Source organism: Escherichia sp. 10290, assembly GCF_030295155.1.
Classification (GTDB): domain Bacteria; phylum Pseudomonadota; class Gammaproteobacteria; order Enterobacterales; family Enterobacteriaceae; genus Escherichia; species Escherichia coli_F.
Genome location: NZ_AP025741.1, coordinates 3,446,769 through 3,504,439, shown reverse-complemented (window position 1 = coordinate 3,504,439; position 57,671 = coordinate 3,446,769). Strand labels below are relative to the sequence as shown.

Below are 57,671 nucleotides of genomic sequence, written 5' to 3'. Positions count from 1 at the left end.
CGATCCGCCGATGATCGCCGGGATCAGCGGTGACATGGTGCCGATCAGCGCATCCAGGATCCCCGCACCAATGCGACGTAGCGTGAGTTTGGGTTTCCCCACGGGCTGCGTGGGCTGCATATCTCCAGGTAACAAGCTGACAACTTCCTGAAAGGCCTGCGAAACCGTATTACCTATAATCACCTGACACTGGTTGTCACTACGTACCACACCGAGCACGCCGGAGATAGTTTTTAACGTTGGGCTGTCGATCAGTGCATCATCTTTGATAACAAAGCGTAAACGCGTCATACAGTGCGTGACTGCCGAGATGTTATCAACGCCGCCCAGTGCCGCTATCACCGAGCGTGCCAGCGTCGCATAATTTTTGGCCATCGGATTTTATCCTGTTATCAGTAGGGTAGAGGTAGTTGTTATCAGTCGACGTGACGGGAAATTGCCGATGCTGAAACGGAATTAAGAAACCGGTTTCACAAAATCATGAATAGTTGATACTGATTAAGCAAGAGAGTTAATTGCTCATTTTTTATATTTGTGAAACCGGTCACCTGAATATTTTTCCCGCTGCTTGCGCAAGGACAATCAGCCAACGGTGCAGTACACTGCGTTGATTGCGTGTAAAGGGATGAAAATGATGACGACGATGCTGGAAGTGGCGAAGCGCGCCGGGGTTTCAAAAGCGACCGTTTCCCGCGTGCTTTCAGGTAATGGCTACGTCAGCCAGGAGACTAAAGATCGCGTGTTTCAGGCGGTGGAAGAGAGCGGCTACCGCCCAAATTTGCTGGCGCGCAATCTGTCAGCGAAGAGTACCCAGACGCTAGGGCTGGTAGTGACCAACACGCTTTACCACGGCATTTATTTTAGTGAATTACTGTTTCATACCGCGAGAATGGCGGAAGAGAAAGGGCGTCAGCTGCTATTGGCAGATGGCAAACATAGCGCCGAAGAAGAACGCCAGGCGATTCAGTATCTACTGGATCTGCGCTGCGACGCCATTATGATTTACCCGCGCTTTTTAAGCGTAGATGAGATTGATGACATCATTGACGCACACAATCAGCCGATAATGGTGCTCAATCGCCGCCTGCGCAAAAACAGCAGCCATAGTGTCTGGTGCGATCATAAACAGACCAGCTTTAACGCCGTGGCAGAGTTGATAAACGCCGGACATCAGGAGATTGCTTTCCTTACCGGTTCGATGGATTCCCCCACCAGCATTGAACGCCTTGCCGGATATAAAGACGCGCTGGCGCAGCATGGTATTGCACTCAATGAAAAACTTATCGCTAACGGTAAATGGACGCCTGCCAGCGGGGCCGAAGGGGTAGAAACGTTGCTCGAACGTGGGGCTAAATTTAGCGCGTTAGTTGCCAGTAACGACGATATGGCGATAGGTGCGATGAAAGCGTTGCATGACCGTGGTGTAGCGGTGCCGGGGCAAGTGTCGGTTATTGGATTTGATGATATCGCAATTGCCCCCTACACCGTTCCGGCGCTCTCCAGCGTAAAAATTCCGGTGACTGAGATGATTCAGGAAATAATTGGGCGGCTGATATTTATGCTCGATGGTGGTGCTTACTCACCGCCGAAAACCTTCAGCGGAAAACTAATCCGCCGCGACTCACTCATTGCTCTTTCGCGATAAACATTGTCATCACATGTCATCGTCACTAGTGTCGATGACATCGTTTTTTCTGCATTGCAGAATTTAATTTCTTTAAATAACAATGAATTAAAAATTGGCATGATTTGTGAATGTATCGGCAGCATTAACTGTCATTGCTGGAGAATTTGATGAACCGTTTCATCATTGCTGACGCGAGTAAATGTATTGGTTGTCGTACCTGTGAAGTGGCGTGCGTGGTTTCTCATCAGGAGAATCAGGACTGTGCATCGCTGACCCCGGAAACTTTTTTACCGCGAATCCATGTCATTAAAGGTGTGAACATTTCCACGGCGACAGTCTGCCGTCAGTGTGAAGATGCACCGTGCGCTAACGTCTGCCCGAATGGTGCTATCAGCCGTGATAAAGGGTTTGTTCATGTCATGCAGGAACGTTGCATTGGTTGCAAAACCTGCGTTGTGGCTTGCCCGTATGGTGCGATGGAAGTGGTAGTGCGTCCGGTGATTCGCAACAGCGGCGCAGGGCTTAACGTACGCGCTGACAAAGCCGAAGCTAATAAATGCGACCTCTGTAACCATCGTGAAGACGGCCCGGCGTGTATGGCTGCTTGCCCGACCCATGCGCTGATTTGTGTCGATCGTAATAAACTTGAACAACTGAGCGCAGAAAAACGCCGCCGCACGGCGCTGATGTTCTAAAAATCTTACAGAACTGTTCTGGCATCAAAGGAATTCCCGGAAATATTCGTAGAATACGGAGCGGGCGGTATCGCCAACCTGTGACTACCGGATGCGACGCGGTCGTGTCCGGCTGGGCGGGTTACGCAATTCATGATGGCGGGAATAACTCAATGGCAAAAAACACATCTTGCGGTGTCCAACTGCGTATTCGTGGCAAAGTGCAGGGCGTCGGTTTTCGTCCCTTTGTCTGGCAACTGGCACAGCAATTAAATCTTCACGGCGATGTCTGTAATGACGGCGATGGCGTGGAAGTCCGGTTGCTGGAAGATCCGGAAATGTTTCTTGTTCAATTGCATCAGCACTGCCCGCCGCTGGCGCGTATTGATAGCGTCGAATGTGAGCAGTTTATCTGGATGCAGCCGCCCACTGAGTTCACCATCCGCCAGAGCGCGGGCGGCGTCATGAATACGCAAATTGTTCCCGATGCCGCAACTTGCCCTGCCTGTCTTGCCGAAATGAATACTCCAGGCGAACGGCGTTATCGTTATCCGTTTATCAACTGTACCCACTGCGGCCCGCGTTTCACCATTATTCGCGCGATGCCTTACGACCGTCCATTTACCGTGATGGCGGCGTTTCCGCTTTGTCCGGCCTGCGATAAAGAATATCGCGACCCGCTCGATCGTCGCTTCCACGCCCAGCCGGTGGCCTGCCCGGAGTGTGGCCCGCATCTTGAATGGCTAAGTCATGGTGAACATGCAGAACAAGAGGCGGCATTACAGGCAGCTATCGCACAGTTAAAAATGGGCAACATTGTCGCCATCAAAGGGATTGGCGGATTTCATCTCGCCTGCGATGCGCGTAACAGTAACGCGGTGGCGACACTTCGGGCACGCAAACATCGCCCGGCGAAACCGCTGGCGGTCATGTTGCCAGTGACAGAAGATTTACCAGACGCTGCCCGTCAGTTGCTCACCACGCCCGCCGCGCCGATTGTGCTGGTGGATAAAAAATATGTTCCGGAACTTTGTGACGATATCGCCCCTGGCCTTAACGAAGTCGGGGTGATGTTGCCTGCGAATCCGCTCCAGCATTTGCTGTTACAGGAACTGCAATGCCCGCTGGTGATGACCTCCGGCAACCTGAGCGGTAAACCACCGGCTATCAGCAACGAACAGGCGCTGGAGGATTTGCAGGACATTGCCGACGGATTCTTGATTCATAACCGCGACATCGTGCAGCGGATGGATGATTCAGTGGTGCGCGAAAGTGGCGAAATGTTGCGCCGCTCGCGGGGGTATGTACCGGATGCGCTGGCTTTGCCTCCGGGCTTTAAAAATATTCCTCCTGTGTTGTGTCTCGGTGCGGATCTGAAAAATACCTTCTGTCTGGTGCGTGGTGAACAGGCGGTGTTGAGTCAACATTTGGGCGATTTAAGTGACGATGGCATTCAGATGCAGTGGCGCGAAGCGTTGCGTCTGATGCAAAACATCTACGATTTTACTCCACAGTTTGTGGTGCATGATGCGCATCCGGGCTATGTCTCCAGCCAGTGGGCGCGTGAGATGAATCTGCCGACGCAAACGGTGCTGCATCACCATGCCCACGCGGCGGCGTGTCTGGCAGAACATCACTGGCCGCTGGATGGCGGTGATGTCATTGCTTTGACGCTCGACGGTATTGGTATGGGCGAGAACGGCGCTTTATGGGGCGGCGAGTGCTTGCGGGTGAACTATCGCGAATGCCAGCACCTGGGCGGTTTGCCTGCGGTGGCGCTTGTTGGTGGCGATTTGGCTGCAAAGCAGCCGTGGCGTAACCTGCTGGCGCAGTGCCTGCGCTTTGTGCCGGAGTGGCAGAATTACTCTGAAACGGCAAGTGTGCAACAGCAAAACTGGAGCGTGCTGGCGCGGGCCATTGAGCGTGGAATCAATGCTCCGCTGGCATCATCGTGTGGGCGGTTGTTCGATGCCGTAGCGGCTGCGCTGGGCTGTGCGCCAGCCACGTTAAGTTATGAAGGTGAAGCGGCTTGTGCTCTGGAGGCGCTCGCAGCTTCGTGCCACGGAGTGACGCATCCGGTGACGATGCCGCTGGTGGACAATCAACTGGATCTCGCCACTTTCTGGCAGCAGTGGCTGAACTGGCAGGCTCCGGTTAATCAACGCGCGTGGGCGTTTCATGATGCACTGGCGCAGGGTTTTGCCGCGTTGATGCGTGAGCAGGCCACGATGTGCGGTATCACTACGCTGGTATTTAGCGGTGGGGTTATTCATAACCGTTTGCTGCGTGCACGTCTGGCGCATTATCTTGCTGATTTTACGTTGCTCTTCCCGCAGAGTTTACCTGCGGGGGATGGCGGGTTGTCTCTGGGGCAGGGGGTTATTGTTGCGGCCCGTTGGGTGGCGGGTGAAGTCCAGAACGGATAAACGTGTTGCATTTGGGCGCAGTGCCGGATGCGGCGTGAACGCCTTATCCGGCCTTGTATTATCCCTCCAGGCATTTTGGGTACAGTAGCCCGCCTACATCGGCAAGGTTTTCAACATTCCAAACGCCTCTTTCATCCGATCCTCACTGACTACAAAGGCGCGAAGCTGGTCGGCATCGTCAACGCCGCGCGCCACCATTCCCTGGCTTTCGGTACAAATCTGCCAGCGCAAATCCTGACGCTGGGTTTCGCCTGCCAGATGCAGCGGTAATTCCGGCGTTTTGATTTTCACCAGCATCGCCGGTAGTTTCAGCGGCGTGTTATTGCCGAGAAGATTTTTTGCCAGCACCATCGCGCTAAGTTGAATCGGCTGGAGGAACGGCAATACCTGACCGTTAATTTCTGCGCAATCGCCCAGCGCGTAAATATCGGCATTACTGGTTTGCAGATAGCTATCGACGCAAACGCCGCGATTAATCGTCAGCCCGGCGCGTCGTGCCAGGGCGGTTTCCGGGCGCAGTCCGGTGGCGGCAATTACCGCATCCACTTCGATGCTGCGCTGGCGGTCCAGCGTTGCCAGAATGCCATAATTCGTTTTTTCCAGCCCCTGCAACTGAGATTTCAACAGCAGATGAACGCCCATCTCCGTCAACCGATGCTGTAAGCGACTGCTTACTTCCGGTGGCATTAACGACGCCAGAATACTGGCAGCGTTGTCGATTAGCGTGACCGCTTTGCCTGCCCGACAAAAATCCATCGCCAGCTCGCTACCAATCAAGCCACCGCCTACAATCAACACCCGTCGGGCATCCCGCAGTTGTGTTTCACAGGCGCGATATTCTTGCTGACTATTTAACGTCAGCATTAACTCACGCCCAGGCACCGGCGGGACAAAGGCGCTGGCTCCGGTAGCCAGCACTAGCTTGTCGTATTGCCACTGATTATTCTGGCTTTTCACCACATGGGCTTCGGCATCGATATCCGTCACCCAGGTGTGCGGAAACAGGCGCAGATTAAACTGCTCGGCAAATTCACCCGCCGTCTGGCGGGTAAGGTCGTCGGCACGTTGCCCCTGACTGATCACATGGCTAAGATCAGGTTTGTTGTACTCATCCATGCTGTCGGCGGCAATCAGGGTCAATGGAATACTGGCGTCCTGTTTGCGAATATTTTTCACCAGTTGGCGGGCGGCGAAGCCCGAACCAATGATCACAATGCCGTTGCTCATTTTGCCTCCGATGCCAGTTCGTCAAAGACGTCTTTGCCAAGGGAGCATTCCGGGCACAGGAAGTTATCCGGGACTTCACTCCACGGCGTTCCTGGCGCAACGTCCTGCATTGGCTCGCCTTTTGCCGGATCGTAAATCCACTGGCAGACGCTGCACTGCATCCGTGGGCCGAGGTCAGCCGTCGTGGTGGCACAGGTTTCTTCTTTAACCACCGTATTCACCGTGCTTTGCGGCAGCGGCGAAAGCGCCCACTGACGGGCAATTTCACGACCGTGTTCACGGCATAATTCCAGTGCATCCTGGTCCGGTCGCCATTTGGCTTTCAGGCTAAGCGACATTTCGAAACCCGCATCTTGCAGGCGCGTGGAAAGACGATCCACGGCACCGCCGCTCCAGCCGTGAGAGCCGAAAGCACTGGCGCGTTTGTTACGGAAGCGTAATCCGGTCATCTCCTCCACCAGCCCGGCGATTTTCGGCATCATCACGTTATTCATCGTCGAAGTGCCAACCAGCACGCCTTTTGAGCGGAAGACATTGGTCAAGATTTCGTTTTTATCGCTTCGGGCGACGTTGAAAATTTTCACCGCCACGCGCGGGTCGGTTTCCGCAATCCCCTGGGCGATAGCGTCAGCCATCATGCGGGTGTTATTCGACATGGTGTCGTAGAAAATGGTGATTCTGTCTTCCTGATAATCCGCCGCCCATTTCAGGTACAGCTCGACAATTTGCGTCGGGTTATCGCGCCATACCACGCCGTGAGAGGTGGCAATCATATCGACCGGCAAGTTAAAGCCCAGGATCTCGGTGATTTTCGGCGTTACCAGGCGGCTGAACGGTGTCAGGATATTGGCGTAGTAACGCTGACACTGCTCGAAAAGCTCGGTCTGATCCACTTCATCGTTGAAGAGATGCTCGTCGCAGTAGTGCTGACCGAAAGCATCGTTACTGAACAGCACCGCGTCGCCCGTCAGGTAAGTCATCATGCTGTCCGGCCAGTGCAGCATTGGCGTTTCGACAAAAATGAGCTGTTTGCCGTTGCCGATATCCAGCGTGTCACCAGTTTTCACCACATTAAAATTCCACTCCGGATGATGGTGATGACCATTTATTGAGTCGATAGCGTTGGCAGTACAATAGATCGGCGTATCGGGAATTTGCGCCATCAGTTCGGTCAGCGCCCCGGCGTGGTCCTCTTCAGCATGGTTAATCACGATGTAATCGATATCCGCCAGATCGATTTCATTACGCAGGTTCTGCACAAATTCGCGGCTGAATTTATGGTCGACGGTGTCGATCAGCACGTTTTTTTCTTCACGAATGAGGTAGCTGTTGTAGCTGCTGCCGCGCAGCGTTTTATATTCCGTGCCGTGAAAATCACGCACTTCCCAGTCACGTTGACCAACCCAATGAATGTTATTTTTCACCACAATAGACATAGCAACCTCAATTTATTCAGCGTGTTCTAAAAAGATGTCTTGCTAATTGCAGATTGCGTGCCAGTTTTTTATCTGATTGTTTTTACTATACAAATAAAATTATGCTCATTAATGAGTAGTCAAAATGACTATCAATCAAATGGTCGATATGACAATATCTATAGTCAAATTGACAGTGAGGCAAAGATGAGTTTTTCCGTTGATGTGCTGGCGAATATCGCCATCGAATTGCAGCGTGGGATTGGTCATCAGGACCGTTTTCAGCGCCTGATCACCACGCTGCGTCAGGTGCTAGAGTGCGATGCGTCTGCGTTGCTACGTTACGACTCGCGGCAGTTTATTCCGCTTGCCATCGACGGGCTGGCGAAGGATGTTCTCGGTAGACGCTTTGCGCTGGAAGGGCATCCACGGCTGGAAGCGATTGCCCGCGCCGGGGACGTGGTGCGCTTTCCCGCAGACAGCGAATTGCCCGATCCCTATGACGGTTTGATTCCAGGGCAGGAGAGTCTGAAGGTTCACGCCTGTGTTGGTCTGCCCTTATTTGCCGGGCAAAACCTGATCGGCGCACTGACGCTCGATGGGATGCAGCCCGATCAGTTCGATGTTTTCAGCGACGAAGAGTTACGGCTGATTGCTGCGCTGGCGGCGGGAGCGTTAAGCAATGCGTTGCTGATTGAACAACTGGAAAGCCAGAATATGCTGCCAGGCGATGCCACGCCGTTTGAAGCGGTGAAACAGACGCAGATGATCGGCCTGTCGCCAGGCATGACGCAATTGAAAAAACAGATTGAGATTGTGGCGGCGTCCGATCTCAACGTCCTAATCAGTGGTGAGACGGGAACGGGTAAGGAATTGGTGGCGAAAGCGATTCATGAAGCCTCGCCGCGGGCGGTGAATCCGTTGGTCTATCTCAACTGTGCCGCACTGCCGGAAAGTGTGGCGGAAAGTGAGTTGTTCGGGCACGTGAAAGGGGCGTTTACTGGCGCTATCAGTAACCGCAGCGGGAAGTTTGAAATGGCGGATAACGGCACGCTGTTTCTGGATGAGATCGGCGAGTTGTCGTTGGCATTGCAGGCCAAGCTGCTGAGGGTGTTGCAGTATGGCGATATTCAGCGCGTTGGCGATGACCGCAGTTTGCGGGTCGATGTGCGCGTGCTGGCGGCGACTAACCGCGACTTGCGCGAAGAGGTGCTGGCAGGGCGATTTCGTGCTGACTTGTTTCATCGCCTGAGTGTGTTTCCGCTTTTGGTGCCGCCGCTGCGTGAGCGGGGTGATGACGTCATTCTTCTGGCGGGGTATTTCTGTGAGCAGTGTCGTTTGCGGCTGGGGCTCTCCCGCGTGGTATTAAGTGCCGGGGCGCGGAATTTATTGCAACACTATAGTTTTCCGGGGAACGTGCGCGAACTGGAACATGCTATTCATCGGGCGGTGGTGCTGGCGAGAGCCACCCGCAGCGGCGATGAAGTGATTCTTGAAGCGCAACATTTTGCTTTTCCTGAGGTGACGTTGCCGCCGCCAGAAGCGGCGGCGGTGCCCGTTGTTAAGCAAAACCTGCGTGAAGCGACAGAAGCGTTCCAGCGTGAAACTATTCGCCAGGCGCTGGCACAAAATCATCACAACTGGGCTGCCAGCGCACGGATGCTGGAAACCGACGTCGCCAACCTGCATCGGCTGGCGAAACGTCTGGGGCTGAAGGATTAAATAATCCCGGCCTGATAGAAATCCTGCAGGTTAATTGCGCCGGTAAGTTTGCCGTTTTCATCCACCACTGGTGCGGCGGTGATTTTGCGCTTCATCAGGATCTCTTTGGCGTCGATGGCGCGACTTTGCGATAGCAACGTCGTGCCGCCTGCCGTCATCGCTTCATTAACTGGCGTGGTGAGTGCACCGCCGCCAACCAGCCAGCGACGTAAATCCCCGTCGGTAAAGACGCCTTTCACCAGTCGTTGATCGTCGCACACTGCTACCAGTCCCAGACCGGTGCGACTGAGTTCCAGCATCGCATCCATCACGCTGGCGGTTAACGCCACCTGCGGGATGGCGTCATCACGGCGCATCAGATGATGCACTTTGTTCAGCAAGCGAGCGCCCAGTGCCCCAGCTGGGTGGGAGCGGGCAAAATCTTCTTCATTAAATCCGCGCGCCTGCATGACCGCCATCGCCAGCGCGTCGCCCATCATCAGGGTATTGACGGTGCTGGAGGTCGGTGCAAGATGCATCGGGCAGGCTTCGCGTTCTACAGAGATATCCAGCACCGCTTTCGCCGCCAGGCCCAGCGGTGATGTCGGTTTACCGGTCATCGCCAGCAGCGCGATAGATTTGTCTTCCAGACGCGGAATAATCAGATCCAGTTCCTTTGCGCCACCGGAGTAAGAGATAAACAGCATCACATCGCGGCTTTCAATCATCCCCAGATCGCCGTGCAGTGCCTCTGCCGGATGGACAAAAAAAGCCGGTGTGCCGGTACTGGCAAGCGTTGCGGCGATTTTCTTACCAATGTGGCCCGATTTGCCAATTCCCGAAACCACCACTTTGCCTTCGCAGTGCAGGATGATATTGGCGGCGCGAACAAAATCATCGCCCAGACGTTCTGGTAAACGGCTTGCTTCCTGCAACTCCAGCATTAACGTCTGACGTCCCGCGTTCAGTAGTGCTTCACTCATTGCTCTCTCCGGTTATGATCACGTCGATCCCTTTTTCTTCCAGCGCCTGACGAAACGCTGGATCGATACCTGCGTCGGTAATCAGTTTATCGACGCTTTCAAGACTACAAACCACGTTGGGGCTTTTACGGCCAAACTTCGATGAGTCAGCCATCAAAATAACTTCGCGCGCGGCATTACACATCGCTTTACTGACGGTATAGACCTCGTTGAAGGTGGTTACGCCTGCATTGAGATCGATGCCATCGGTGCCCATAAACAATTTATCGAAGCTGAAATGTTCGAAGGCGTTCTCTGCCAGCTGCCCGTGAAATGAGGCCGATTTTTTACGAAATGTGCCGCCTGGCATCAGGATAGTTTGTTCGTTATCCAGTTCGGATAGCGCATTGACGATGTGCAGGCTGTTGGTCATTACTGTGATGTTATTAAAGCGCGAGAGCAGGGGGACCATCTGCAAAACGGTGCTGCCAGCATCAAGAATGATCGAATCGCCATCATGGATAAAACTAACGGCAGCTTCTGCAATCAGCTCTTTCTTGTGGGTGTTGATGAGTGTTTTATGATCGATAGGCGGATCGGATTCCTCTTTATTCAACACCACTCCGCCATAAGTACGAATGACGGTTCCTGCATGTTCCAGAATGACCAGATCTTTGCGAATGGTTGTGCCTGTGGTGTCAAAGTATTGCGCCAATTCTTCAACCGAGCATTTACCCTGCTTTTGCAGATACTCCAGAATGGCGGCCTGACGCTGACGAGGTTTCATGGGCGTGATTACCTGATTTAGGTTTCAAAATGATAACTTCGCAAGCAAGTAACATTCACAACGAAATTATCCACGTTTCAGTTTAAGCGCCAATGATAGAGCATTCTGTGATAGTGGATCATGGGGAAAGATCACATCGGGCTGTAAATCAGCAGAATGCATGCCCGTAATTGCGGGAATTTTTTGCGGTCGGGCGAAGACAGTCAGTCCTTTCATAAACAAGGTGTCGACGATGCGCTGCTGATCGTCCAGGGCGATGGCGACCACGACCCGCGGTTTAAAGCGCCCGCTGGAACGGCCCACGCCAACCCGCCCTTGCTGGCATAGTGTGTCGAAGGCACGGTTAAAACGAGAAATTTGCCAGCCGCCTAAGGCCAGTTGCGCACACCAGGCGATAACGGCGACGGTGATGAGTGCGGATACCATAACTTTTCCTTAATGTAGTGGCGGAAGTCCTGTAGGCCTGATAAGCGTAGCGCATCAGGCATTCTATTAGTCTCGCGGAGATCCTTAACGGATCTCCGCTGTTGATCAGAACATCACCTGACCGCCGGTGACATTGATCGACTGACCAGTGCAGTACGATGCCTTTGGACTGGCGTAGAACAGCAGCATATTCAGCACATCCTGATAATCGCAGCCGCGTTTGAGCGGTACTTTATCGATGTAATACTGCTCGACTTGATCCGGTTTGATACCTAGCTTGGTCGCGTATTGTGGCAACAGTGACTGGAACATCGGCGATTTCAGCAGATTACCGAGCATTAGTGAATGCACCGTAATGCCGTACTCCGCCAGATCCAGAGCCAGTGATTGAGTCAGTCCGACGCCACCAAATTTCGCTGCGCTGTAGCCAGAGTTGTGTTTGCTGCCCACTTTGCCGGATTTCGAGTTGATCTGAATAATGCGCCCCTGAATGCCGTCGCGGATCATCAAACGCGAGAATTCACGCGCACACAGGAAATAACCCACCAGATTCACTTGTAGCGAACGATCAAAATCGCCGAGCTGGAAGTCGCTGATAAAGGCTGCTTTTGCTATTCCGGCGCTGTAGACCAGTAAATCCACGCGACCAAAGATTTCATCTACCCCACGAGAGAGCGCCAGCACGCTCTGCTCGCTGGTGGCGTCAGCACCAAAACCATACGCCATACCTTCACCATATTCGGCGTTAATTTCTTGTGCCACATTTGCGGCTTTGTCGCTCTGAATATCGACAACCGCTACGCGATACCCCTCGGCAGCCAGACCGTGGCACAGGAACGCGCCTAAGGTTTGCCCACCACCGATGACAACGGCAACCTGATTCATTTTTTACTCCTTAACAGATTCAAACTTCAAAACCGATCCCGGCGCGATATCGTCGGGTACAGGGCCTGCCACATGGACAGTGCCCGGAAATTCCGCTTCGCTTAAACCATCGAAGCGCAGGGTGACATGACCCAGTTCGCGAAGGTTGTCTTCCGCCACGCTGCCAACGGCGGTCACCGGATAGCGATGCTGCCCGAGTGAAAATTGCAAACCGGGATGGAGTGCACCTTTCAACTCGCCGTGGCAATGAATGAAGCAATACTCTTCGAGATCCGCAGGCGCGCCTTCACGAAAGGTGATGAGCATCTGGTCGCTGAGAGCGTCAGTGGCACTCGCGCCGATACGGGTGATGGTGGTCTGATAAATAACGGTCATGTTTCAGCCTCTATTGATAGATAAAACCGGAGACAAACCAGGCGATCAGTACAGTCGGCGCGCCGGTTAAAAAGCGGCTCACCAGTACAGAAGGGACACCGACGCGAACCGTGTCCTGACGGGCTTCCGCCAGCGACAAACCGACCGGGATGAAGTCGCAGGCCGCCTGCGCGTTGATGGCAAACAGTGCAGGTAAAGCCAGATGCGGCGGAATATTGCCGAGACCAATCTGCACACCAATCAATACGCCGATAACCTGTGCGATAACTGCGCCTGGGCCGAGAAAAGGTGAAAGCAGCGGGAAGGAGCAGATGAGCGCCAGCATGACCAGACCCAGTGGATGGCTCGCCAGCGGAGCAAGACCGTGGGCAATCCAGTCACCAAGGCCAGAAGCCATAATGATGCCAATGAGCGCCGAGACGAACGCCATAAACGGCAGAATGGTTTTTAATACAGTGTCGATGGTGTCACGGCCAGATTGAAACAGCACGGCAACGGCAGAACCCATACCCATTCCCACCTTCGCCAGTAAACCATCGCTTTGTTCGGTGATTTTCTTGCTGGTGTCATAGTCACGGCCCACGGAAGAGGGTTGTGGTGTCGCATCACCCACTACAGTGATGTTTTCTTCTTTCACGCCAGAGACATAAATATCTTCCACAATGTACTGCGCCAGCGGGCCGGACTTGCCCGTCGAGTGGATATTAATGGTGGGAATACGCCGTTTCGGATAGATGCCGCAGCGTAATGTGCCGCCACAGTCGATTACCGCGACACCAATTTCTTCCTCCGCAGGTTCACCTTCTTTAAATCCGTCAATAGCCTGCCAGCCAGTAAGCTGTGCGAGTTTGTCGACAATCGCAGGCCGGGTACCGGCGGTGATATAGACAATTTTTTTGCCCGGCGTGGCTTCCAGCTCAAGCGGGCCGCCCCAGCCACCCGTTCCTTTTTCGATCCGAATACGCGTCATGATGTTGCTCCTGCCAGGTGAACTTTTTGTTCAAGTTGAATGCCCATCTTTTTCTCAAAAATAGCGGTGGTTAGATCGGTTACCCAGCCGCGGAAGAAGTTGGTGACCAGACCAACCAGCAGATAGCTCACCGCCAGTGGGCCAAGTGGCAGATTTAGCGTTGTCAGACCACTGGCAATGCCAAGATAAACAAACAGTTCGCCAGGGTTGATATGGGGGAAGAGGCCATTCATTGAGTGACAGCTATAAGAGGCCGCCGCGTAATAGCTGGGTTTGTACTTTTCCGGCATAAAGCGACCCAGGCTTAAGGTCATCGGATTGCAAAAGACAAACGTGCCAATGCACGGTAACAGCAGGTAACGGGAAACAGGGTTACCGGCGCAACGTTGAGCAAAACGTTCAATACGATGCTGACCGATAAAATTAATCAGTGCGTTCATGATAACCAGCAGGCTAATCAACAGCGGAAGAATGCCGGTCACCATCCCGGTAAACACCTCTCCGCCCTTTTGGAACAGCCCGATAAACCACTCTGCACCATGAGTAATGGTTTCTATCATTGTTCTCTCCTTCAGGATTTATTGTTTTATTACCAAATGGCAACCTAATATAATCAGATTGAAAGATTTAAAAGTGTTATTTTGATCTCAAAATGAAAGATAAATATTTTAATTTGAAAGTTTGTATAAAAGGATAGTGAGGCGGATGAGTTGAGTTATGTAAAGTCTGTATCGGGCAGTGACTACCGCTTCCTTGTGCAGGGCGGGATGCTTTACCATACTTGCCCCTGGTTGAATTTGTTAAATGGACCCCTCATGTTCAAGCGTCGTTATGTAACATTGCTTCCCCTTTTTGTGTTGCTTGCCGCCTGTAGCAGCAAGCCAAAACCTACTGAGACTGAAACGACCACCGGAACGCCGTCTGGCGGCTTCCTGCTTGAGCCGCAGCACAATGTGATGCAGATGGGCGGCGATTTCGCTAACAACCCGAATGCCCAGCAGTTCATCGACAAAATGGTGAGCAAACACGGTTTCAATCGTCAGCAGTTGCAGGAAATTCTCTCCCAGGCGAAACGTCTGGATTCGGTATTGCGGCTGATGGATAACCAGGCACCAACCACATCGGTGAAACCGCCATCAGGTCCGAACGGCGCATGGCTGCGTTATCGCAAAAAATTTATTACGCCGGACAACGTGCAAAACGGCGTGGTTTTCTGGAATCAGTATGAAGACGCGTTGAATCGTGCGTGGCAGGTGTATGGTGTACCGCCGGAAATTATCGTCGGGATTATCGGCGTCGAAACTCGCTGGGGACGCGTGATGGGGAAAACCCGTATCCTCGATGCGCTGGCAACGCTGTCATTTAACTACCCACGCCGCGCGGAGTATTTCTCTGGTGAGCTGGAAACCTTCTTGCTGATGGCGCGCGACGAGCAGGACGATCCGCTCAATCTGAAAGGCTCGTTTGCCGGTGCGATGGGCTACGGTCAGTTTATGCCATCGTCTTATAAACAATATGCGGTAGATTTCAGCGGCGACGGGCATATCAACCTGTGGGATCCGGTTGATGCCATCGGTAGTGTGGCGAACTATTTTAAAGCGCACGGCTGGGTGAAAGGTGATCAGGTTGCGGTGATGGCAAACGGTCAGGCTCCAGGCTTACCGAATGGCTTCAAAACCAAGTACAGCATTTCACAACTTGCTGCAGCTGGACTAACGCCACAGCAGCCGCTGGGCAATCATCAGCAGGCCAGCTTACTGCGCCTGGATGTTGGCACCGGTTACCAGTACTGGTACGGTTTGCCGAACTTCTACACTATCACCCGTTACAATCACAGCACCCATTACGCAATGGCCGTCTGGCAGTTAGGACAAGCCGTGGCACTGGCGCGCGTTCAGTAACTCTTTGCAAGAGGGGGGTTAAACTTCCCTCTGTTTTCTTACTGTTTATTCGAATGACGTAATTGCTTGATTTTTTTCGACAGCGATATCGCATATCCCAGGCAGACAACGCCTAACGCAGCCTGACCGAAGTCGAAAGGTTCAAGGTAGCCAGAAGATAAAATTTTACATATCACTGAAACCAGTGCACCGATGCCACCAATGATGACCCAAATACGCATTTGCGTGGTTTGTTTAAGCGCGTTTTGTGGCGTGTTATCCGTTTTCTTTGTTGCCATTGCTATTCTCTCCCTGTGAATACATATCAATGTGAACGCGGCATGGTAGCGCTTTTTCTTTACCGACTGGTCGCAACAGTCTTTTTCCGGAACGCAACTCGTAAAATGAATCGCTCGTCCCCATCTTCTGCGGGAAAGTGCTATCTTGTCCGGCATATATTTTTTGACTGACTGAGGTTGTGATGATTGACAGTGAACTGATGCAGTTAAGCGAACAGGTAGGGCAGACGCTGAAAGCCCGTGGCGCAACCGTAACAACTGCCGAGTCTTGTACCGGCGGTTGGGTAGCGAAAGTGATTACCGATATTGCCGGTAGTTCCGCCTGGTTTGAACGCGGATTTGTCACCTACAGTAACGAAGCCAAAGCGCAGATGATCGGCGTACGCGAAGAGACGCTGGCGCAGCATGGCGCGGTGAGCGAACCCGTCGTGGTGGAAATGGCGATAGGCGCACTGAAAGCGGCTCGTGCTGATTATGCTGTGTCTATCAGCGGTATCGCCGGGCCGGATGGCGGTAGTGAAGAGAAACCTGTCGGCACTGTCTGGTTTGCTTTTGCCACTGCCCGCGGCGAAGGCATTACCCGCCGGGAATGCTTCAGCGGTGATCGTGATGCGGTGCGTCGTCAGGCTACTGCGTATGCATTGCAAACCTTGTGGCAACAATTTCTACAAAACACTTGATACTGTATGAGCATACAGTATAATTGCTTCAACAGAACATATTGACTATCCGGTATTACCCGGCATGACAGGAGTAAAAATGGCTATCGACGAAAACAAACAGAAAGCGTTGGCGGCAGCACTGGGCCAGATTGAGAAACAATTTGGTAAAGGCTCCATCATGCGCCTGGGTGAAGACCGTTCCATGGATGTGGAAACCATCTCTACCGGTTCGCTTTCACTGGATATCGCGCTTGGGGCAGGTGGTCTGCCGATGGGCCGTATCGTCGAAATCTACGGACCGGAATCTTCCGGTAAAACCACGCTGACGTTACAGGTGATCGCCGCAGCGCAGCGTGAAGGTAAAACCTGTGCGTTTATCGATGCTGAACACGCGCTGGACCCAATCTATGCACGTAAACTGGGCGTCGATATCGACAACCTGCTGTGCTCCCAGCCGGACACCGGCGAGCAGGCACTGGAAATCTGTGACGCTCTGGCGCGTTCTGGCGCAGTAGACGTTATCGTCGTTGACTCCGTGGCGGCACTGACGCCGAAAGCGGAAATCGAAGGCGAAATCGGCGACTCTCACATGGGCCTTGCGGCACGTATGATGAGCCAGGCGATGCGTAAGCTGGCGGGTAACCTGAAGCAGTCCAACACGCTGCTGATCTTCATCAACCAGATCCGTATGAAAATTGGTGTGATGTTCGGTAACCCGGAAACGACTACCGGTGGTAACGCGCTGAAATTCTACGCTTCTGTTCGTCTCGACATCCGTCGCATCGGCGCGGTGAAAGAGGGCGAAAACGTGGTGGGTAGCGAAACCCGCGTGAAAGTGGTGAAGAACAAAATCGCTGCGCCGTTTAAACAGGCTGAATTCCAGATCCTCTACGGCGAAGGTATCAACTTCTACGGCGAACTGGTTGACCTGGGCGTGAAAGAGAAGCTGATCGAGAAAGCGGGCGCGTGGTACAGCTACAAAGGTGAGAAGATCGGTCAGGGTAAAGCGAATGCGACTGCCTGGCTGAAAGACAACCCGGAAACTGCGAAAGAGATCGAGAAGAAAGTACGTGAGTTGCTGCTGAGCAACCCGAACTCAACGCCGGATTTCTCTGTAGATGACAGCGAAGGCGTAGCAGAAACTAACGAAGATTTTTAATCGTCTTGTTTGATACACAAGGGTCGCATCTGCGGCCCTTTTGCTTTTTAAGTTGTAAGGGTATGCCATGACAGAATCAACATCCCGTCGCCCGGCATATGCTCGCCTGTTGGATCGTGCGGTACGCATTCTGGCGGTGCGCGATCACAGTGAGCAAGAACTGCGGCGTAAACTCGCGGCACCGATTATGGGCAAAAATGGCCCGGAAGAGATTGATGCCACGGTAGAAGATTACGAGCGTGTTATTGCCTGGTGCCATGAACATGGCTATCTCGATGACAGCCGATTTGTTGCGCGCTTTATCGCCAGCCGTAGCCGCAAAGGTTATGGACCTGCGCGTATTCGTCAGGAACTGAATCAGAAAGGTATTTCCCGCGAAGCGACAGAAAAAGCGATGCGTGAATGTGACATCGACTGGTGCGCACTGGCGCGCGATCAGGCGACGCGAAAATATGGCGAACCTTTGCCAACTGTCTTTTCAGAAAAAGTTAAGATCCAGCGTTTTCTGCTCTATCGCGGCTATCTGATGGAGGATATCCAGGATATTTGGCGAAATTTTGCCGACTGAACGCATACGGTATTTTACTTCCCAGTCAAGAAAACTTATCTTATTCCCACTTTTCAGTTACCAGCCCGGCGGTTAAGACACGCTGTAGCTGGTGGCGATATTTCGTTAGCTTGATTTCAGGATAATTATGAGCAAGAGCACCGCTGAGATCCGTCAGGCGTTTCTCGACTTTTTCCATAGTAAGGGACATCAGGTAGTTGCCAGCAGCTCCCTGGTACCCCATAACGACCCAACTTTGTTGTTTACCAACGCCGGGATGAACCAGTTCAAGGATGTGTTCCTTGGGCTCGACAAGCGTAATTATTCCCGCGCTACCACTTCCCAACGCTGCGTGCGTGCGGGTGGTAAACACAACGACCTGGAAAACGTCGGTTACACCGCGCGTCACCATACCTTCTTCGAAATGCTGGGCAACTTCAGCTTCGGCGACTATTTCAAACACGATGCCATTCAGTTTGCATGGGAACTGCTGACCAGTGAAAAATGGTTTGCCCTGCCGAAAGAGCGTCTGTGGGTTACCGTCTATGAAAGCGACGACGAAGCCTACGAAATCTGGGAAAAAGAAGTAGGGATCCCGCGCGAACGTATTATTCGCATCGGCGATAACAAAGGTGCGCCATACGCATCTGACAACTTCTGGCAGATGGGTGACACTGGTCCGTGTGGCCCGTGCACCGAAATCTTCTACGATCATGGCGACCACATTTGGGGTGGCCCTCCGGGAAGTCCGGAAGAAGACGGCGACCGTTACATTGAGATTTGGAACATCGTCTTCATGCAGTTCAACCGCCAGGCAGATGGCACGATGGAACCGCTGCCGAAGCCGTCTGTAGATACCGGTATGGGTCTGGAGCGTATTGCTGCGGTGTTGCAACACGTTAACTCTAACTATGACATTGACCTGTTCCGCACGCTGATCCAGGCAGTAGCGAAAGTCACTGGCGCGACCGATCTGAGCAATAAATCACTGCGCGTAATCGCTGACCACATTCGTTCTTGTGCGTTCCTGATCGCGGATGGCGTAATGCCGTCCAACGAAAACCGTGGTTATGTACTGCGTCGTATCATTCGTCGCGCAGTGCGTCACGGCAATATGCTGGGCGCGAAAGAAACTTTCTTCTACAAACTGGTTGGTCCGCTGATCGACGTTATGGGCTCTGCGGGTGAAGACCTGAAACGCCAGCAGGCACAGGTTGAGCAGGTGCTGAAGACTGAAGAAGAACAGTTTGCCCGCACTCTGGAGCGCGGTCTGGCGCTGCTGGACGAAGAGCTGGCGAAACTTTCTGGCGATACGCTGGATGGCGAAACTGCTTTCCGTCTGTACGACACCTACGGTTTCCCAGTTGACCTGACGGCTGATGTTTGTCGTGAACGCAACATCAAAGTTGACGAAGCTGGTTTTGAAGCAGCAATGGAAGAGCAGCGTCGTCGTGCGCGCGAAGCCAGCGGCTTTGGTGCCGATTACAACGCAATGATCCGTGTTGACAGTGCATCTGAATTTAAAGGCTATGACCATCTGGAACTGAACGGCAAAGTGACTGCGCTGTTTGTTGATGGTAAAGCGGTTGATGCCATCAATGCAGGCCAGGAAGCGGTAGTCGTGCTGGATCAAACGCCATTCTATGCGGAATCTGGCGGTCAGGTTGGCGATAAAGGCGAACTGAAAGGCGTTAACTTCTCCTTTGCGGTGGAAGATACGCAGAAATACGGCCAGGCGATTGGTCACATCGGTAAACTTGCTGCGGGTTCTCTGAAAGTGGGCGACGCGGTGCAGGCTGATGTTGATGAGGCTCGTCGCGCTCGTATTCGTCTGAATCACTCCGCAACGCACCTGATGCACGCTGCGCTGCGCCAGGTTTTGGGTACTCATGTATCGCAGAAAGGTTCACTGGTTAACGACAAAGTGCTGCGCTTCGACTTCTCACACAACGAAGCGATGAAACCAGAAGAGATTCGTGCGGTTGAAGACCTGGTGAACGCGCAGATTCGCCGTAACTTGCCGATCGAAACCAACATCATGGATCTCGAAGCGGCGAAAGCGAAAGGTGCGATGGCTCTGTTTGGCGAGAAGTATGATGAGCGCGTACGCGTGCTGAGCATGGGCGATTTCTCCACCGAGCTGTGTGGCGGTACTCACGCAAGCCGCACCGGTGATATTGGTCTGTTCCGCATCATCTCTGAATCGGGTACTGCTGCAGGTGTTCGTCGTATCGAAGCGGTAACCGGAGAAGGCGCTATCGCCACCGTTCATGCAGACAGCGATCGCTTAAGCGAAGTCGCACATCTGTTGAAAGGCGATAGCAATAATCTGGCTGATAAAGTGCGCTCAGTACTGGAACGTACGCGTCAGCTGGAAAAAGAGTTACAACAGCTTAAAGAACAAGCTGCCGCACAGGAGAGCGCAAATCTTTCCAGTAAGGCAATTGATGTTAATGGTGTTAAGCTGTTGGTTAGCGAGCTTAGCGGTGTTGAGCCGAAAATGTTGCGTACCATGGTTGACGATTTAAAAAATCAGCTGGGGTCGACAATTATCGTGCTGGCAACGGTAGCCGAAGGTAAGGTTTCTCTGATTGCAGGCGTATCTAAGGACGTCACAGATCGTGTGAAAGCAGGGGAACTGATTGGTATGGTCGCTCAGCAGGTGGGCGGCAAGGGTGGTGGACGTCCTGACATGGCGCAAGCCGGTGGTACGGATGCTGCGGCCTTACCTGCAGCGTTAGCCAGTGTGAAAGGCTGGGTCAGCGCGAAATTGCAATAATATAAGCGTCAGGCAATGCCGTGGACTCGCTTCACGGCATTCGCATTAACGCTATCGACAACGATAAAGTCAGGTTGAAGTTGTGTATATCGGCTAAACTTAGGTTTAACAGAATGTAATGCCATGACTGCTTACATGTAATGTGTTTGTCATTGCTTACTTTTTGGCGTTATATGATGGATAATGCCGGGATACAGAGAGACCCGACTCTTTTAATCTTTCAAGGAGCAAAGAATGCTGATTCTGACTCGTCGAGTTGGTGAGACCCTCATGATTGGGGATGAGGTCACCGTGACAGTTTTAGGGGTAAAGGGCAACCAGGTACGTATTGGCGTAAATGCCCCGAAGGAAGTTTCTGTTCACCGTGAAGAGATCTACCAGCGTATCCAGGCTGAAAAATCCCAGCAGTCCAGTTACTAATCTTTCCGCGTCTCATCTTTATCGGTGAGACGCACCCTCAAAATTCCTCCTTCACTCCATTGTTTTTTCGCTTTACTCCCGTTCATTCAACTTTAGTCTCCATTTTTTGCATTACTGCTATCTGTCAGACCTCCGTTTTTCTGTTGATAAAACACTCTTTTTGACGTTTTTACAGACTAATTGAGCGTGAAGTGTGCAAACGATAAAAGTGTGGGAAAAATTGTTTGACTTATAAGTCTCAGAAAGTAATATGTGCGCCACGCAGCGACGATGAGCGATAAACAAGTTCTTCGAAGCACTCGTAAGAGGCGTGTGGTGAGGTGGCCGAGAGGCTGAAGGCGCTCCCCTGCTAAGGGAGTATGCGGTCAAAAGCTGCATCCGGGGTTCGAATCCCCGCCTCACCGCCATTTGCATCCGTAGCTCAGCTGGATAGAGTACTCGGCTACGAACCGAGCGGTCGGAGGTTCGAATCCTCCCGGATGCACCATATTCTACGAAATCTTCAGCGATGAAGGTGTCGAAGAGGTGGCGGTACTAACTGCAAGCACCAGGGAGGATAACGTTGCTTTAGCAACGGCCCGAAGGGCGAGCCGTAAGGCGAGTAATCCTCCCGGATGCACCATCTCTTACTTGATACGGCTTTAGTAGCGGTATCAAAAAATCTGCAGTAAAGTAAGTTTCCCGATGCATCCGTAGCTCAGCTGGATAGAGTACTCGGCTACGAACCGAGCGGTCGGAGGTTCGAATCCTCCCGGATGCACCATATTCTACGAAATCTTCAGCGATGAAGGTGTCGAAGAGGTGGCGGTACTAACCGCAAGCACCAGGGAGGATAACGTTGCTTTAGCAACGGCCCGAAGGGCGAGCCGTAAGGCGAGTAATCCTCCCGGATGCACCATCTCTTACTTGATACGGCTTTAGTAGCGATATCGATATCAGCAGTAAAATAAATTTCCCGATGCATCCGTAGCTCAGCTGGATAGAGTACTCGGCTACGAACCGAGCGGTCGGAGGTTCGAATCCTCCCGGATGCACCATATTCTCCGAAATCTTCAGCAATGAAGATATCGAAGAGGTAGCGGAATTAACCGCAGGCACCAGGAGGGATAACGTTGCGCCAGCAACGGCCCGAAGGGCGAGCCGCAAGGCGAGTAATCCTCCCGGATGCACCATCTCTTACTTGATATGGCTTTAGTAGCGGTATCAATATCAGCAGTAAAGTAAGTTCTCCCGATGCATCCGTAGCTCAGCTGGATAGAGTACTCGGCTACGAACCGAGCGGTCGGAGGTTCGAATCCTCCCGGATGCACCATATTCTCCGTAATCTTCAGCGATGATGGTATGGAAGAGGCGATGGTAATCACCGTCTGCTCCAGGGAGGATAACGTTGCGGCAGCAACGGCCCGAAGGGCGAACGCCAGTGAGTCATCCTCCCGGATGCACCATCTTCTCCAAAAAATCCCCTTCAAAAATATCTCATTTCTAAATAGCTACTTTATCCATTTCCTGAATATTCTTCTCCTTCGCCATCAGCGACAAAATCAAGCAATTACGCTAAAGTAGCGTCATATTTTTCGACTTGCGAGAAGACCATGTACGAGCGTTATGCAGGTTTAATTTTTGATATGGATGGCACAATCCTGGATACGGAGCCTACGCACCGTAAAGCGTGGCGCGAAGTATTAGGACACTATGGTCTTCAGTACGATGTTCAGGCGATGATTGCGCTTAATGGCTCGCCCACGTGGCGCATTGCTCAGGCGATTATTGAACTGAATCAGGCCGATCTCGACCCGCATGCGCTGGCGTGTGAAAAAACAGAAGCAGTCAGAAGCATGTTACTCGATAGCGTCGAACCACTCCCCCTTGTTGAAGTGGTGAAAAGCTGGCACGGACGTCGACCAATGGCTGTAGGAACGGGGAGTGAAAGCGCCATCGCTGAGGCACTGCTAACGCACCTGGGATTACGCTGTTATTTTGACGCCGTCGTTGCTGCCGATCACGTCAAACATCATAAACCTGCGCCAGACACATTTTTGTTGTGCGCGCAGCGTATGGGCGTGCAACCAACGCAGTGTGTGGTCTTTGAAGATGCCGATTTCGGTATTCAGGCGGCCCGTGCTGCAGGCATGGACGCTGTGGATGTTCGCTTGCTGTGAGTGAAGTTTTATCGCTTTTCTCGTTGTTTGCCAGTAGTTTCCTCAGCGCTACACTATTACCCGGTAATTCCGAAGTCGTGCTGGTTGCAATGTTGCTTTCCGGGGTAAGTCATCCCTGGGTTTTAGTTTTAACAGCAACAATGGGTAATAGCCTTGGAGGGTTAACTAACGTTATCCTTGGGCGTTTCTTTCCATTGCGTAAAACATCGCGCTGGCAAGAGAAAGCTACCGGCTGGCTGAAACGCTATGGTGCAGTCACGCTATTATTAAGCTGGATGCCCGTGGTTGGCGATTTACTGTGTCTGTTAGCGGGATGGATGCGCATCTCCTGGGGGCCAGTAATCTTTTTTTTGTGCCTTGGTAAAGCGTTACGTTATGTTGCAGTTGCAGCAGCGACCGTTCAGGGCATGATATGGTGGCACTAATTGTAGGCCTGCACACATGGTCACCATTACAGTTATGCTAATTAAAACGATTTTGACAGGCGGGAGGTCAACTTGATCCCGGACGTATCACAGGCGCTGGCCTGGCTGGAAAAACATCCTCAGGCGTTAAAGGGGATACAGCGTGGGCTTGAGCGCGAAACTTTGCGTGTTAATGCTGATGGCACACTGGCAACAACAGGTCATCCTGAAGCATTAGGTTCCGCACTGACGCATAAATGGATTACTACCGATTTTGCGGAAGCATTGCTGGAATTTATTACACCAGTGGATGGTGATATTGAACATATGCTGACCTTTATGCGCGATCTGCATCGTTATACGGCGCGCAACATGGGCGATGAGCGGATGTGGCCGTTAAGTATGCCATGCTATATCGCAGAAGGTCAGGACATCGAACTGGCACAGTACGGCACTTCAAACACCGGTCGCTTTAAAACGCTGTACCGTGAAGGGCTGAAAAATCGCTATGGCGCACTGATGCAAACCATTTCCGGCGTGCACTACAATTTCTCTTTGCCAATGGCATTCTGGCAAGCGAAGTGCGGCGATATCTCGGGCGCTGATGCCAAAGAGAAAATTTCTGCGGGCTATTTCCGCGTTATTCGCAATTACTATCGTTTCGGTTGGGTCATTCCTTATCTGTTTGGCGCGTCTCCGGCGATTTGTTCTTCTTTCTTGCAAGGAAAACCAACGTCGCTGCCGTTTGAGAAAACTGAGTGCGGTATGTATTACCTGCCGTATGCGACCTCTCTTCGTTTGAGCGATCTTGGCTATACCAACAAATCGCAAAGCAATCTTGGTATCACCTTCAACGATCTCTACGAGTACGTAGCGGGCCTTAAACAGGCAATCAAAACGCCATCGGAAGAGTACGCGAAGATTGGTATTGAGAAAGACGGTAAGCGGTTGCAAATCAACAGCAATGTGCTGCAGATTGAAAACGAACTGTACGCGCCGATTCGTCCAAAACGTGTGACCCACAGCGGCGAGTCGCCTTCTGATGCGTTGTTACGTGGCGGCATTGAATATATTGAAGTGCGTTCGCTGGACATCAACCCGTTCTCGCCGATTGGTGTAGATGAACAACAGGTGCGATTCCTCGATCTGTTTATGGTCTGGTGTGCGCTGGCTGATGCACCGGAAATGAGCAGTAGCGAGCTTGCCTGTACACGCGTTAACTGGAACCGGGTGATCCTCGAAGGTCGCAAACCGGGCCTGACGCTGGGTATCGGCTGCGAAACCGCGCAGTTCCCGTTGCCGCAGGTGGGGAAAGATTTGTTCCGCGATCTAAAACGCGTGGCGCAAACGCTGGATAGCATTAACGGCGGCGAAGCGTACCAGAAAGTGTGTGATGAACTGGTCGCCTGCTTCGATAATCCCGATCTGACTTTCTCTGCCCGTATCTTAAGGTCTATGATTGATACTGGTATTGGCGGAACAGGTAAAGCGTTTGCTGAAGCGTACCGTAATCTGCTGCGTGAAGAGCCGCTGGAAATTCTGCGTGAAGAGGATTTTGTAGCCGAGCGCGAGGCATCTGTACGCCGTCAGCAGGAAATGGAAGCCGCTGATACCGAACCGTTTGCGGTGTGGCTGGAAAAACACGCCTGACAGAAAAGAAAAAGGCCACTCGTGAGTGGCCAAAATTTCATCTCTGAATTCAGGGATGATGATAACAAATGCGCGTCTTTCATATACTCAGACTCGCCAGGGAAGAAAGAGTTCAGAAAATTTTTAAAAAAATTACCGGAGGTGGCTAAATGCCGTTGTTAGATAGCTTCACAGTCGATCATACCCGGATGGAAGCGCCTGCAGTTCGGGTGGCGAAAACAATGAACACCCCGCATGGCGACGCAATCACCGTGTTCGATCTGCGCTTCTGCGTGCCGAACAAAGAAGTGATGCCAGAAAGAGGGATCCATACCCTGGAGCACCTGTTTGCTGGTTTTATGCGTAACCATCTGAACGGTAATGGCGTTGAGATTATCGATATCTCGCCAATGGGCTGCCGCACCGGTTTTTATATGAGTCTGATTGGTACGCCAGATGAGCAGCGTGTTGCTGATGCCTGGAAAGCGGCAATGGAAGACGTGCTGAAAGTGCAGGATCAGAATCAGATCCCGGAACTGAACGTCTACCAGTGTGGTACTTATCAGATGCATTCGTTGCAGGAAGCGCAGGATATTGCGCGTAATATCCTGGAACGTGACGTACGCATCAACAGCAACGAAGAGTTGGCGCTGCCGAAAGAAAAGTTGCAGGAATTGCACATCTAGTCAATTGAAGAGGCCGGGCAGGTGATATCACCGCCCGGTTTTTATTACCTGTCAGTCACCCGATATTCCACGCTATGTGCTTCATCAGGTTGAGGAACTTCCAGCCTTGAGGCCATCCGCATCACGACCGCTTCAGGAACGGCATACTCGCGCCTGGCATTTTGCTGCTTCCATTGCGCCCACGGTACTTCCAGATAAACGATTTTTACTCGTGCACCGTAAGCCGTAAACAGACTGATGAGCTGGCTACGCAACTGGCGGGTAATGTTCGTTGCATTCCAGATGAACGGCTTCTTCTGGCGTAAAAAAACGCGCGCTTCTTCTTTTGCCTGTTGCACAATACGCCCGGTGGCGGTTTTGTCGTCCGGACTGGCATTGATTCGCCGCCGCATATCATCAAGGCTGATAACGTTCACTCTCTGGCACTGTTCACTGATAAAGCGATCTTTGCCCATACCCGGTAAACCACACAGCAAAATAACCTCAAAAGATTCAGCCTCCCAGGGAACAAAATCAGGAGAACTTTGTTCATGGGTCAGGTAATGCCAGCGTGCGGAATCCGAAGCGAATGAACGCACTTTTCCCCAGCATTGTTGCTCCTGGCAAAATAGCTCGAACAGATCGATGCGTTCCAGCATTGATTGCTGATCATGACAATGGCGACCAAGCAGATCGGCACGAGCAAGCAAAGCGAGCAGACGCGTGTCGATACGCATTGCAGCCGTGAGCAGCAAACGCTCCGGTTCCGGACGTTCCAGTAACCATAGCGGTAACCCATGCAGACGCACCAGTGCAACAATTTGCTCGCGTAGCACGAACGGCGTCGGGATATCGCGCCATAAAATTTGTCGGGCCGTCAATTCACCCCGACGAGCATGACCAGGAGACTGAATACGTCCGTTTTCCTGCACGGTAGTACTGCGCTTTTCAACGTCATGCAATAACGCCGCCGCCCATAAAATTTCCTGCTGCTGAGCGGGGAGTTGCTGAAACTCAGCCATCGCAACGAGTGCGTTCAGCACCATTTCAGTATGCACACCAACGTCGCCTTCACCATGATGCTCCGGGTCTTGCGGCGTGTTATGCATATCCTCAACCCAGCTAAAACGCTGGCGTAGCGTCGACCAGCGTTTGTCGTCGGTAAGTTGCCAAATCATGACTGTTCTCCATAAGCGAACTCATGGGCCATCCGCGCCCGTCGCCAGTGGCGTTTCCAGTGCTCGGTGGTTTTGACATGATTTTTGCGTACATACTTGAAGACGTTATGCGAAAAGTCAGCGACGGAAAACGCATCACTATTCCGGCTGACAATGCCTTCCAGCGTACAGGGTTGCCCGGTTTGCGTATCCCAGGGATCGAACGCGCCGCGCGCATTGGTCAGCGCCAGAAAATCACGTTGCCAGCTTTTTTCATCATTCCCCGGCTGCGGGCCGGAGATTTCGGGAACGCAGGGGAAATCAAACAGAGCGGCGTAAAACTGCACCTCTTCCCAGCTCAGCCACATATCCTGGCAGCGAACGGCAAACAGATAAAAATCCTGCTCCAGGGCGCGATATTCAATCGAATGAACGGCATAAAGATTTTCACCAAACAACTCCAGATCGCCGAGATCGTTTTTCAGCAGTTGCCAGCGTTGGCGAATTTTATAGGTCCATGCCGATTGTGTAGGCGCGGCATGGGAACGGGCAAACACGCCGTAGCGGTTAAGGCAGTTATTTTCACCGTCGAGTTTTTCTGTGTGCACCAATTGCGTGATGGCCTGTAAATCCTGCCAGTAATCGGTGTTAATACGGTCATCGCTGGTGGTGCCAGGGGAGAAAGGATAATGCCAGGTTCTCCCGTATTTACGTTGGGTATTCATAATAATCCATTATTTTTTGTGTAATAAACGTACGCCCGCGAGGGTGCGAGTTATGGGGTTAAAAAAAATGTGAGTATCACCCGCGAAAGCGAGGGCGAAGAAAAAAGAGAGTTAACAACCTGAGCGAATGCTCAGAACCGGTTAATGGTGAATGGAAGAGTTTGGGGCGGCGAAAAGATACACCGTTTGAGATGATAAAACAACCGTTTACAGAATGAGCAAATAAAAAGGGAGCCGCAGCTCCCTTTGACAACCTTAGTGCGCACCGCCTCCGCCGCCACCTGCGCCAAATGGCGGTTTAGCAAACCACACCAGCCCCAGCAGGACGAGGAATATCCCGGCTGACATCCAGAAGATCTCATTGGCGGAAATAATCAGCCCCTGATTGGTGATCTGCTGGGCAATCCAGCCTGATGCCTGTTGTTGCGTCATCCCCAGCCCTTCCAGTTGGCTGTACATCGCCTGAGCGTTCGGGTTAAACGGGTTTACCGACTCGGTTAACTGTGCGTGGTGCATCGACTCGCGGTTAGTCCACATGGTGGTGGTGATGGATGTGCCGATAGACCCCGCCAGCGTTCGCGTAAAGTTAGAGAGGCTCGATGCCGCCGCCAGTCGTTCCGGTGGCAAACCAGACAGCGTAATGGTGGTCAGCGGCATAAAGAAGCAGGCCACTGCGAAGCCCTGGATAAACTGCGGCCAGGCCGACGCACCAAAATCCATACCCGGTTCAAAGGTATAGGCACGCCAGTAGAAGCAGACGGCATACATAATAAAGCTGAAGGTTACCAGCCGCCGCATATCCAGTTTATGCGCGAAGCGGCCGATAATCGGCGACAGGATCACCGGAATAATCCCTACCGGCGCAGAGGCCAAACCTGCCCAGGTCGCCGTGTAACCGTAGACCTCCTGCAACAACTGCGGCAGCAGAACAATCGCGCCGAAGTAGAGCATATACGCGAGGCTGATACACAAGCAGCCGATGGTGAAGTTGCGCGACTTAAACAACGACAGATCGACTATCGGGTTATCGTCGGTCAGCTCCCAGACAATCAGGAAGCAGATAGCCACCACCGCCACCACGGTGAGGATGATTATTTCCTGCGATGAGAACCAGTCCAGCTCTTTACCGCGGTCGAGCATAATCTGCAGGCTGCCGATACCAATCACCAGCAGTGCCAGCCCCACGGCATCAATCCGCCGCCGTTCGGTGCGGGTTTCGCGTCCGCGCAGGGTTTGCAGTGTCATCAACACCACCGCCACGCCAATCGGCACGTTGATGAAGAATATCCAGCCCCAGTGGTAATTATCGCTGATATAACCGCCGAGGATCGGGCCGCAAATTGGCGCGACAATCACCGTCATCGACCACAACGCCAGCGCGATCGAGCGTTTTGCTGGCGGGTAGTTATTCAGCAATAGACTTTGCGAAAGCGGGATCAACGGCCCGGCGACAATTCCCTGAATCACGCGGAAGAAGATCAGCATATTCAGGCTGCTGGAGACACCACACGCCCACGACGCAATAGCAAAGGCGATGGTCGACCAGAGGAACAGCTTCACTTCCCCAACGCGCTTTGCCAGCCAGCCGGTAAGCGGGATCGAGATGGCATTCGCCACCCCGAAAGAAGTGATTACCCACGTTCCCTGGCTGAGCGATGAGCCCAGATTCCCGGCGATAGTGGGGATCGCCACGTTAGCAATGGTGGAGTCCAGCACCTGCATGAATGTCGCCAGTGACAGCGCAATCGTCATAATGACCAGTTGCGCGCCTTCCAGCGGTTTTTGCTGTTGCATCACACGCACCTCTGGATTAGCCAGCGTTAGCTTTTACGATATCGTCGATCAGTTTATTGACAGGTGCCAGGCTGATTTCACGCGCGGTGCTTACCGCGACCGGTGTGGAACGTACTTTATTTGCCAGTACCTGACCGTCACGGTTAGTGGTATTGACGCTCACCAGCGTGGATAAACCGATACGCAGCGGGTATTGTTCCAGCTGTTTCTGGTCCAGTTCAATACGAACAGGCAGACGCTGAACGACTTTGATCCAGTTACCGGTGGCGTTTTGCGCCGGAAGCAGCGAGAACGCGCTACCTGTGCCCATATCCAGACCAACCACTTTACCGGTGTATTTCACATCATCGCCGTAAATATCGGTGGTGATGGTGACCGGCTGACCGATACGCATATTGGCAATCTGCGTCTCTTTAAAGTTGGCATCCACCCACATATTGGTGGCTGGAACGACCGCCATCAGCGGCGTCGTTGGGCTAATTTGTGCCCCAGGCTGTACCGCGCGGCGGGAGACATAACCGGTCATCGGACTGACAATACGGGTACGCTCCAGCGCCAGCCAGGCGTTACGTACTTCGGTGGCAGCCTGTTGCACGGCAGGCTGATCTTCCAGTTTAGTCCCCAGAATCATCGCCTGATTGGCATTGTATTGTTGAATGGCGACATCCAGTTGCGCCTGGGCACTGGTCACCGCGTCGCGGGCGTGTTGCAGCTCTTCGCGACCAATCAGGTTGGCATTGCCCAGCGGCACACGGCGGTTGTAGTCGCTTTGTGCTTTCGCGAGGGCGATTTTTTGCACCTCAATATTCGCCTGCAACTGTTTGCTGTTAATCATCAGCTGGTGGGTTTGGCGCACGCTGGAAGCCAGTGCCGTTTTGGCTTTTTCAAACGCCTGGCGAGCATCTGTCGGGTCGAGAGTGACCAGCACATCGCCTTCTTTTACAAAATCGGTGTTATCGGCCCAGACTTTCGTCACGCTGCCAGACACCTGAGACATAATTTGAATCTGATTTCCTGCCACGTATGCGTCATCGGTTTCTTCGAAATGACGCAGTACCAAAAACCAATAAATCCCTATCGCTACGGCAATAATTATAAAGAGCAAGGTGAGAAGGAGGAGCAGACGCTTACGTTTGCCGCTCTTCTTTACCGGTTGCTGCGGGGTTTGAGTCTCCGCATTTGCGCTCATATTGTTCTCCACGATCTTCTTAACTCATCGGCTGAGCCGACCTGCTTGCCAAAAAGGCCAGCATGTTGCGATGCTGGCCAGTCATTTTTTCTTTTATAAATCTGGATTTTTGAGCGAGATGACGCGTTAGCTCATCGCTTCGAGAACCACACCGTCTTGTTCCATCTGGTCGAGACGGGAGAGCAATTTGCGGGTGATTTGCTCGAGTTGATCTTTTTCTGTTGTGCTGAGCGCGGACCAGAGTTGATGCAGGCAGTTATGCTGCGGTGGTAAAACCTCGCGCAAAAACTCGTGACCTTTTTCCGTTAATTGCAGATGCAGGCAGCGGCGATCGTTATCGCTTTCACGACGTTCGATCCAACCGCGTTTTTCCAGTTCATCGGCAATACGCGTCGCGTTGGTACGGGATGATCCAAGAGCACAACTCAATTCAGAAGGCTGAATACTGTGGTTTTCCTGAGACTCCAGCGTAATCAACGCCATAAACAACGTCTCGTTAATCCCCTGAGCCTTCAGCATTTTATTGCGGTTCTCCAGCAGCTTGCTTTGCATGTGCATGCAAAGACGAGTCAGAAGGATCTCCTGATAAGGAAAATCTTCGTGGCGGCTGGCGCGAAATTTTAGCATTTGTTCAATGGGCGTAAACGAACTATCCATTTGGGTATGACCTCATTAATTTCAGCCGATATAGTAACGACAGTGACAAATAAAGTAAATGTATTGTTTTAGAAAAATGATTCTTGTGGGTTATATAATCGCCATCACTTTCCAGGCGAGCCCATAGGCCAGCGCACTAAGCAGTGTTGGGATGATAATGCTGCGTGTTTTATAGAAACTGGCACCCAGTACCGCGAAGCCGACCAGAGTGGGCACGAAACGGCGTGTATCGTGCATCACTTCTGGTGCGGTAGAGACAACCAGCAGAGCGCATATCGAGGCGATGCCAATGGTGTCGAGCAAAATACCTACCGCGCCACGTTTGGTTGGGCGGGCATTACCCACACGCAGGCGCAGCGGCAAATAGCGGAAGCAATAATTCGCCGCGCCAACCAGTAACCCAAGCAGCAGAACCTCATAGCTCATCGGGCGCTCCTTGCCAGAATGCCTGGATTAACGCAGTGAGGCAGCCACAGACAATGCCTGCCAGAATGGCGACGGGAATAGAAAATAGCGTTACGCCTGCAAGGGCACCAACTAACGCTGCGGTAACGCAAAGAGATTGTTTGCGCTGGAAAGAGGCGAGCAGGAAACTCATAAAGAGTGCCGGAAGCATAAAACCTAATGCTGCTTCAACGGCGGGATATCCTTGCAGCAAGCCGCTGCCGGAGAATGCCCCTATTACCGTACCAAATACCCACGATGACCATGAACTGAAGGCAATGCCGATCATCCAGTTCTCGCTCCAGCGGCGATTATTGCGTACCAGTTTTGCGGTTGCGGCGGCAAAAACCTCATCCGTCAGGCCAAACGCCCACAGGGCAGTTTTCGATTTTTGCAGACGCTGAATAATACGGCTACGCAGTGACGGGCCATACAAAACATGGCGAACATCCATTGCCATGACGGTCAGTGCAGCAACCCACAAACTACTCCCGGCTGCCAGCATCGCGGTAATGACGAACTGGCTCGCGCCTGCATAAATGATGCAGGAGAAAAAAACGCTTTCGAGAGGAGAGAATCCCAGACGGGTCGCATTCAGACCGAACGCAAAGGCCACCGGAATATAACTAATAACAATCGGTAAACTGTCTTTGCATCCTTCCATGAAGGTCGCCGAACCAGGAGCAGGCTGTGGAGTAGGGCTTTCCATAGAGTGTACGCTTAACGATTGTTAATATTATAAATAGACTGAATGAATATCTTAACCTTATCAGACTGATGGGCTTCTTAACACCCTTATAAGTGTAAAGCCACGAAAACGGTTGCTGATTGCTTAATTTGCGGCTTCCTGACGATGAAAACCTCGCCACCAGACCAGTAAGTTAACCAGGGCAATCGTCGCGCCAGCCAGACAAACGCCAGCCCAACCGCCATGTTGCCAGGCTGAGGCTGAAATTAGCGAACCGGCGGCACCGCCAATGAAGTAGCTGGTCATGTAACCTGCGGTCAGGCGATTACGCGCATCAGGGTGTATTCGATAAATTACCGTCTGGTTAGTGATATGCACGCCCTGCACGGTGAGATCCAGCACCAGGATGCCGATAATCAGCGCCAGTACGGAAGTGTGACCAAACCAGATCGCCAGCCATGAAAGTAACAGCAGCAGCAGACCGAAAGTTGTGGTGTGGTGCGATTTGCCCTTATCGGCAAATCCGCCCGCCGGACGAGCGCCCAACGCTCCGGCTGCTCCCGCAAGTCCAAACAGACCAATGACGCCATCGCTGTAATTAAAAGGCGGAGCGGCGAGCAAAAAGGCCATCGAGGTCCAGAGAATGCTGAAGTTGGCAAAGGTCAGGCAGCCCAGCAACGCGCGGGTGCGCAGAATTTTATCGCTGATAAACATGCTGAAAACGGAACCAAGCAACTGTGGGTAGTTGAGGTGGGTTTCTGATTTCATTTGTGGCAGACCACGCCATAATGCCAGCGCCATCAGTGCCATTAACACCGAGGCAACCCAAAAGACGGTGCGCCAGCCGCCGAGGTTTGCCAGCAACCCGGCAACGGTTCGTGCCAGCAAGATCCCCAACAGCAGCCCGCTCATAATGGTGCCGACCACTTTGCCGCGTTTGTCCGGTGAAGCCAGCGTCGCTGCCAGCGGAACCAGAATTTGTGCCACGACCGAGAATAAACCGGTTAATGCCGTACCGAGGATCATCATCGCCAGCGACTGACTGCTGGCGGTAATCAACATACCGCCCGCTGCCAGTAAGGTCATCGAGACAATCAGGCGGCGGCGTTCAAACATATCACCGAGGGGAACAAGAAACAGCAGACCTGCGGCATACCCCAACTGCGCGGCGGTAACAATAAAGCCCGCCGAACTGGCGGAAAGGGAAAAGTTACGCGCGATGGTGTCGAGCAATGGCTGGGCGTAATAGTTACTGGCTACCGCCAGACCGGTGGCGATAGACATCAGCACGATCAGCGCCGGGCTAAGCTCATGATTAGGTTTAGTCATTATTTTTGTTCATCAGGTGATGATTAAGCTGGAAATCAATAATAGCGGATGTTGATGAATATGGGATGAAAGATAGATTGTTGAAATGTGCGGTGTGGTTTGTAGACATGATAAGACGCGCCAGCGTCGCATCAGGCATTGTGTACAGAGCGGCGGATGAGGCAAAAACGCCTTATCCGCCCGAGTAAAAATTACTTCTGCGCTGCCAGCGCCTCATTCACCCAGCCATCGAACTGCTGCTGGTGGGCTTTGATCCAGCCATCAACGTGGCCCTGAATATCGCCTTCTGAGGCTTTGCCGTCATGCATAATGGCGTTCTGGGCGTTAATATCTGCCACTGGTAACTGCATAATGGCAAACAGTTTCGCTGCTGCCGGGTTTTTCTCGGCCCAGGCTTTGTTGGCAACGATATGCATGGTACTGACCGGGAAGCCGTAATTCGCGCCATTCGGCAGTTTGGTATCGGCATTTTTATCGCCCGGCAGTGCGGAGAACGGCACCTGCAACCAGACCACATCTTTCCCCGGTTTCAGTTCGTTACTCACCCAGTACGGCGTCCAGGTGTAGTAAAACACCGGCTTACCCTCTTTGTAACGACTGATGGTGTCAGCCATCATCGCTGCGTAGTTCCCCTGATTATGCGTCACGGTATTGGTCAGTCCATACGCGGCAAGCTGGTGGTTGATCGCACCTTCGCAGCCCCAGCCTGGGTTACAGCCGGTTAAATCCGCTTTACCGTCGCCGTTGGTATCGAACAGTTTGGCGATCTTCGGATCTTTAAGTTGCGCGATGTTGGTAATTTTATACTGGTCGGCGGTTTTCTTATCGATCAGGTAACCCTGTGCCGCGCCGTTAACAAATACTCCTTCACGATAAAATTTCTTATCGCCACCGGCAGCTTCGTACATGTTGTCATGCAGTGGCGTCCAGTTCACTGCGGTGAAGGTTGCATCGCCGGAAGCAAGCGAGGTGTAGCCAACGTTGTAATCCACTTCGCTGGGTTTATTGACGGTATAACCTAATTTCTCCAGCGCGCGGCTGACCAGCAGCGTCTGGAAAGTTTCTTCGGTGATGGTGCTCTGAACCGGATTAACAGTAATGCCTTTGCCCGGCAGGTCGGCAGCAAAAGTTTGTGTAGAGATAAGCGTGGCAAACGCTGTCGCAAAAAGTACGCTATGTCGCATTGTTATTCCTTTTTTTGGCAGGGTGATAATGCCCGGCGTCACCGGGCAAGTGCAGAGTTACTTAATGAATGGGCGGGTCAGCAGACCGACAGGTCCAGTGGTGTACCAGCGACGGTTGCCGCGACTGCGTGAGTCGCGCCCAACGGCCTGCGTCAGGCGGTCGAGGATAATGGCGAGGATCACAATCCCGACGCCGCCAACGGTGGCAAGCCCCATATCCAGACGACCGATACCGCGAAGTACCATCTGACCCAGCCCGCCGACGGCAATCATCGAGGCGATGACCACCATAGAAAGGGCCAGCATCAGCGTCTGGTTAACGCCCGCCATTATGGTCGGCATCGCCAGCGGTAACTGAACTTTGAACAGCATTTGACGCGGGCTGGCACCGAATGAGCGCGAGGCTTCAATTAAATCCGCCGGAACCTGATTAATACCAAGAATCGTCAGACGGATAATCGGCGGCAGAGCAAAGATTATAGTCACCACTACGCCCGGCACGTTGCCGATACCAAACAGCATGACGATTGGCACCAGATAAACAAACGCTGGCGTGGTCTGCATGGCATCAAGCAGTGGACGAATAATTTTCGCCGCTCGCGGACTTCTCGCCAGCCAGATCCCCAACGGCAAACCTATGACGATACAGAACAGCAGGGCGGTTAACACCAGCGCCAGGGTAACCATGGCCTGCGACCAGGCACCGATTGCGCCGATGGCAATCAGCGAAACCAGAGTCGCCACGCCCATTCCGACCCCGGAAATCTGCCAGGCGATGAGAGCGAAAACGATAATCGCCACCGGCGCGGGCATACCCAGCAGCAATTGCTGGAAACCGTTGAGGATGTAATCAACCGGAACGCGCACGCCCTGAAAGACGGGACGAAAATGGGTAACGACCCAGTCGATCCCTTCAGTGACCCAACTGTCGAGCGGGATTAGCGTTTTATGGAACGGATCGAGAATATTAAAATGCTCGACGTTTGGCGCAGGCGTACTGGTCAGCCAGTCAGCGCCACCGCCGTCAGTCGGTGCAGTCGCCGGTGTACCCCAGGCGTCTGCAGATTGTGCAGCACTGTCCGCCGCTGGCGTGGTATCCCACGGATTATTTTGATCAGCCATTATTTACCCCCTCACGATCTAAAGCGCGCAGCAGCATTCCTTTCGAAATGATGCCGACATACTGTTGGTCCTCGTCGACCACGGGCACCGCACAGGGCGCTTGTCCGACATGAGAGAGCAACTCGCTAAGAGGCGTTTGCGCATCGACTGCTAATGGCGCATCAATCAGCGCCGCATCAAGACCTTGCTGCTGCGTTAACGCGGTTTTAAGCGAATCGATAGACACAGCGCCGACAAACTTATTACCGCGTTCGATAACGTAGCCATATTCGCGGTCTTCATCCTGCAATAATTTCAATGCCGAACGTGGGCCGAAGCCAGGGGTTTTACGAATTAAGCCATTCGGTGTCCGACGGGCAATATCTTTCGCACTGAATACCTGACTAATATCAACGCCACGGAAGAAGGTACGGACATAATCATTCGCCGGATTATTGAGAATTTCATCCGGTGTGCCAACCTGCACCACTTCACCATTTTGCATAATGGCAATTCGGTCGCCAATACGCATAGCTTCGTCGAGATCGTGGGAAATAAAGACAATGGTACGTTGATGTTTCGCCTGTAATTTTACCAGCTCATCCTGCATCTCAGTGCGAATTAATGGATCAAGCGCCGAGAAGGCTTCGTCCATTAATAATATATCCGGATTAATTGCTAATGCGCGGGCTAATCCGACGCGTTGACGCATCCCACCAGAGAGTTCGTCCGGGTAGCTATGGGCATAATTTTCCAGCCCGACCTGACGCAGTGCATCAAGGGCTTTTTCCCGGCGTTCTTCGGCATTAATTCCGGCCAATTCCATACCGAATGCAGTATTGTCCAGCACGGTCATATGCGGCATTAAGGCAAAGGACTGGAAGACCATCGCAATCTTTTTTCTGCGCACCTCACGGAGTTCGGCGTCGGATATTTTGGCAATATCCACACCATCAATCAGCACTTGCCCGCGGGTGGGTTCAATCAGGCGATTGAGAAGGCGTACCATTGTGGATTTACCCGAACCGGATAATCCCATGATGACAAATATCTCGCCTTCTTCAATGGCCAGACTGGCGTCTTTTACGCCAAGCGATAGCCCGGTTTTTTCCAGAATTTGTTCTTTTGAAAGTCCTTGTTCGATATATTTGAACGCTCGCTGAGGATGCTCGCCAAATATTTTATAGAGATTTTTAATTTCTAATTTAATTGCCATGCAATAGAAAGATTCCTGTTATTTGTTTATGTCGATACATTACCCAATGGAAATAGTCACTTTTTTCTACCCTAACATACTGAGAATCTGAGGCAACCCCTGATGGCAAATGTGGCATGAATATTGATGCGAGCAAATCGCCGGAATTTCCCATGATATAAGGGCTGAGAGCAAATCGAGAAAGTTGATATTTTTTTGTCATAGATAGCGAAAAAACGCCTGAATATTGTGGTTTCAGGCGAATAATGCAACAGAGTATCAGTGTAGATCACCACAAAATATTTGCGTGATAAAAAGCTATTTGGCGGGAATTATTTCCCCTGCTGAAGTTGGTGAAATTTTGAAAAATAACCGGTCAAAAATTCCAGTCTTCATCTTCTGTTTCTACCGCTTTTCCCATCACATATGAAGAGCCTGAACCGGAAAAGAAATCGTGATTTTCATCGGCATTCGGCGAAAGCGCGGCGAGGATTGCCGGATTTACTTCCGCCATTTCTGCGGGAAATAGCGGTTCGTAGCCCAGATTCATCAAAGCCTTATTGGCGTTGTAACAGAGAAACGCTTTCACATCGTCAGCCCATGTGGTTTCGGCATAGAGCTCATCGGTGTATTGCAACTCGTTGTCGTAAAGTTCCAGTAGCAAATCGAAGGCGAAACTCTTCAACTCTTCACGTTGGGCCATGGAGATCTTTTCAAGGTTTTTCTGATATTTATAGCCGATGTAATAACCGTGCACTGCTTCATCGCGGATAATCAGACGGATCAGGTCTGCGGTATTAGTTAGCTTTCCGCGGCTGGAGAAATACATCGGTAGCCAGAAACCGGAATAGAACAAAAATGATTCAAGAAAGACACTGGCGATTTTCTTTTTCAGCGGATTATCACCGCGATAATGTTGCTGAATAATCTGTGCTTTTCGCTGCAATGGCGCGTTTTCTTCACTCCAGGCGTAGGCGGCATCGACATCTTTGGTCTGGCACAGCGTCGAGAAAATCGAACTGTAAGAGCGGGCATGAACCGCTTCCATAAAGCTGATATTCGATAATACCGCCTCTTCATGGGGCGTGAGCGCATCGGGCATCAGCGAAGGCGCGCCGATAACATTTTGCAGCGTGTCGAGCAGCGTCAGGCCAGTAAAAACGCGCATCGTCAGTTGTTGTTCTACGACACTTAATGTCTGCCATGCAGGAATATCGTTCGACAGCGGCACCTTTTCCGGGAGCCAGAAATTGCTGGTCAGGCGATTCCACACCTCCAGATCTTTATCGTCAGATATCTTATTCCAGTTGATGGCGCTGATACGTGAGAGTTTCATAGATATTCCTTAAAGCGCGCAGGAGACGCAGCCTTCAATTTCAGTACCTTCCAGCGCCATCTGACGCAGGCGGATGTAGTAGAGCGTTTTGATACCTTTGCGCCAGGCGTAAATCTGCGCTTTGTTGATATCGCGAGTGGTGGCGGTATCGGGGAAAAACAGTGTCAGCGACAGTCCTTGATCGACATGGCGAGTCGCTTCGGCGTAGGTGTCGATGATCTTTTCTGCGCCGATTTCGTAAGCGTCCTGATACAGCGCCAGATTCTCGTTAGTCATAAACGGGGCAGGGTAGTAAACGCGTCCTGTTTTGCCTTCTTTGCGTATCTCTACTTTCGCCACAATCGGATGAATACTCGACGTGGCATGGTTGATATAAGAGATGGAACCGGTTGGCGGCACCGCCTGGAGATTTTGGTTGTATATGCCATAGCGCATCACGTCGTCGCGCAGTTGCGCCCACATTTCGCGGGTAGGTAACGTGATGCTGCTACGAGCAAACAACTCGCCAACTTTCGCCGTTTTCGGTTGCCAGTTACCTTGCAGATATTGGCTAAAATATTCACCGCTGGCATAGCGTGACTGTTTGAACCCGGCGAAGGTTTCACCGCGTTCGCGCGCCAGCAACATTGAGGTACGCAGCGCGTGCCAGGTGATGGTGTAGAAATAGAGATTGGTGAAATCCAGTGCTTCCGGCGAACCATAGGCGATGCCTTCTCGCGCCAGATAACCGTGTAAATTCATCTGCCCCAGACCGATAGCGTGTGAGGCGGCATTTCCGGCTTCGATGGACGGCACGCTGCGAATATGACTCATATCTGACACCGCAGTTAAACCGCGCACGGCAGTCTCTACCGTGCGGGCAAAGTCGGGGGAATCCATGGTGTGGGCAATATTCAACGAACCTAAATTGCAGGAAATATCATGGCCTGTGCGGGCATAGTCGAGATTCTCGTCATACTCTGAGGCGCTGTTAATCTGTAAAATTTCTGAGCAGAGATTGCTCATATTTATACGCCCGGCAATAGGGTTAGCACGGTTAACCGTGTCTTCATACATGATGTAGGGATAGCCGGATTCAAACTGGATCTCCGCCAGCCGCTGGAAGAAATCACGGGCGTTGATGTATTTTTTACGGATGCGTTCATCGGCTACCAGTTCGGCATAGTGTTCGCTGATGGCGATATCGGCAAACGGCTTGCCATAAACTCGCTCAACGTCATAGGGCGAAAACAGCGCCATCTGCGCATTCTCTTTTGCCAGATGGAAGGTGATATCCGGGATAACCACGCCCAGCGACAGTGTTTTAATGCGGATTTTCTCGTCGGCATTTTCCCGTTTCGTATCGAGAAAACGCAGAATATCGGGATGATGGGCATGTAAATAGACTGCGCCAGCACCCTGACGCGCGCCGAGCTGGTTGGCATAAGAAAATGCGTCCTCCAGCATTTTCATCACCGGAATCACGCCAGAGGATTGATTTTCAATACGTTTAATTGGTGCGCCCGCTTCCCTCAGATTCGACAGCAAAAATGCCACGCCGCCGCCGCGTTTCGACAGTTGTAGTGCGGAATTTACTGCCCGGCCAATCGACTCCATATTGTCTTCAATACGCAGCAAAAAACAGGAAACCAGTTCGCCGCGCTGCCGCTTACCGCAGTTGAGGAATGTCGGTGTTGCAGGCTGAAAGCGTCCTGACAGCATCTCATCGGTCAGTTGCGTAGCCAGTGTTTTATCGCCTTGTGCCAGCGTCAGCGCCACCATCGTGACTCGATCGGCAAAATCTTCCAGATAACGCTTACCGTCGAATGTCTTCAACGTATAGCTGGTGTAAAACTTCCATGCTCCGAGGAATGTCTGAAAACGAAAACCGCTGGCGTGTGCGTGGGCAAACAGTGTAATGACAAAATCGCGAGAGTAGCGATTAAGGACGCTTTCATCATAGTAACCTTCGTTGACCAGCCAGTTCAGGCGCTGCTGCTGGCTACTGAAGGTCACACTGTTCGGACGCACATGTGTCGCCATAAAGGCGTCAACGGCCTGGCGATCTTTATCGAACTGAATGCGACCCGCGTTATCGTAAATATTAAGCATCGCATTCAGAGCGTGGTAATCCGTCGTTTCCTGCGTCAGGCGTTCTGCGGTTGTCGTTGCCAAAATTCGGTTACTCCTTTACGAACGTTTTCGATATCGCTTTGCGTACCCATGAGTTCAAAGCGGTACAGCCACGGCACGCCGCATTTCCGGGCAATCACATCTCCGGCGCGGCCATACGCCTCACCAAAGTTGCGATTACCCGAAGCAATAACGCCGCGAAGCAACGCCCGGTTGTGCGCGTCGTTTAAAAAGCGAATTACCTGTCGTGGCACCGCGCCAGCTGTACCGCCGCCGCCGTAAGAGGGCACGATCAGGATGTAAGGCTCGTCTACCTGAATCCGTTCCCGCTCATTGAGCGGGATGCGCACCGCGGGCAGTCCTAAACGTTCGATAAAACGCTGCGTATTTTCGGAGCTGCTGGAAAAGTAGACGAGTTGGCTCATGCACTGGCCGCGTGTGGCGCTGGATGCAGACGATTGATCATGTCCGGGCGGAAACCAGACCAGCTAAGATCGCCTGCAATCACTACCGGCAACTGACGAAAGCCCTGAGCACGTAACGCTTCCGCCGCTTCAGGAACGCGATCGACATTAATCATTTCAAAATCAAAGCCCCGGTTTTCCATCGCCCGTTTGGTGGCGTGGCACTGAACGCAATCGTTACGAGTGTAAATAGTAATGCGCATGATTCGTATTTCCGTTTAAAATGAAGATACGGCGCGATGATACGCGTCGGGTTGTCTCTCTGTTGATACAGAGATACTAGATGTAGTTGAAAAAAGATTCAACCACACAATATATAGCAAATGGTGGTCGAAATTACCCTGGGTATGAGCGTGACGGGGTAGGGGGATTTTTGTGATTCACCAGGCAAAAAGAAACCCCGAAGCCAGGCTTCGGGGTCAAAGACGCGTATTTATTATCATTGTTGCACTACGATTTGCGCATGCTTAACAGTGCGCCGATAAAAATACCAACCGCAGCTGCTGTACCCACGCTACACCAGGGTCTTTCACGAACAAAAGAATCCGCGCAGCCAACGGCATCGTGCGCGGCTTGCTGAACGCGAGTACGACCATGCATTCGCGCTCTGGTTTCTTTCAGTAGAGCCTGCGCTTTACTACGAGCGGCTTCGGCTTCCCCTTTGGCGTCGCTGCCCCAGGACTTCAATACAGATTCGAGGCTGTCAGCTAATTGATTGACATCATTCTGGATATCCTGCACGCCATCATCGACGTCGTTGCGGTTCGGTCGGTTAAACATATGATCCCCCATTAGAATTCGATGTAATTTTCAGTGTAGACCATAATTTTCTTAACTGAGGTTCATCGCGGCTTTATGGACTTTTCTGAAAGCGTTGTGAATGCGCAATCAGGTAAGGTAGGCCCGCGGTTGATAATAACGAGGATCAAATATGTATTTACGACCAGACGAGGTGGCGCGCGTACTTGAAAAAGTCGGTTTTACTGTCGATGTGGTAACTCAGAAAGCGTATGGTTACCGCCGTGGGGAAAATTATGTCTATGTTAATCGCGAAGCACGCATGGGACGTACCGCTCTGGTAATTCATCCAACATTAAAAGAACGCAGTTCAACACTGGCTGAACCCGCTTCCGATATTAAAACGTGCGATCATTACCAGCAATTTCCGCTCTATTTAGCGGGTGAATGTCATGAGCATTACGGTATCCCGCATGGCTTTAGTTCGCGTGTTGCGCTTGAACGTTATTTGAATGGTTTATTTGGCGAAGCCAGTTAAAGACGCGACTGGCGATGCCAGTCGCGAAAAGAAGGGTCAGGCTTTTACCTGCTGGTAACGGCTGACTTTAAACAGTCGGCGGCAATAATCGAGGAAGTAGCCATAAACCGCCCCCATCAACATCGAAACAACGATGTTTGAACTGACCGCCGCCATAATCTGATGCCAGTCTGCGCCCACCACTAACAAGATCGCCACATACACCGGTGACTGGAACGTCACATACGCCAGGATATCCGCCAGATTTTTTACCCAGCCCGACGGACTAACTTTGCGTGCCGCACGCATAAACAGATCGCGGTACATACCGTATGGCCATGCAATTAAGATGTTCACCGGAATCGCTACCAATCTGGAATAAAGAGACTGTTCGAAGCTCATTCCGGAGAGGAAAACTTCAATACACATGTTCACGACAGAACAGTAAACAACCATCGCGAACGTATCTGCAACTGCATGACGCAAGCGTGACTGCGGTGAGAACATGCTAATGCTCCTTAATAAAAGCGTAATGGGACGTTAATAGAGATGAAAGCAGTGGATCTCATTGCCATCTGCATTTTCGCATAGCGTATATCGCTGGCTATGACTAATCAATTAGTGAAAAATTTTTATTTAATCTGTTTTTGTAGATAAAATATTCCGTAGCGGCGCGTTTTTTGTACATTGTGGATTTTTACATGCTGATATGATTTATTTTTAATTAAATCAATTAGATATGCACGTATCTTTATTTTCACTAATGAAAGTTTGGGGGTGAGGTAACGCTATAAGCGTAGAGAGTTCGGTGTATGCAGTGACTGGGTCATTTTCAGCATTTTTTATGCCAGACAATGTACATTAACAGCAGAAAGCACCAGTGAGTGATGTTTATTTTTATTCGTATATATTGCATTTTTATTCGATTTGGTTTTATCAGGCTTGCGGAATTAGCGAGCAGAGAGCGCCGCTCTGTTCACCAATAACCGAAATTACTCATCAAATTGGCTAATATATAATCTTGAAATTATTCTGAGAGTTTCAGAAAATAACAGCTGAAATAATCTCGTGCAGGACTGTAAATAGATTAAATTTTGTGGAAATATAATAAGTGATCGCTTACACTACGCGACGAAATACTTTTTGTTTTGGCGTTAAAAGGTTTCCTTTATTATGTCCGTAATGTTACAAAGTCTAAATAACATTCGCACTCTCCGTGCGATGGCTCGCGAATTCTCCATTGACGTTCTTGAAGAAATGCTCGAAAAATTCAGGGTTGTCACTAAAGAAAGACGTGAAGAAGAAGAACAGCAGCAGCGTGAACTGGCAGAGCGCCAGGAAAAAATTAGTACCTGGCTGGAGCTGATGAAAGCTGACGGAATTAACCCGGAAGAGTTATTGGGTAATAGCTCTGCTGCTGCACCACGCGCTGGTAAAAAACGCCAGCCGCGTCCGGCAAAATATAAATTCACCGATGTTAACGGTGAAACTAAAACCTGGACCGGTCAGGGCCGTACACCGAAGCCAATCGCTCAGGCGCTGGCAGAAGGTAAATCTCTCGACGATTTCCTGATCTAATTACTGAGGCCGGATGTCGCTGCTATGGCGCGTCCGGCGTCGCTTCTCAAGCTTGTTGGTTCCACGGCATCTTATCTAACAACCTTGCCATCCCACAAAAACCGCTAATTCCTGCAAACAGTAACCCGGCACCAACAAAGCCACTTAATAAGAAGAAACCACTATTTACGGTATAACCCAGTACAACGCCGATTAATATTAAACCACCCGCGGCGATCTGCACCTGGCGCATTAACGGCAAGGGTTGAGACTTATTTACCGCAACTGGCAATCCTGCTTTTTTCCAGCCATCAATCCCATCTTCGAGTAAAAAGATTTCTGCGGGTGCGGCAATCGCTGCTAATTTATCGGCGTTATTACTGGTGCGTTTACCTGCCTGGCAGTGGAAGATAATTTGCTCACGACGTAATTTAGCCGGAAGACCTGACTGTTCGAGCACAGATAATGGAGCCAAATCTGCTTCAGGAATATGTTCACGAAGATATTCATCAGCATCACGAATATCGATTAACTTTGCGCCGCGTGCGATTAATTCTTGTGCATCATGCGGCGAAATGGTTGTCAAAGCCATAGTGACTCCTTACGGACAATAGACATTTTTCAGGGTGGCGATAATGGCATTTACCGCCTCATTTTTAATGGAATATAGAATGCGTTGGGCATCCCGTTGGCTGTCGATAAGCCCTTCGTCCCGCATACGAGCGAGATGCTGTGATGTTGCAGAGGCACTTAGTCCGGTAATGCGCGTCAGCTCTCCCGCACTGGTACCGGGGGAACCGCTAAGCATGCACAGAATCAGCAACCGTTTAGGGTGGCTCATTGCTTTCAATAAGGCCGCTGCCTGTTCGGCACTGGCCTGTAATTGCGCGAGTTCAGTCATAGTTATTTAAGTGTTTTCTAAATTAAGTAAACTCTAAACTAAAAATACAATATATGCCAGCATCAGCAGCGTAAATGAGAGTAAAAGCGTAAGCTGAAACTGGCAGGCTCCGCTAAAATTACTACGCTTAAGAGATAAAATCTCTTTTTAAACAATGAGTAATTTTCTTATAGGGAGTACATATGGGTTTCTGGAGAATCGTCATCACCATCATTCTGCCGCCGCTCGGCGTGCTGCTCGGTAAAGGGTTCGGTTGGGCGTTCATTATTAATATTCTGCTGACACTGCTTGGGTATATCCCCGGTTTGATTCACGCGTTCTGGGTGCAAACCCGCGATTAAACCTGTCCTCACCCCCGCGGCGTTAACGCGCCGCGTTCCTCTGCTACACTTTCTGAGTGTTTCCGTTAACGAATGAGGTAGCTATGGGTCTGTTCAATTTTGTGAAAGATGCCGGAGAAAAACTCTGGGACGCGGTTACAGGTCAGCACGATAAAGACGATCAGGCGAAGAAGGTGCAGGAGCATTTGAACAAAACCGGTATACCTGATGCCGATAAAGTGAATATTCAAATTGCCGACGGCAAAGCGACGGTCACTGGTGACGGCTTAAGTCAGGAGGCGAAGGAGAAAATCCTTGTTGCGGTGGGGAATATTTCCGGTATTGCCAGTGTCGATGATCAGGTGAAAACGGCGACACCAGCCACTGCCAGCCAGTTTTATACCGTTAAGTCTGGCGACACTCTGAGTGCCATTTCCAAACAGGTCTACGGTAATGCCAATCTGTACAATAAAATCTTCGAAGCGAATAAACCGATGCTAAAAAGCCCGGATAAAATTTACCCGGGGCAGGTGTTGCGTATTCCTGAAGAGTAGTTAATTGCCAGCCATTGCCTGCTGGATAATGGGAATTGGCGTCAGTAAATGCTGGCGCATTAACTCACTGGCGCGCGCGGTATCTCGCGCCAGTACCGCCGCAGTCAGGGTCTGGTGCTGATCGCGTTTATCCTCCAGCATTTCCACCGAAAGCACTGTTCGCCGCAGCCAGATAAATCGATAGCGCGCCGCCAGATCAAACAACCGTTCACGCATTTGCAGCAAATAGTGAGAACCACAGCCCGCCACAATTGCAGTATGAAACGCCTGATGACGCAGATCCCACTCATCAAGCATTTTCTCACTGGCGTCACAGGCCTCCAGCTTACTCAGCAGATGCGCTTTTGCGAGAACGTCTGCCTCCCATTCATCGCCACCGCGGGCAATCGCCAGACTGACCAGCATCGCTTCCATATTGGCGCGGGCGTCGAAAATATCGAGCAGCTCCTGCTCTGACATAGACGCCACCCGATACCCTTTTTGATTCACCACCGTGACCAGTCGTTCTGCTACCAGTTGCGAAAGCGCTTCCCGCAACGGCCCAACGCCAAGTGCATAACGCGATGTCAGCAAACTCATCCGTAATTTTTCATCCGGTTGAAAATTACCGCGAATAATATCGTTCTTCAGCCAGCGATAGCCATCCAGAGACGTAATGGTCATGGTGTGACTCCTGATCATTATTAGCGCGTATTATGAACGGGTGTTTTTTGCCACAATACCAGTTTTTTCCAGCGCGCCATAATCGGCACGGTACAGATTATCCCTATCGCTAATAAGCCGGTGGAGATGACCTCGAGTTGCTGTGCCGGGCGGAATAGCATCACTACCAACACAAAGGTAATAAAGCCGATTACCAGCCAGGTGAGCCACGGATAAAGCCACATTCGCAGGCGAATTTCGCTTCCTTCTGCTCGCAGGATTTTGCGCATCCGTAACTGTGAAACGGCGATGACTAAATAAACCAGCAGGGCGATAGCGCCGGAGCTGTCGATCAAAAATTTAAACACTTTCGCCGGTGCGTAATAGTTAACCACCACCGTTAAAAACGCCGCACCGGTCGAGAGTAATACCGCCACATACGGGGTTTTACTGCGGTTAATTTTGCCCATTACCGCGGGTGCATCACCGCGACGGCTTAAGGAGTAGAGCATCCTTGACGCGGTATACAGCGCCGAGTTCAGGCAACTGGTTACGGAAAGTAATATCACGCAGTCCATGATTAATTTCGCATGAGGAATATTGAGCAATTCCAGAACCGAGCGATAAGAACCCACGGCTTTCAGCCCCGGCATATTCCACGGAATTAATGCCACGACGACAAAAATAGAACACAAATAGAAAATAGAGATACGCCAGATAACCGAGTTGGTGGCGCGGACAATGTGTTTTTCCGGGGTGTCGGATTCCGCTGCGGCGATGGTGACAATTTCTGCGCCCATAAATGAGAACATGGTGATCAGCATCGCGCTTAATACTGCGCCGAAGCCGTTGGGCATAAAGCCGCCGCTATCCCATAATCTTGAAATACCGCTTACGTCGGCATACGGGTAAAAACCGCTAATCGCTACAGCGCCAAGGAATATAAACGCCAGAATGGCAATGACTTTGCACAGCGCCAGCCAGAATTCAAATTCGCCGTAGTTTTTAACGCTTAATAAATTACTGCCGGTTAAGGCGAGGGTAATGACGAGGGAAAATAACCAGATGGGAATGCCTGGAACCCACGAGTGCAGGATCATGGCGGCGATATTGGCTTCCAGCGGGATAACCAGTACCCAAAACCACCAGTACAGCCAGCCGATGGTATAGCCCGCCCAGCGACCAATGGCTTTGTCGGCATAGGTGGAAAAGGAGCCGGTATCGGGCGTGGCAACCGCCATTTCTGCCAGCATCCGCATAATCATAACTACCAGTAATCCGGCGAACAGATAGGCCAGTAATACCGCCGGGCCCGCTTCGGCGATGGCGACGCTGGAACCGACAAACAAACTTGCGCCGATAACACCGGCAATAGACAACATGGTGACGTGGCGTGATTTCAGCCCGCCGCCTAACTCATGTGGTTGCGATGATTGCCCCATCCTGAATCCTCTCGAAAGTGTGACACTTGGGAGAGCGGCCCGACATTTCCCGCGTCGGGTCACGCGTTTAATTGTTATTGGTTCTTTTTACCGGAGAGCGGCTCCGCCTTATCCGGCCGACATAGATTTATTCCTGTTCACGTACAGATTGTCGGATGCGGCGTAAACGCCTTATCCGACCTGGATTCTCGCAGGCCGGACAAGACGCAAAGCGTCGCCTCCGGCATGGGAGCGGTGCTACTGCTTCGCCTCATCAAAACACTGGCTGATAATTTCCAGACCCTGACGGATCTGAGCATCTTCAATAGTGAGCGGGACAAGGATGCGCAGCACGTTGTAATACGGGCCGCAGGAGAGAAGAATCAGGCCTTTATCGCGGGCGCGCGCCACGATGTCGGCGGTGAGTTTGGCGTCCGGTTTACTGTGTTCGCCTCCTTCAAACAGCTCGATAGCAATCATCGCCCCCAGCCCGCGAACGTCGCCGATCTCGGTATGTTTTTCGGCGATCGCCAATAATCCGTCTTTCAGCTTTTGCCCCAGGTCGTTGGCTTTTTGCAGCAGATTTTCCTGTTCAAACACCTTCAACACTTCCAGCGCCGCGACGCAGGCAATCGGGTTACCCGCATAGGTACCGCCCAGACCGCCTGGAGCGACGGCATCCATCACTTCGGCGCGCCCGGTGACGCCCGCCAGCGGGAAGCCGCCTGCGATCGATTTCGCAAAGGTGGTGAGATCCGGCGCGACGCCCATTTGCTCCATCGCAAACAGCGTGCCGGTACGTCCCGCGCCGCTTTGCACTTCATCGGCAATCAACATGATCCCGTGCTCGTCACACAGCGCGCGTAAACGCTGCATAAACGCAGGTGTCGCGGCGTAGAAACCGCCTTCACCCTGAACCGGCTCAATCACGATGGCGGCAATATCTTCCGGCGCCGCGTCATTTTTAAAAATTCGGTGAATACTTGCGATAGCGTCATCTTCACTGATCCCGTGGAGCGGGCAAGGATAAAGCGCGCGATAAACATGCCCTGGCATCAGGCCCATACCCGCAGAGTACGGATTCACCTTGCCGGTCAGCGCCAGCGTGTAGTGCGTACGCCCGTGATACGCGCCGCTAAAGGCGATGGTGCCGCTACGTTTGGTGGCGGCGCGGGCGATTTTCACCGCGTTTTCCACCGCTTCGGAACCAGTCGTCACCAGCAGCGTTTTTTTGGCGAAATCGCCCGGTACCTTCTGATTCATTATTTCGCACAGCGCCAGATATGGCTCATAAGCCAGCACCTGGAAGCAAGTGTGCGACAGTTTTTTCAACTGCGCTTCCACTGCCGCCACCACTTTCGGATGCAGGTGCCCGGTATTGAGCACCGCAATCCCGCCCGCGAAATCAAGATACTCACGGCCTTCAACGTCCCACACCCGGCAGTTTTCTGCGCGATCAGCGAAAATGGGGTGAATTTGCCCAACGCCACGGGGAATCGCCTGACTGCGGCGCTGCATTAACTCTTTATTGCTGCTCATTCGCGTTCTCCAGTTAAAGACCGATGCACATGTATTTGATTTCTAAATAATCTTCGATGCCATACTTCGAACCTTCACGACCCAGACCCGAGGCTTTTATGCCGCCGAACGGGGCCACTTCATTGGAAATAATGCCGGTATTGATACCGACGATGCCGTATTCCAGCGCCTCGCCCACGCGGAAGACGCGGCTTAAATCACGGGCGTAGAAATAGGCGGCAAGGCCAAACTCGGTGTCATTGGCCTGCGCAATCACATCGGCTTCATCTTTAAAACGGAACAGCGGGGCGAGGGGGCCGAACGTCTCTTCTTTCGACACTTTGGCGTTGGCCGGAACATCCACCAGAATGGTTGGCTGGAAGAAGTTGCCGCCGCGTTCATGCGCTTTACCGCCGCAAACCACGCGCGCGCCTTTCTCCAGCGCATCGGCGATATGCTCTTCCACTTTTGCTACCGCTTTTTCATCGATCAGTGGCCCAATGGTTACGCCTTTTTCCAGCCCATCACCGATGTGCAGTTTGCTCACCGCCTGCTGCAATTTTTCAGCAAAGCGGTCATACACGCCGTCCTGTACATACAGGCGGTTGGCGCAGACGCAGGTTTGCCCGGCGTTACGGAATTTCGAGGCCAGCGCACCTTCCACGGCTTTATCGAGATCGGCATCGTCAAAGACGATAAACGGTGCGTTGCCGCCCAGCTCCAGCGACACTTTTTTGATGTCTTTCGCGCACTGTTCCATTAACTGACGGCCAATTTCGGTCGAGCCGGTAAACGACAGCTTGCGCACCAGCGGGTTGCTGGTCAGTTCGTTACCGACCGCGCCCGCCGAACCGGTCACCACGTTAAATACGCCAGCCGGAATGCCCGCGCGAATCGCCAGCTCTGCCAGCGCCAGCGCAGAGAACGGCGTCTGACTGGCGGGCTTCAGCACCATCGTGCAGCCTGCCGCCAACGCCGGACCGGCTTTGCGGGTAATCATCGCCGCCGGGAAGTTCCACGGCGTGATAGCGGCGGTAACGCCAATCGGCTGCTTGATAACAATCAGGCGTTTATCGGCCTGATGACCGGGAATGGTGTCGCCATAAATACGCTTGCCTTCTTCGGCAAACCACTCAATAAATGAGGCGGCGTAGCTGATTTCGCCTTTCGCCTCCGCCAGCGGTTTTCCCTGTTCGAGGGTCATCAGGCGCGCTAAATCGTCCTGATGCTCCATCATCAAATTGAACCAGTTACGCAGAATGTTGGCGCGTTCTTTGGCGGTAAGGGCACGCCAGGCGGGCAGGGCGCGGTTGGCGGCGTCGATAGCGGCGCGGGTTTCATCTGCGCCCATTTTGGGTACGCTACCCAGCTTGTCGCCGTTTGCCGGATTAGTGACCTCGATGACTTCGCCATTGTTGGCGTCCAGCCATTCCCCGTTAATTAACGCCTGCTGGCGGAATAAGTTACTGTCGTTCAGTTTCATCGCTACATCCTGTTTTTCAAAGGTTATTGATTAAAGGCGGCGTGTAAGGCATCCACACTACGTGCCGCTCGCAGCGTGCGTCCGGGGTTACTCTGGCTTGCCAACAGCGTTTGTACCTTGCTGACAATATGCGCACCAATAGGAATTGCTGATGTCGCTGCCGGGGAGGGCGCATTGCAGGTGTGGATCGTGCGCGGGGTGGTGACAAACAGAAAATCGTCAATCAGCTTGCCGTCCGGCGATACTGCCTGCGCACGCACACCGGCGGGCCAGGGCTGGAGATCGCTTAACGAAAGCCCGGGACAATACTTTTGCACCAGCCGCAGATAGCCGCTTTTGCACAGCGAGTTTTTCATCTCGCCCAGTCCTGAGCGTAGATGGTTTTGCAGCACCCGGCGAATCCCCGACGAGCCCAAAATCTCCAGCGTGTCGCTAAATGAGAAGTCGCGCTTGCGATAGCCTTCGCGTTTGAACGCCAGCACCGCGTTTGGCCCGACGGTCACGCTGCCGTCGATCATACGAGTGAGATGAACGCCCAAAAACGGCATTGCCGGGTCGGGGATGGGGTAAATCAGGTGGTTAACAATCTGGTTATGCGCCGGGGCAAGGCGGAAATATTCACCGCGGAACGGGCAAATGATAAAGCCCGGTTCGAGGCCGAGCATTTTCACCAGCCGGTCAGCCATCAGCCCGGAACAGCTAATCAGCGTCGATGCCTCATACTCGCCTCCCTGACGGGTCCCTATCACCACGCCGTTTTTATGCTCACTGAGGGCGCTGACTTCGGCGTTATAAATAATCTCACCGCCTCTGGCCTGGAAGATTTTTGCCATTGCCGCTGTCACTTCGCGGTAGCTGACAATACCGCTGGACGGCACAAAAATACCGCCAAGCCCGGTGATATTCGGTTCGCGTTCGCGTAGCTCCTCGGCGTTTAACCACTCGCGCTCAATACCGTTCGCCGCTGTGCGTTCCCATAAAGCGCGCATCCGTTCCATTTCGAGTTCAGACGTGGCGACCAGCATCTTGCCGCAGTTGTCGTAGCGAATGCCGTTTTGATCGCAAAAGGCTTTAGTGGCGCGGTTTCCCGCCAGGCAAAACTGCGCCTTCAGGCTGCCGGGCGTGTAATAGACCCCAGCATGGATCACGCCGCTGTTGTGGCCCGTCTGGTGACAGGCCGGGCCGGACTCTTTTTCCAGCAACGCAATGCGGGCGTCCGGATAGACATCAATCAGTTGCATGGCGGTCGACATGCCAATGATGCCGCCGCCAATAATCACAAAATCATACATCCGCTCGATTCCTTTGCGCTTACTGATGCGTCTGGTAGTGGTGAGTGGCGTAAGCGAAATAGCCGCGCTGGCGCATCAGTTCGCGACGCAGATCCGGATGCGGAGTAAAGCGGTCGCGTCCATGTAGCCAGAACAGATTGTTTATCAAAAGGAATTTGCCAACGGGAACGGGTACAGACAAAATGCCTTTGCTGGTTTCAATGGCGTCTGAAAGCTCGCTCAACCACACGCCTTCCTCGAAATCCTTCGGCTGAACGAACTGGTCGATATAGCGCATCACCGGGCGGCCCTGCTGGTCGACGTCGAACACCGGATGGAAGACATCTTTGCTGACGTTTTTGCTCGGCGGCGCAGCAAAGCGCATCGGACGGCGCGCCAGCGGATGGCGGAAATAGTGCTCCAGATGTTCCCAGTCATCGAGATGCAGCAGCAGCGAGTTGCCGCCCTGCATGTTTTGCTCGTCGATTTTCATCATCAGCACGTAATCAGTGATTTCTTCGACGTATGTGCCGTCGTTGTGCAGCTCCATCACACGATGCGGCTGACGCAGATAGCTGTCTGAGTTATCGACATTTTTCACCACAAAACGCGCGTAATACTGACCACTCATGGCGTCGAAATTTGAGCGACCAATCAGATGCGCCACCGCCGTTGCCAGCTTCACCATCTCATCTGCCTGCGCGACATCATCGACACCTACCGCATTAATTAACAGCGCACCTTCAGCACGGTTTAGCAGCGTCTTCAACAGCAACGGTTGCAGCTGATTCGCACACAAATCATCAAGAATTTTGCCTACCCGAAAACGCAGAAACGATTTGTACTCCAGCGCCTGCACGGGCCATTCGGCAACCTGCTCGAGAAACTGTTTGGTCGTCTGTTCGGTGAAGGTGAGTTCCAGCAGACGCGGGGATTGCGCCGACGGGATGAGAGTGAATCCGCTATAGTCCTGGCCTGAATCGACAGCGTTATTTTGTACGGCGGTCAGTGCATTCATCAGAAGCGATCCTCTTATGAGATGTAGGGTGACATGGCGATGCTCATTTCGTAGCCATAATCTAAAAATATCTACATTTCTGAAAAATGCGCACAAAAGCGACATATTGTTTTCTTATTGTGATCAAAAGCAACAAATTAGTAACATTTAATGTGGGGTATTAAGGCAAAGGAGACAGGAAATGAATAACTAAAGCAACAGGTTAGGGAGAGCTACCATCAGAGAACAGATTATCTGGTCGATAAAAAACAGTAAATGGCTTCACTGCAAAATGACCGTTAGTAAACTAAACATATCATCTGCCCCGTTTTAGCGGGGCAGATATAACATTAAATTACAAATAGAAATAGTTCGGCGGTTCTCCTGTTTTCCCTAAAAGAAGAGCGCTGCGCCCAGGAATATTGATATTTAGAGCTCCGCCTCTAAGCGTAAATACTTTACCAGGGGGAATACTTTTGCGTGTATTATTATTATTAATGGTAACGCTATTACTCCCCATGTTTTTATATATTCCTGGTTGCAATTTGTTAGGCCAGGTACCTTCAACTTCTTCGTTTCCTTTATTTATTATAACTAGTCCATCATGAGGAGAGTGATTAATGTTCACAGAATCCCCACGACTAAAGGCCAGAACATTTTTAGTTGCAAATACACCCTCAAATGCGCTCCATATTCCTTCTTTATCTATATATAATGCGTGGAATTCGTTGTAGAGCTGCTGATAGGTAGAGCAACCTTTATTAAGCCACGCCTCACCGCCGACACGAGTGGACCCATCATCATTTTTAATCTCAGTCGTTGATTTTAATACCTGACCATCCCAGTAAACTAAAGGCCTGCTGAACGGGAGAGCGGCCATATATGCCATTGCTAATTGTTCATCTTGCTGATGGTTAAATAAAAAGTCATTGAAAAGATTACCATTGTTAGGGAAATCGTGGTTGATGTTAATCAATATCCGTCTTTCTGATGGGATGCTTGAGATTGCGGAACCCGGTTTTGATGCAAGGGTTTGGAGATCTCCACCGAATGAAAAGGCTTTTATCGTCTTCATGAGCAATGAAAAATCAATGGCGCTTAAATCATCTCTTTCATAAAGCAGCGATGACATTTGTTGTTCATCTAACGGACAAGTTACCAGGTATTCCATGTAATTCATAACAGCTTTTTTTTGATATTTTGGATTAAATAAATTTGTATTGTGCAACCGCTCATTATAATTTTTAAGCGGTGGGGTTATCGACCTCTCTATTTGTTCATGTTTTGAGTGTTTTGCTGCATCATAACGTAAACCTCGTACGCCATATTTTCGCATTTCACGAACGTATTGATTTTGCAACATAATAACCTGGTCACTTTTGGGTGTTGTTTTAGGCATTCCATTTAAACGCTTTTCTTTTAATGCATGGAGGTTTTCCCATTCATCCTTAGAAATATTATCTTTACTTGCTTCGAAGTCTTTTGCAGTGAGATGTATATCTTCTGGATGGATTTGGTCACGTTCTTTTGTTACTGGATCTATAATAAAGGGAATCAAGACCTGACCTTGCCAATAGCCAGGGATACCACTTTCTATATCTTTACTAATCTTCGCTCGTATATCGGCAGAGGGATAATCCAGATCATTTTTACCACTTCCTCCGATCCCCATAAAGTTAAATGTATAATCAGGAATGATATCGATGCCAAATTTTTTGGCATCTTTAACCAATGCGATAAAATCCTGCAAATCTCCCATTGGATTATGGATGGTACAAAGATCTTCGGGTTGATAAGCGTGATACCAGTAACCTTTTTCTTCTTCAGGTGTTTCTGGTCCGTCGGCGCGGAAAGTTGTTACGGGAGGGATTTGTATATAACCATAATGGCAACGTGCAAACTCGGCCATATTTTTCCTGATTTGCTGGTAGGTGGCATTAAAAGCATGAAGAATCGCCTCGCCAGGTTTTTTGGGTGTGATGATTTCACATTGTGATTTCTGATCAGCAGTAAGAGATTTACGCTCAAGTGTTTGCCGTAGATGTTCTGGATTGATTAATATTTTAAATGTTTCTTGCTGGCCGGAAGGTGACGTTACGTTAATATTATATACATCAGCTGCCAGTTCATAGTCAGGAATGTTAATAGCATATGCAACATACTTATCTTTTGGAGACGGTTTGTCAGATATAATGTGAGTGAAATGTTCAGCTGGACCATACTGATGAACACCGCTGTTATCACCTCTTTCAATCATTGTATCTCGTTGATAAACCCATGTTTTTCCTTCTCCTATCCTGTCTGGCGCTGTAATGCTACGCTGTGCTGCTTTATTCAGCTCTCGGAAAGTTGTATCTGGATAAAGGGAAATTTTATAATTGTTTTTTAACAGATCATTAATAACTGTTTCTGCGTGAAAAGTTGATATAATTTCTCTGTCTTTTAATTCCTGAGGATAAACTCCACAAGAATTAATAATATTTGTTATACGGTTTAGATATTCTAATGTATTTAATTTGGAATTTAGATCCCCGTCAGTAATGTTCCATGATAACAATGTGGGGTTGTCGATAGGTAAATTTCTTGGTCCTGGTTTTATAGAAAACATAATAAAGTTCCTCTAATGGTAGAGTAATATGGTGTATACGGAAACATAAAAATGTTTAATTGTTGTGAAAGTAATTGCAAACAGATGTCCTACTTTTATCCAATATTTATATGGAAAAGGATAATGCTTAAATCTGTTTTTTTAATTATCGATGTGGTCTGGAGAGGCAACTGTCAAAAATCGCTCATACGAAACTAATGATTAGCAGAATAAGATCTATGAAAGAATATATTGCTATATGAAGTTTATTTTTATGGGGTGAAAAGTAACAGATATCATAATGATGCGAAAACTCTTCAGCTAATGTAATAAAGTTATATTATTAGATACAAAATCATTACAAACTATCATTGAATCGATGATAACTATAGATTGTGCTAAGTATTAGCATTTGCTTGTTGACTGAGAGTATCGACTTTGTGAATGGAAGCGGTGTCGGGTTTTATGTCGCAGGTAATGACGACCCAGGATGAATGAGAACGCATAAAAATCTGTTATTTACATCATAAGATCATCATGTTTATTGCGTGGTTTATAAGTATTGTTATTGCATACTCAAGGCCCTTTAGCTCAGTGGTTAGAGCAGGCGACTCATAATCGCTTGGTCGTTGGTTCAAACCCAACAGGGGCCACCATATCTATCAAGGGGTTACGTTAACAGCGTGACCCCTTCGTTTTTTCTAGGATACCTATAGGATACCGTGACAGAGTATAAGCAGGTATAAAAACAACAAGTTACGCAACATCATACCTGTCATGAAACTTTAACTATCCGACATGATAGCTGGTCGATGATCACGGATAATCCGTTATGTGGATCCCCATATCGGCATCAGGCCCACCAGCGTGAAGCGTTTTTCATTTTTCGCGGGTATAAAAAATCGATGGGGCTGGCAGTCCGGAAGACGTCAGGGTACAGAGATTTGACCCGCCCCTCCCTGTGCATGGGCACAATAAGTAACCGAAGGCGGAATTCCGCCCTCGGTACTCACATATGAGAAACGATATTTCTTCCTCTGATACCCAAAATATGGGTATCACAAGTAACCCCCAAAATCTGGGTGTTGCTCTTACTACCCAAACTACGGGTAGTTTCCGTAATTTCATGGTCGAGTTGCAGATCTGCAACTCACCCACCAGCCAACGCAATTTTGCGTTATCGGGAATATCAGCAAGTTACCGCCGCAGCCGTTCCGGCTTCTTCCACTGGTAAGTATTTTTCGCGCTCTCCCTCCGTTGTTGAGAACGGCGACGGTATGCCAGCAACTCAAGGACTCTGGTTCGTATGTTGCACATATCCACGCCGTTAAGCTCAATACCATCACGGCGCATCACCTCAGCAACAACACGCGCGTAATTTTCGGCTATCACGCTGTCCGGCTGCGTGGCCTCCTGTTCGCCAGCCTGCTGGCTGATTCCGGTAATACTGCGGATTATCCCGAGCGCTTCGGTCTCGGTCATGGTCATGGTCATGGCCTCCATAGTGATGGCGGGTCCTCCTTGTGGGGTGCCCTGCCACGGGGCGGGAGCATCGCGGAAAAAGGCTAGTTTTTGCATTTTTATTCGTCATCACCACCAATGCAATATATTGATATGACTTGATGTTTTATTTTTCGGTGTCGATTTCGATTGTTTTTTGTTCATCACTGACGCATAACGCCCACCAGCGCAACGCTGAAAGCCAGTCAGTA

General features: G+C 51.2%; 56 protein-coding genes and 6 tRNA genes (1 of these 62 only partly in view). 24 read left to right on the top strand and 38 right to left on the bottom strand.

Annotation, left to right across the window (positions count from 1 at the left end; all coding sequences use genetic code 11):
- Positions 1–375, bottom strand: the 5' end (the start) of a protein-coding gene (ascF, locus tag QUE74_RS17800; protein WP_001107903.1) for a PTS cellobiose/arbutin/salicin transporter subunit IIBC. It extends 1,083 nt beyond the left edge of the window; the window shows 375 of its 1,458 coding nt (coding positions 1–375); its start codon is at positions 373–375; its stop codon lies beyond the left edge, outside the window.
- 259 nt (positions 376–634) lie between these two features.
- On the opposite strand from ascF, the gene ascG reads away from it, so the two are divergent.
- The 3 genes from ascG (at position 635) to hypF (ending at position 4,727) form a co-directional block, all read left to right on the top strand.
- Positions 635–1,645 (top strand): DNA-binding transcriptional regulator AscG, encoded by a 1,011-nt coding sequence (gene ascG / locus QUE74_RS17795; protein WP_032193944.1) that lies wholly within the window; start codon positions 635–637, stop codon positions 1,643–1,645.
- A gap of 149 nt (positions 1,646–1,794) precedes the next feature.
- On the top strand, positions 1,795–2,322 hold the full coding sequence (gene hydN, locus QUE74_RS17790) for an electron transport protein HydN (protein WP_001078777.1): 528 nt from the start codon (positions 1,795–1,797) through the stop codon (positions 2,320–2,322).
- 152 nt (positions 2,323–2,474) lie between these two features.
- Entirely contained in the window at positions 2,475–4,727 is a 2,253-nt protein-coding gene (gene hypF / locus QUE74_RS17785) for a carbamoyltransferase HypF (RefSeq protein ID WP_001354925.1), read from the top strand.
- A 93-nt stretch (positions 4,728–4,820) separates the two neighbouring features.
- On the opposite strand, the gene norW is transcribed toward hypF, so the two are convergent.
- Both norW and norV read right to left on the bottom strand, forming a co-directional pair.
- Positions 4,821–5,954 (bottom strand): NADH:flavorubredoxin reductase NorW, encoded by a 1,134-nt coding sequence (gene norW, locus QUE74_RS17780; protein ID WP_000064716.1) that lies wholly within the window; start codon positions 5,952–5,954, stop codon positions 4,821–4,823.
- Positions 5,951–7,390, bottom strand: coding sequence for an anaerobic nitric oxide reductase flavorubredoxin (gene norV / locus QUE74_RS17775; protein WP_000029633.1), 1,440 nt, complete (start codon positions 7,388–7,390; stop codon positions 5,951–5,953). Before norV ends, norW begins: the two co-directional genes overlap by 4 nt.
- Before the next feature lie 186 nt (positions 7,391–7,576).
- Between norV and norR the strand changes: the two genes are divergently transcribed.
- A complete protein-coding gene (gene norR / locus QUE74_RS17770; RefSeq protein WP_000010756.1) occupies positions 7,577–9,091 on the top strand; it encodes a nitric oxide reductase transcriptional regulator NorR in 1,515 nt (504 codons plus the stop codon).
- Here the strand turns inward: norR and gutQ are convergent.
- From gutQ to srlA, 7 genes are all read right to left on the bottom strand, one after another.
- On the bottom strand, positions 9,088–10,053 hold the full coding sequence (gene gutQ / locus QUE74_RS17765; protein ID WP_001287422.1) for an arabinose-5-phosphate isomerase GutQ: 966 nt from the start codon (positions 10,051–10,053) through the stop codon (positions 9,088–9,090). The genes norR and gutQ overlap by 4 nt on opposite strands.
- On the bottom strand, positions 10,046–10,819 hold the full coding sequence (gene srlR / locus QUE74_RS17760) for a glucitol operon DNA-binding transcriptional repressor SrlR (protein ID WP_000804546.1): 774 nt from the start codon (positions 10,817–10,819) through the stop codon (positions 10,046–10,048). Before srlR ends, gutQ begins: the two co-directional genes overlap by 8 nt.
- 66 nt (positions 10,820–10,885) lie before the next feature.
- The gene (gene gutM, locus QUE74_RS17755; protein ID WP_000252910.1) at positions 10,886–11,245 is read right to left on the bottom strand and encodes a transcriptional regulator GutM; all 360 of its coding nucleotides are present in this window, start codon (positions 11,243–11,245) and stop codon (positions 10,886–10,888) included.
- A gap of 105 nt (positions 11,246–11,350) precedes the next feature.
- The gene (srlD, locus tag QUE74_RS17750; protein WP_001077342.1) at positions 11,351–12,130 is read right to left on the bottom strand and encodes a sorbitol-6-phosphate dehydrogenase; all 780 of its coding nucleotides are present in this window, start codon (positions 12,128–12,130) and stop codon (positions 11,351–11,353) included.
- Between the two features lie 3 nt (positions 12,131–12,133).
- Complete coding sequence (gene srlB / locus QUE74_RS17745) at positions 12,134–12,505, bottom strand: PTS glucitol/sorbitol transporter subunit IIA (protein ID WP_000216203.1); 372 nt, start codon at positions 12,503–12,505, stop codon at positions 12,134–12,136.
- A gap of 10 nt (positions 12,506–12,515) precedes the next feature.
- On the bottom strand, positions 12,516–13,475 hold the full coding sequence (srlE, locus tag QUE74_RS17740) for a PTS glucitol/sorbitol transporter subunit IIB (RefSeq protein ID WP_000196939.1): 960 nt from the start codon (positions 13,473–13,475) through the stop codon (positions 12,516–12,518).
- Positions 13,472–14,035, bottom strand: coding sequence for a PTS glucitol/sorbitol transporter subunit IIC (gene srlA / locus QUE74_RS17735; protein ID WP_000573321.1), 564 nt, complete (start codon positions 14,033–14,035; stop codon positions 13,472–13,474). The genes srlE and srlA overlap by 4 nt, the downstream gene beginning before the upstream one ends.
- A gap of 255 nt (positions 14,036–14,290) precedes the next feature.
- Here srlA and mltB point away from each other — a divergent pair, with 255 nt between their 5' ends.
- Positions 14,291–15,376: a lytic murein transglycosylase B gene (mltB, locus tag QUE74_RS17730; RefSeq protein WP_001352999.1), complete on the top strand. Its 1,086-nt coding sequence runs from the start codon at positions 14,291–14,293 to the stop codon at positions 15,374–15,376.
- A 38-nt stretch (positions 15,377–15,414) separates the two neighbouring features.
- On the opposite strand, the gene QUE74_RS17725 is transcribed toward mltB, so the two are convergent.
- Positions 15,415–15,654: a hypothetical protein gene (locus QUE74_RS17725; protein WP_000201677.1), complete on the bottom strand. Its 240-nt coding sequence runs from the start codon at positions 15,652–15,654 to the stop codon at positions 15,415–15,417.
- Positions 15,655–15,836: 182 nt separating this feature from the next.
- On the opposite strand from QUE74_RS17725, the gene pncC reads away from it, so the two are divergent.
- The 14 genes from pncC to luxS all read left to right on the top strand — a co-directional run bounded on the left by pncC (position 15,837) and on the right by luxS (position 26,099).
- On the top strand, positions 15,837–16,334 hold the full coding sequence (gene pncC, locus QUE74_RS17720; protein ID WP_001354923.1) for a nicotinamide-nucleotide amidase: 498 nt from the start codon (positions 15,837–15,839) through the stop codon (positions 16,332–16,334).
- A gap of 79 nt (positions 16,335–16,413) precedes the next feature.
- Positions 16,414–17,475 (top strand): recombinase RecA, encoded by a 1,062-nt coding sequence (gene recA, locus QUE74_RS17715; RefSeq protein ID WP_000963143.1) that lies wholly within the window; start codon positions 16,414–16,416, stop codon positions 17,473–17,475.
- Positions 17,476–17,542: 67 nt separating this feature from the next.
- On the top strand, positions 17,543–18,043 hold the full coding sequence (recX, locus tag QUE74_RS17710) for a recombination regulator RecX (protein ID WP_000140516.1): 501 nt from the start codon (positions 17,543–17,545) through the stop codon (positions 18,041–18,043).
- Positions 18,044–18,170: 127 nt separating this feature from the next.
- Complete coding sequence (alaS, locus tag QUE74_RS17705; RefSeq protein ID WP_000047200.1) at positions 18,171–20,801, top strand: alanine--tRNA ligase; 2,631 nt, start codon at positions 18,171–18,173, stop codon at positions 20,799–20,801.
- Between the two features lie 234 nt (positions 20,802–21,035).
- Positions 21,036–21,221, top strand: coding sequence for a carbon storage regulator CsrA (gene csrA / locus QUE74_RS17700; RefSeq protein WP_000906486.1), 186 nt, complete (start codon positions 21,036–21,038; stop codon positions 21,219–21,221).
- Positions 21,222–21,535: 314 nt separating this feature from the next.
- A tRNA-Ser gene (locus QUE74_RS17695) sits at positions 21,536–21,628 on the top strand.
- Positions 21,629–21,631: 3 nt separating this feature from the next.
- A tRNA-Arg gene (locus tag QUE74_RS17690) sits at positions 21,632–21,708 on the top strand.
- Between the two features lie 199 nt (positions 21,709–21,907).
- Positions 21,908–21,984, top strand: a tRNA-Arg gene (locus QUE74_RS17685).
- Positions 21,985–22,181: 197 nt separating this feature from the next.
- A tRNA-Arg gene (locus QUE74_RS17680) sits at positions 22,182–22,258 on the top strand.
- Positions 22,259–22,456: 198 nt separating this feature from the next.
- Positions 22,457–22,533: transfer RNA gene (locus QUE74_RS17675), tRNA-Arg, on the top strand.
- 280 nt (positions 22,534–22,813) lie between these two features.
- A complete protein-coding gene (gene yqaB, locus QUE74_RS17670; protein WP_000273296.1) occupies positions 22,814–23,380 on the top strand; it encodes a fructose-1-phosphate/6-phosphogluconate phosphatase in 567 nt (188 codons plus the stop codon).
- Complete coding sequence (locus QUE74_RS17665) at positions 23,377–23,805, top strand: YqaA family protein (RefSeq protein WP_000005713.1); 429 nt, start codon at positions 23,377–23,379, stop codon at positions 23,803–23,805. Before yqaB ends, QUE74_RS17665 begins: the two co-directional genes overlap by 4 nt.
- Positions 23,806–23,877: 72 nt before the next feature.
- Complete coding sequence (gshA, locus tag QUE74_RS17660; protein ID WP_000611789.1) at positions 23,878–25,434, top strand: glutamate--cysteine ligase; 1,557 nt, start codon at positions 23,878–23,880, stop codon at positions 25,432–25,434.
- 149 nt (positions 25,435–25,583) lie between these two features.
- Positions 25,584–26,099 (top strand): S-ribosylhomocysteine lyase, encoded by a 516-nt coding sequence (luxS, locus tag QUE74_RS17655; RefSeq protein WP_001130208.1) that lies wholly within the window; start codon positions 25,584–25,586, stop codon positions 26,097–26,099.
- A 44-nt stretch (positions 26,100–26,143) separates the two neighbouring features.
- Here luxS and QUE74_RS17650 read toward each other — a convergent pair whose 3' ends face one another.
- From QUE74_RS17650 to QUE74_RS17575, 16 genes are all read right to left on the bottom strand, one after another.
- On the bottom strand, positions 26,144–27,256 hold the full coding sequence (locus QUE74_RS17650; protein ID WP_000638150.1) for an AAA family ATPase: 1,113 nt from the start codon (positions 27,254–27,256) through the stop codon (positions 26,144–26,146).
- Complete coding sequence (locus QUE74_RS17645; RefSeq protein ID WP_001097128.1) at positions 27,253–27,960, bottom strand: RNA ligase family protein; 708 nt, start codon at positions 27,958–27,960, stop codon at positions 27,253–27,255. Before QUE74_RS17645 ends, QUE74_RS17650 begins: the two co-directional genes overlap by 4 nt.
- Positions 27,961–28,215: 255 nt before the next feature.
- On the bottom strand, positions 28,216–29,754 hold the full coding sequence (gene emrB / locus QUE74_RS17640; RefSeq protein WP_001295176.1) for a multidrug efflux MFS transporter permease subunit EmrB: 1,539 nt from the start codon (positions 29,752–29,754) through the stop codon (positions 28,216–28,218).
- Positions 29,755–29,770: 16 nt separating this feature from the next.
- Complete coding sequence (gene emrA / locus QUE74_RS17635; RefSeq protein ID WP_001295175.1) at positions 29,771–30,943, bottom strand: multidrug efflux MFS transporter periplasmic adaptor subunit EmrA; 1,173 nt, start codon at positions 30,941–30,943, stop codon at positions 29,771–29,773.
- 126 nt (positions 30,944–31,069) lie between these two features.
- A complete protein-coding gene (emrR, locus tag QUE74_RS17630; protein WP_000378442.1) occupies positions 31,070–31,600 on the bottom strand; it encodes a multidrug efflux transporter EmrAB transcriptional repressor EmrR in 531 nt (176 codons plus the stop codon).
- A gap of 90 nt (positions 31,601–31,690) precedes the next feature.
- Complete coding sequence (ygaH, locus tag QUE74_RS17625) at positions 31,691–32,026, bottom strand: L-valine transporter subunit YgaH (RefSeq protein ID WP_000119749.1); 336 nt, start codon at positions 32,024–32,026, stop codon at positions 31,691–31,693.
- Complete coding sequence (ygaZ, locus tag QUE74_RS17620; protein WP_000445658.1) at positions 32,016–32,753, bottom strand: L-valine exporter subunit YgaZ; 738 nt, start codon at positions 32,751–32,753, stop codon at positions 32,016–32,018. The genes ygaH and ygaZ overlap by 11 nt, the downstream gene beginning before the upstream one ends.
- A 123-nt stretch (positions 32,754–32,876) precedes the next feature.
- Positions 32,877–34,061: an MFS transporter gene (locus tag QUE74_RS17615; protein WP_000165699.1), complete on the bottom strand. Its 1,185-nt coding sequence runs from the start codon at positions 34,059–34,061 to the stop codon at positions 32,877–32,879.
- 191 nt (positions 34,062–34,252) lie between these two features.
- Positions 34,253–35,245: a glycine betaine/L-proline ABC transporter substrate-binding protein ProX gene (proX, locus tag QUE74_RS17610; protein ID WP_001216531.1), complete on the bottom strand. Its 993-nt coding sequence runs from the start codon at positions 35,243–35,245 to the stop codon at positions 34,253–34,255.
- A gap of 57 nt (positions 35,246–35,302) precedes the next feature.
- Positions 35,303–36,367 carry a glycine betaine/L-proline ABC transporter permease ProW gene (gene proW, locus QUE74_RS17605; RefSeq protein ID WP_000774978.1) on the bottom strand — a complete coding sequence of 355 codons (1,065 nt, stop codon included), beginning with the start codon at positions 36,365–36,367 and terminating at the stop codon, positions 35,303–35,305.
- A complete protein-coding gene (gene proV / locus QUE74_RS17600) occupies positions 36,360–37,562 on the bottom strand; it encodes a glycine betaine/L-proline ABC transporter ATP-binding protein ProV (protein WP_000985494.1) in 1,203 nt (400 codons plus the stop codon). The genes proW and proV overlap by 8 nt, the downstream gene beginning before the upstream one ends.
- A gap of 355 nt (positions 37,563–37,917) precedes the next feature.
- Complete coding sequence (nrdF, locus tag QUE74_RS17595) at positions 37,918–38,877, bottom strand: class 1b ribonucleoside-diphosphate reductase subunit beta (RefSeq protein WP_000777949.1); 960 nt, start codon at positions 38,875–38,877, stop codon at positions 37,918–37,920.
- Positions 38,878–38,886: 9 nt separating this feature from the next.
- On the bottom strand, positions 38,887–41,031 hold the full coding sequence (gene nrdE, locus QUE74_RS17590; RefSeq protein ID WP_000246593.1) for a class 1b ribonucleoside-diphosphate reductase subunit alpha: 2,145 nt from the start codon (positions 41,029–41,031) through the stop codon (positions 38,887–38,889).
- A complete protein-coding gene (gene nrdI, locus QUE74_RS17585; protein WP_000080942.1) occupies positions 41,004–41,414 on the bottom strand; it encodes a class Ib ribonucleoside-diphosphate reductase assembly flavoprotein NrdI in 411 nt (136 codons plus the stop codon). Before nrdI ends, nrdE begins: the two co-directional genes overlap by 28 nt.
- Positions 41,411–41,656 carry a glutaredoxin-like protein NrdH gene (gene nrdH, locus QUE74_RS17580; protein ID WP_001223227.1) on the bottom strand — a complete coding sequence of 82 codons (246 nt, stop codon included), beginning with the start codon at positions 41,654–41,656 and terminating at the stop codon, positions 41,411–41,413. Before nrdH ends, nrdI begins: the two co-directional genes overlap by 4 nt.
- Before the next feature lie 247 nt (positions 41,657–41,903).
- Positions 41,904–42,233 (bottom strand): ElaB/YgaM/YqjD family protein, encoded by a 330-nt coding sequence (locus tag QUE74_RS17575; RefSeq protein WP_001354922.1) that lies wholly within the window; start codon positions 42,231–42,233, stop codon positions 41,904–41,906.
- 151 nt (positions 42,234–42,384) lie between these two features.
- Here QUE74_RS17575 and QUE74_RS17570 point away from each other — a divergent pair, with 151 nt between their 5' ends.
- Positions 42,385–42,729, top strand: coding sequence for a DUF2002 family protein (locus QUE74_RS17570; RefSeq protein ID WP_000281316.1), 345 nt, complete (start codon positions 42,385–42,387; stop codon positions 42,727–42,729).
- Between the two features lie 36 nt (positions 42,730–42,765).
- Here QUE74_RS17570 and alaE read toward each other — a convergent pair whose 3' ends face one another.
- A complete protein-coding gene (gene alaE / locus QUE74_RS17565; RefSeq protein WP_000492661.1) occupies positions 42,766–43,215 on the bottom strand; it encodes an L-alanine exporter AlaE in 450 nt (149 codons plus the stop codon).
- Positions 43,216–43,881: 666 nt separating this feature from the next.
- Here alaE and stpA point away from each other — a divergent pair.
- Positions 43,882–44,286 (top strand): DNA-binding protein StpA, encoded by a 405-nt coding sequence (gene stpA / locus QUE74_RS17560; RefSeq protein ID WP_000115383.1) that lies wholly within the window; start codon positions 43,882–43,884, stop codon positions 44,284–44,286.
- 46 nt (positions 44,287–44,332) lie between these two features.
- Here the strand turns inward: stpA and ygaP are convergent, their stop codons facing one another.
- Entirely contained in the window at positions 44,333–44,857 is a 525-nt protein-coding gene (gene ygaP / locus QUE74_RS17555; RefSeq protein ID WP_001229453.1) for a thiosulfate sulfurtransferase YgaP, read from the bottom strand.
- 9 nt (positions 44,858–44,866) lie between these two features.
- A complete protein-coding gene (locus QUE74_RS17550; protein ID WP_000137280.1) occupies positions 44,867–45,166 on the bottom strand; it encodes an ArsR/SmtB family transcription factor in 300 nt (99 codons plus the stop codon).
- Between the two features lie 182 nt (positions 45,167–45,348).
- On the opposite strand from QUE74_RS17550, the gene QUE74_RS17545 reads away from it, so the two are divergent.
- On the top strand, positions 45,349–45,507 hold the full coding sequence (locus QUE74_RS17545) for a YqaE/Pmp3 family membrane protein (RefSeq protein WP_000508177.1): 159 nt from the start codon (positions 45,349–45,351) through the stop codon (positions 45,505–45,507).
- 83 nt (positions 45,508–45,590) lie between these two features.
- The gene (gene kbp / locus QUE74_RS17540; protein ID WP_000522415.1) at positions 45,591–46,040 is read left to right on the top strand and encodes a potassium binding protein Kbp; all 450 of its coding nucleotides are present in this window, start codon (positions 45,591–45,593) and stop codon (positions 46,038–46,040) included.
- On the opposite strand, the gene csiR is transcribed toward kbp, so the two are convergent.
- From csiR to QUE74_RS17505, 7 genes are all read right to left on the bottom strand, one after another.
- The gene (csiR, locus tag QUE74_RS17535) at positions 46,041–46,703 is read right to left on the bottom strand and encodes a DNA-binding transcriptional regulator CsiR (RefSeq protein WP_000156814.1); all 663 of its coding nucleotides are present in this window, start codon (positions 46,701–46,703) and stop codon (positions 46,041–46,043) included. It abuts the gene before it with no gap.
- A 20-nt stretch (positions 46,704–46,723) separates the two neighbouring features.
- Positions 46,724–48,124, bottom strand: a complete 1,401-nt coding sequence (gabP, locus tag QUE74_RS17530; RefSeq protein WP_001301367.1) for a GABA permease — start codon at positions 48,122–48,124, stop codon at positions 46,724–46,726.
- 237 nt (positions 48,125–48,361) lie between these two features.
- Positions 48,362–49,642, bottom strand: coding sequence for a 4-aminobutyrate--2-oxoglutarate transaminase (gabT, locus tag QUE74_RS17525; protein ID WP_000097635.1), 1,281 nt, complete (start codon positions 49,640–49,642; stop codon positions 48,362–48,364).
- Between the two features lie 13 nt (positions 49,643–49,655).
- On the bottom strand, positions 49,656–51,104 hold the full coding sequence (gene gabD / locus QUE74_RS17520) for an NADP-dependent succinate-semialdehyde dehydrogenase (protein ID WP_000772890.1): 1,449 nt from the start codon (positions 51,102–51,104) through the stop codon (positions 49,656–49,658).
- A gap of 23 nt (positions 51,105–51,127) precedes the next feature.
- Positions 51,128–52,396: an L-2-hydroxyglutarate dehydrogenase gene (lhgD, locus tag QUE74_RS17515; protein ID WP_000271975.1), complete on the bottom strand. Its 1,269-nt coding sequence runs from the start codon at positions 52,394–52,396 to the stop codon at positions 51,128–51,130.
- A 19-nt stretch (positions 52,397–52,415) separates the two neighbouring features.
- Entirely contained in the window at positions 52,416–53,393 is a 978-nt protein-coding gene (gene glaH, locus QUE74_RS17510) for a glutarate dioxygenase GlaH (protein ID WP_000993113.1), read from the bottom strand.
- 334 nt (positions 53,394–53,727) lie between these two features.
- Positions 53,728–55,980 (bottom strand): alpha amylase C-terminal domain-containing protein, encoded by a 2,253-nt coding sequence (locus QUE74_RS17505; RefSeq protein WP_000491443.1) that lies wholly within the window; start codon positions 55,978–55,980, stop codon positions 53,728–53,730.
- A 559-nt stretch (positions 55,981–56,539) separates the two neighbouring features.
- Here QUE74_RS17505 and QUE74_RS17500 point away from each other — a divergent pair.
- Positions 56,540–56,615, top strand: a tRNA-Ile gene (locus QUE74_RS17500).
- Positions 56,616–57,156: 541 nt separating this feature from the next.
- Here QUE74_RS17500 and QUE74_RS17495 read toward each other — a convergent pair.
- Positions 57,157–57,441 carry a hypothetical protein gene (locus QUE74_RS17495; protein ID WP_024212232.1) on the bottom strand — a complete coding sequence of 95 codons (285 nt, stop codon included), beginning with the start codon at positions 57,439–57,441 and terminating at the stop codon, positions 57,157–57,159.
- Between the last annotated feature and the right edge of the window lie 230 nt (positions 57,442–57,671).

Coding starts and splice junctions, on each gene's coding strand:
- recX (WP_000140516.1), top strand. CDS start 17,543: ATGACAGAATCAACATCCCGTCGCCCGGCATATGCTCGCCTGTTGGAT.
- QUE74_RS17650 (WP_000638150.1), bottom strand. CDS start 27,256: ATGATTTGGCAACTTACCGACGACAAACGCTGGTCGACGCTACGCCAG.
- hydN (WP_001078777.1), top strand. CDS start 1,795: ATGAACCGTTTCATCATTGCTGACGCGAGTAAATGTATTGGTTGTCGT.
- QUE74_RS17645 (WP_001097128.1), bottom strand. CDS start 27,960: ATGAATACCCAACGTAAATACGGGAGAACCTGGCATTATCCTTTCTCC.
- alaE (WP_000492661.1), bottom strand. CDS start 43,215: ATGTTCTCACCGCAGTCACGCTTGCGTCATGCAGTTGCAGATACGTTC.
- gutQ (WP_001287422.1), bottom strand. CDS start 10,053: ATGAGTGAAGCACTACTGAACGCGGGACGTCAGACGTTAATGCTGGAG.
- nrdI (WP_000080942.1), bottom strand. CDS start 41,414: ATGAGCCAACTCGTCTACTTTTCCAGCAGCTCCGAAAATACGCAGCGT.
- gutM (WP_000252910.1), bottom strand. CDS start 11,245: ATGGTATCCGCACTCATCACCGTCGCCGTTATCGCCTGGTGTGCGCAA.
- recA (WP_000963143.1), top strand. CDS start 16,414: ATGGCTATCGACGAAAACAAACAGAAAGCGTTGGCGGCAGCACTGGGC.
- emrA (WP_001295175.1), bottom strand. CDS start 30,943: ATGAGCGCAAATGCGGAGACTCAAACCCCGCAGCAACCGGTAAAGAAG.
- lhgD (WP_000271975.1), bottom strand. CDS start 52,396: ATGTATGATTTTGTGATTATTGGCGGCGGCATCATTGGCATGTCGACC.
- yqaB (WP_000273296.1), top strand. CDS start 22,814: ATGTACGAGCGTTATGCAGGTTTAATTTTTGATATGGATGGCACAATC.
- QUE74_RS17505 (WP_000491443.1), bottom strand. CDS start 55,980: ATGTTTTCTATAAAACCAGGACCAAGAAATTTACCTATCGACAACCCC.
- hypF (WP_001354925.1), top strand. CDS start 2,475: ATGGCAAAAAACACATCTTGCGGTGTCCAACTGCGTATTCGTGGCAAA.
- alaS (WP_000047200.1), top strand. CDS start 18,171: ATGAGCAAGAGCACCGCTGAGATCCGTCAGGCGTTTCTCGACTTTTTC.
- norW (WP_000064716.1), bottom strand. CDS start 5,954: ATGAGCAACGGCATTGTGATCATTGGTTCGGGCTTCGCCGCCCGCCAA.
- mltB (WP_001352999.1), top strand. CDS start 14,291: ATGTTCAAGCGTCGTTATGTAACATTGCTTCCCCTTTTTGTGTTGCTT.
- gabD (WP_000772890.1), bottom strand. CDS start 51,104: ATGAAACTGAACGACAGTAACTTATTCCGCCAGCAGGCGTTAATTAAC.
- norV (WP_000029633.1), bottom strand. CDS start 7,390: ATGTCTATTGTGGTGAAAAATAACATTCATTGGGTTGGTCAACGTGAC.
- ygaP (WP_001229453.1), bottom strand. CDS start 44,857: ATGGCTTTGACAACCATTTCGCCGCATGATGCACAAGAATTAATCGCA.
- norR (WP_000010756.1), top strand. CDS start 7,577: ATGAGTTTTTCCGTTGATGTGCTGGCGAATATCGCCATCGAATTGCAG.
- QUE74_RS17615 (WP_000165699.1), bottom strand. CDS start 34,061: ATGACTAAACCTAATCATGAGCTTAGCCCGGCGCTGATCGTGCTGATG.
- QUE74_RS17545 (WP_000508177.1), top strand. CDS start 45,349: ATGGGTTTCTGGAGAATCGTCATCACCATCATTCTGCCGCCGCTCGGC.
- ygaZ (WP_000445658.1), bottom strand. CDS start 32,753: ATGGAAAGCCCTACTCCACAGCCTGCTCCTGGTTCGGCGACCTTCATG.
- gabP (WP_001301367.1), bottom strand. CDS start 48,124: ATGGGGCAATCATCGCAACCACATGAGTTAGGCGGCGGGCTGAAATCA.
- emrR (WP_000378442.1), bottom strand. CDS start 31,600: ATGGATAGTTCGTTTACGCCCATTGAACAAATGCTAAAATTTCGCGCC.
- csiR (WP_000156814.1), bottom strand. CDS start 46,703: ATGACCATTACGTCTCTGGATGGCTATCGCTGGCTGAAGAACGATATT.
- srlA (WP_000573321.1), bottom strand. CDS start 14,035: ATGATAGAAACCATTACTCATGGTGCAGAGTGGTTTATCGGGCTGTTC.
- kbp (WP_000522415.1), top strand. CDS start 45,591: ATGGGTCTGTTCAATTTTGTGAAAGATGCCGGAGAAAAACTCTGGGAC.
- srlR (WP_000804546.1), bottom strand. CDS start 10,819: ATGAAACCTCGTCAGCGTCAGGCCGCCATTCTGGAGTATCTGCAAAAG.
- emrB (WP_001295176.1), bottom strand. CDS start 29,754: ATGCAACAGCAAAAACCGCTGGAAGGCGCGCAACTGGTCATTATGACG.
- glaH (WP_000993113.1), bottom strand. CDS start 53,393: ATGAATGCACTGACCGCCGTACAAAATAACGCTGTCGATTCAGGCCAG.
- srlB (WP_000216203.1), bottom strand. CDS start 12,505: ATGACCGTTATTTATCAGACCACCATCACCCGTATCGGCGCGAGTGCC.
- ygaH (WP_000119749.1), bottom strand. CDS start 32,026: ATGAGCTATGAGGTTCTGCTGCTTGGGTTACTGGTTGGCGCGGCGAAT.
- QUE74_RS17495 (WP_024212232.1), bottom strand. CDS start 57,441: ATGACCGAGACCGAAGCGCTCGGGATAATCCGCAGTATTACCGGAATC.
- QUE74_RS17550 (WP_000137280.1), bottom strand. CDS start 45,166: ATGACTGAACTCGCGCAATTACAGGCCAGTGCCGAACAGGCAGCGGCC.
- proW (WP_000774978.1), bottom strand. CDS start 36,367: ATGGCTGATCAAAATAATCCGTGGGATACCACGCCAGCGGCGGACAGT.
- QUE74_RS17570 (WP_000281316.1), top strand. CDS start 42,385: ATGTATTTACGACCAGACGAGGTGGCGCGCGTACTTGAAAAAGTCGGT.
- proV (WP_000985494.1), bottom strand. CDS start 37,562: ATGGCAATTAAATTAGAAATTAAAAATCTCTATAAAATATTTGGCGAG.
- proX (WP_001216531.1), bottom strand. CDS start 35,245: ATGCGACATAGCGTACTTTTTGCGACAGCGTTTGCCACGCTTATCTCT.
- QUE74_RS17575 (WP_001354922.1), bottom strand. CDS start 42,233: ATGTTTAACCGACCGAACCGCAACGACGTCGATGATGGCGTGCAGGAT.
- nrdF (WP_000777949.1), bottom strand. CDS start 38,877: ATGAAACTCTCACGTATCAGCGCCATCAACTGGAATAAGATATCTGAC.
- ascG (WP_032193944.1), top strand. CDS start 635: ATGACGACGATGCTGGAAGTGGCGAAGCGCGCCGGGGTTTCAAAAGCG.
- srlE (WP_000196939.1), bottom strand. CDS start 13,475: ATGACGCGTATTCGGATCGAAAAAGGAACGGGTGGCTGGGGCGGCCCG.
- pncC (WP_001354923.1), top strand. CDS start 15,837: ATGATTGACAGTGAACTGATGCAGTTAAGCGAACAGGTAGGGCAGACG.
- luxS (WP_001130208.1), top strand. CDS start 25,584: ATGCCGTTGTTAGATAGCTTCACAGTCGATCATACCCGGATGGAAGCG.
- nrdH (WP_001223227.1), bottom strand. CDS start 41,656: ATGCGCATTACTATTTACACTCGTAACGATTGCGTTCAGTGCCACGCC.
- stpA (WP_000115383.1), top strand. CDS start 43,882: ATGTCCGTAATGTTACAAAGTCTAAATAACATTCGCACTCTCCGTGCG.
- srlD (WP_001077342.1), bottom strand. CDS start 12,130: ATGAATCAGGTTGCCGTTGTCATCGGTGGTGGGCAAACCTTAGGCGCG.
- csrA (WP_000906486.1), top strand. CDS start 21,036: ATGCTGATTCTGACTCGTCGAGTTGGTGAGACCCTCATGATTGGGGAT.
- gabT (WP_000097635.1), bottom strand. CDS start 49,642: ATGAGCAGCAATAAAGAGTTAATGCAGCGCCGCAGTCAGGCGATTCCC.
- QUE74_RS17725 (WP_000201677.1), bottom strand. CDS start 15,654: ATGGCAACAAAGAAAACGGATAACACGCCACAAAACGCGCTTAAACAA.